The following is a 56,709-nucleotide window of genomic DNA, read 5'->3' as shown; positions in this document are numbered from 1 at the left end:
GATGGATTCTTTCACCCCGGTATCCGAGCAGATCCGCCGCGTTGAAACGGCCATGGGCAGCGAGGACTACAGCGAGATCGGGCTGGAGGACAAGAGCCGCGTGCAGCAGGCGCTGAACCGGATCCGGATCAAGATGAATGGCCGCGAGAAGTTGGATGAGCTGGCCCCGCAGGAGCGCAACGACCTGTTCAACGAGCAGGAGATCGTCAACACCATCATGACCCGCGCCCAGGCCGACAGCCGCATGATCTGCCGCCGCGAGCGCCTGACCGGCAGCAACATGCCGACCAGCGTCTGCCTGACCGTGGCCCAGCGTCGCAAAGCCCAGGAAGAGAGCCGCCGGGCGCTGACCGACCAGCAGCGCATCAGCCGCTGAGCGCTCGCCCCGGGGGCGTTTGCCGGTGTCGTCCCTCCGGTACGAAATGTTAAGAATGGAACCTGTATCGTTCAGCAGGTAGACGTCGCGTCCACCCGCACAGGGGCATCCTGAGCAGGTGGGCCTGGCCCCCCGACGACCCTTCAAGAACCAGAGGTCCCAGTGCGCATTCTCGTAATCGAAGACAACAGCGACATCGCCGCCAACCTTGGCGACTACCTTGAGGATCGTGGCCACACCGTGGACTTCGCCGCCGACGGCGTGACCGGCCTGCACCTGGCGGTGGTCCACGAGTTCGACGCCATCGTTCTGGACCTGAACCTGCCGGGCATGGACGGCATTGAAGTCTGCCGCAAGCTGCGCAACGAAGCGCGCAAGCAGACCCCCGTACTGATGCTGACCGCCCGCGACTCGCTGGACAACAAGCTGGCCGGTTTCGATTCCGGCGCCGACGACTACCTGATCAAGCCGTTCGCGCTGCAGGAAGTGGAAGTGCGCTTGAACGCTTTGTCGCGCCGCGGCAAGGGCGTGCAGACCCGCGTGCTGGAAACCGGCGATCTGGAATACAACCTGGACACGCTGGAAGTGCGTCGCCAGGGCAAGCTGCTGCAGCTCAACCCGACCGCGCTGAAGATTCTGCAGGCCCTGATGGAGGCCGCGCCGGCCGTGGTCACCCGCCAGGAGTTGGAAACCCGCGTGTGGGGCGAGGAGCTGCCCGACTCGGATTCGCTGCGTGTCCACATCCACGGCCTGCGTGCGGTGGTCGACAAGCCGTTTGAAGTGCCGCTGATCCAGACCCGCCATGGCATCGGATACCGCATCGCCACCCCGGAAGCCTGATTCCGTGGCAACCAAGGGGGAGCGCCGGCGTTCGCCGTATCGGCGGCGCCTGCGCAGCCGCATCATCGTCTCGTTCGTGTTGTTGGGCTTCTGCCTGACGACACTGTTCGCGTTTGCCACCAACTGGGCCCGCATGCGCGTGGAAAACCAGCTGGTGGAAGACGTGATGAACCGCAACATCAACGAGTACGTGCGGCGGTTCTACGAGAGCCCGGATCGCAACCCCGATCTGCCCGTGCAGCAGATGCGCGCGCGCCTCGTCAAACCCGACAAGTTCGAGGCGTTGCGCGAGGAAGAGCCGGACTGGGCTGCGCTGCCCGATGGCAATCACAACATCTCTGGCGTGGACGAGCGCGGGCAACCGTATGCGTACAAGCTGGCCGTGCGCAAAACACCCGACGCCTGGGCATTCCTGGCCTACGACATGACCGACAGCGTGCGCGGTGGGCAGCAGCTCAACCGCGCGCTGGTGCTGTCGGTGCTGGTGTTCAGCCTGCTGTCGCTGGTGCTGGGCTGGTGGTCGGCCTCGAAGGTGATGAAGCCGGTCTCGGACCTGGCCGCGCGGTTGCGCGCCTATCGCGGCGGCACCAGCGAGCCCGAGCCGCTGGCGCCACGTTTCCCCGATGACGAAGTGGGGCAACTGGCGCAGGCGCTGGATGATTATTCGTCGCGGCTGACCGAAGTGGTGCAGCGCGACCGTGAGTTCAACGCCGACGTCAGCCACGAGTTGCGCACGCCGCTGGCGGTGATACGTGGCGCCACCGAGCTGCTGCTGACCCGGCCCGGCCTGGATGAGAAGGTGCTGCAGCGTCTGCAGCGCATCCAGCGTGCCGAACAGCAGTGCAGCGACCTGATCGGCGCGCTGCTGCTGCTGTCGCGCAACGAACGAGGGCAGGGCACCAGCAACGTCGCGCGCGTAGCCGAACAGCTGCTGGATGCCCACCGCGCACAGCTGGGCGGCAAGCCATTGGAACTGGCACTGGAAGGCGAGCGCAACCTGGTGATCGATGCGCCGGAAGCCGCATTGTCGGTGGCGCTGGGCAACTTGATCGGCAACGCGGTGAAGTACTCGCAGGATGGTGAGGTGCGCGTCTTTGTCGGCAGCAATTCGGTGTCGGTAACCGACAGCGGACCGGGCCTGAGCGAAGAGGATGCCGCCAAGCTGTTCCAGCGCGGCTATCGCGGCACGCACGCCGGCCATTCGCAGGGCGGTGGTATCGGCCTGTCGATCGTCAGCCGCCTGTGCGATCTGTATGGCTGGCAGGTGAGCGTGCGCCCCGGTGGCGAGCGCGGCGTGATCGCCACCCTGACGTTCTCGCCGAAGCCGTTGTAAGGGCCTCTGCTTTGGTGGGTGCCGACCTTGGTCGGCAATGGCTCTGCTTTGGTAGGTGCCGACCTTGGTCGGCACGAATCCGGCCGGCGCCGTATAGCGCCCAGTGTCGCTTGTGCCACCGAATCCCCCCCGCAGGAACCCAGGGCCAGAAGCCCAACACGACATCACCGTGATCGCCGCCACGCCGCGCGCGTGTCCGCATGCACGCATTCGTGCACCCAACTGCGGCTTGAGAATTTCCTTACAGATCACAGCGCTGCGTGATGGCCAGATGGGGCGGCCGGGGCAGGTGCCCTGGCCGGGATTGGCGTCCTGAAAAAAACCTTCAACTCAAGCGCTCCGGGTGTGCTGCGGCTCATCATGGAAAATGCATCGGCTGCCTTGTTTCGGCGGATGGTGCGTGGGGATTCATCAGAATCCGCTGGAGTCTTTTTCCTCGCGCTTGAGTTGTTGGGTCTCCGGTACGCCAACCCGCACCGTCCGCCACCTTGCATCCGCGGGTGGCCCGCCGTCTGCGAGGAGATTCACTATGTCCGCACGCCCCTTGTTCCCCCAGCTGCACGCCCTGATCGGCGAAGCCGCCGACCTGCTGCCCGCCGACATCGCCGAGCGCATCGAGACCCTGCTCGATGATCCCAGGGATCTGCTGCCCGCGCTGCTGGCCCGCATGGACGGGCGCGATGCAGCCGACGGCCGACGGCTGGAAGCGGAGGGACTGAGCCCGGCACAGGCGGCCACCATGGCCGGCCTCAGTCGCACCCTGGCCGGCTTGAATGCACTCATGCAGGTGCTGCACGCCGCCGAAGCCGCCCGCGAGCAGGGCGGTGCCCACCAGCAGCTCAGCCCGGATGTCGTAGATGGATTGCTGCTTGGCGCACGAGAACTGGCCCGCTATGCCCGCCTGCAGCTGGAGTAGATCCACGCCATGCGTGGATGCGCCTCGGTAGTGCGTCGATTGGCTTCGGTAGTGCCGGCCGCTGGCCGGCAATCACGCCTCAGCCCCCAGCCAACCCCAGATACCGCGCATGCAGCGCTTCCACCTGCGCCTGCAGGTCCTCGGGATGTCCATCGTTGACCACCACATCATCGGCCAGTGCCAAGCGCTGCGCGCGGCTGGCCTGGGCGGCGATCATCTTGTCGGCCAGTGCGGCGTCGATGCCGTCGCGCTGCATCAGCCGGGCGTGCTGCACGGCTTCGGGTGCATCCACGAGCAATACCCGGTCCAGCCACGGGTAGGCTTGCCTGCCGCCGACCTCAGTCAGTAGCGGAATGGCGGCAATCGCGTACGGGCTGGTGGCCTGCTCGCACTGCTGTTGCATCAGAAGGCGGATGGCCGGATGGGTGATCGCTTCCAGTGCGGCCCGTTCGGCCGGATCGGCGAATACGTGGGCACGCAAGCGCGCCCGGTCAAGGCTGCCGTCCGTCAGCAGCATGTCGGCGCCGAAGCGCTCGGCGATGCGGCCCAGGGCAGGGCTGCCGGCAGCAACCACCGCGCGGGCGGCCAGATCGGCGTCGGCCACCACGATGCCCAGCGCCTCGAAGCGCCGGGTCACCTCGCTCTTGCCGGCGGCAATGCCACCGGTCAGGCCCACCACATACCGGCTCATGGGGATTCCCCTCAGCGCAGCCCGCTCAACACCAGGTACTGCTCGACCACCGGCGCGCCCCACATGAAGTAAAGCCAGCCCGCGATGGCCAGGTAGGGGCCGAACGGAATGGGCGTGGCGCGGTCACGGCCCCGGGTGTACAGCCAGATCGAACCGATGATGGCACCCAGCACCGACGACAGCAGGATGATCGGCAGGATGCCCTTCAGCCCGCACCAGGCGCCGAGGGCGGCCAGCAGCTTGAAATCGCCGTGACCCATGCCTTCCTTGCCGGTCAGCTGCTTGAACAGCCACCAGACCATCCACAGCGACAGGTAACCCACCGCCGCGCCGACCAATGCAGGCTTGGCCGGCATGTAGAGGTTGTCGATGTTGCCTATCAGGCCCAGCCACATCAGGGGTAGGGTCAGCTGGTCGGGCAGCAGCTGGGTGCGCAGGTCGATGCCGGACAGGGCGATCAGGAAGCAGGTCAGCACGATGGCGCCGAAGCCCTGCCAGCCGAAGCCGAACTGCCAGACGCAGGCCAGCACCAGCACCGAGGTCAGGGCCTCGACCAGCGGATACTGCAGCGAGATCGGCGCCTTGCAGTGGCGGCACTTGCCGCCCTGGATGAGCCAGCTGAACAGCGGGATGTTCTCGTACCAGCTCAGCTTGTGCTTGCAGTGCGGGCAGTGCGAGGGCTCGACCACGATCCCCGGTGGTGGGGGCTCGTAGAAGTCCGGTTCCTCCAGGACCTCGCGCGCATCGCGCTTCCACTGCCACTCCAGCCGCTTGGGCAGGCGCAGGATGACGACGTTGAGGAAACTGCCCAGCAGCAGCCCCAGGGCGGCCGCGGCGGGGTAGCCGAGGCCGGGATGCTGGTCGAGAAATGCCATGTATGTGTCAGACCACCGATGCCAATTTGAAGATGGGTAGGTACATGCCAATGACCAGGCCACCGACGATGATACCAATGAACACCATGATCATCGGCTCGAGCAGGCTGCTCAGGGCGTCAACGGCATTGTTGACCTCCAGCTCATAGTACTCGGCCACCTTGAACAGCATGGCGTCCAGGGCGCCGGCCTCTTCGCCGATGCCGGTCATCTGGATGACCATGTGCGGGAACAGGGCGGTCTGCTTCATGGCCATGTTGACCGGGTAACCGACCGAGACGTCGTCGCGCATGCGCAGTACGGCATGCTCGTAAACCGTATTGCCGGTGGCGCCTGCCACGATACCCAAGGCTTCTACCAGCGGCACGCCGGCCTTGAAGGTCACAGCGGTGGTACGGGCAAAGCGTGCGATCGAGCTGTTATGCATGATCTGGCCAATGACTGGCACCTTCAGGATCAAGCGATCCATCCCGTGTTGCATCTTTGGCGAGCGCTTATAGGCCATGGTGAAGCCGACGATGCTGCCGATGACGACGATCGCGATCAGCCACCACCAAGAGACCATGAACCGGGATGCGGCTACGATCATCTGAGTAAAGGCAGGCAGATCGGCACCAAATCCCCTGAAAACGTCTTCAAACTGTGGAACCACCCAGATCAGCAGGATCGAGCTGACCAAGAGCGCCACCGCAATGACCATTGCAGGGTAAAACAGAGCCTTTTTGATCTTGCCCTTCAGGGCTTCGATGTTCTCTTTGTAGTTGGCCACGGTATCAAGCACCGTCTCCAATACACCGGCGCCTTCACCCGCACGCACTAGGTTGCGATAGAGCTCGTCGAACTGCACCGGATACTTGCTGATCGCCTCATGAAGGGACGATCCGCCTTCGATATCGGTGCGGATGCCGTCCACCATCTTCTTCATGCGTGGGTTCTTGTGCCCGCTGGCGATGATGTCCAGCGCTGAGACGATCGGCACACCGGACTTCATCATCGTCGCCATCTGACGGCTGAAGAAAGCAATGTCCTTCGGCGAAACCTTGCTGCCGGCTGCTCCGAACAGTGGCTTGGGCTTTGGCTTAACCATGCCCGGGGTGATGCCTTGGCGGCGCAGCTCGGCCCGCAGCAGGTTCGCGTTTTTCGCGGCCTGCTCCCCTTTCATCTTTACACCCCGCTTGTCGGTCCCCACCCAGACAAACGGCTGCAGGTCCGTGGTGCTGCGCGCCACGGGCTCCTTCTTGATCGCACTGCGACTGACAGACATATCGGCTCCCCAAGACCCGCCATCCCCAGGCGGGCGTCTAGTCGTCGATGGTAGCGGGTTCATGCCCGTATGGGCAGTTGCCAAGGGGCTCATGATGCGAATTCGTGCCGGGTGCCGACCAAAGGTGACGTACTGCGTCACATTGCCGCGTCCATCGCAGATTCGCACCCGGGGGGTTCCCATCCGTGAAATAGCTGCCATCATGGGCGCGGGGAAATCCAGGGGGAGGCGTGCCGGGGTTGGCACGCAACCTGCGTTGATCCACCCGCAGGGGGCAGGACCCGCTCAGCTGGCCACTGGTCAGACCGATCCTGACTTCTGAAATCAACCACCACTTATCTTGGGGATGTACCAAATGAAGAACCAGAAGGGCTTCACCCTTATCGAACTGATGATCGTTGTTGCGATCATCGCCATCCTGGCTGCCATTGCGCTGCCGGCTTACCAGGACTATGTGGCACGCTCGCAGGTTTCCGAAGCGATGACCCTGAGCTCGGGCGCCAAGACCGCTGTTACCGAGTACTACGCCGACAAGGGCGCCTTCCCGACCACCAATGCCTTGGCTGGCCTGGCTGGCGCCTCGTCGATCAGCGGCAAGTACGTGACCAGCGTGACTGTTGGCACCGGTGGTGCAATTACCGCAATGATGAAGGGCTCGGGTTCGGTTAGCTCCAAGGTTGCAGGCAAGACCTTCGTGCTGACTCCGGCTGATGCGGGCGGCTCGATCACCTGGGATTGCAAGAGCTCCGGTACCATCGACGCCAAGTACCGTCCGTCGTCCTGCCGCTAATCGCGCAGACGGCATAGCGGTATCGGGAAAGGGCCGCTCTGCGGCCCTTTCTTTTTTGGGGCAAGGGGAGTTCTATTCGATGCGAAGTGTGCCTGCGCAGCGACTGCTGCCCCTGGCGGGTCTTGTCCTGCTGGCGTTGCTGGGAGTGGGCGTCTATTGGAATGGCTTGAATGGGGGATTCATATTTGATGACTTTCCAAATCTGGTGGACGATCCTGATTGGCGCCTGACCTCGCTGGACTTTACTTCCATCGCGCAGGTCATGGGTAACGGGGTCACGGGCGACGTGGGCCGCCCATTGGCGCTGCTCAGTTTCGGCCTCAACTACTACTTTACCGGCTTGGCGCCTTGGCCGATGAAGGTGACGGGCTTGGCTCTGCACCTCCTGAATTCAATGCTGGTATTTGCTCTGGCGTCCGGGCTGATCGGGCGAGTGCTCAGCATGTCGTCGTCACAGGTGCGCTTGACGGCCTTCATGGTCGCCACCGCATGGATGGTTCATCCATTGCAGGTGTCTACCGTTCTTTACGTTGTGCAACGCATGGAGATGGGAGGAGCGACGGGTGCCCTGATCGCACTTCTCTGTTATCTCAAGGCGCGCAGCAGCGTTCCGTGTTCCCGGGCAGCGTTGTTCTGGTGGTGCGGTGCTGTAGTCGGAGCCGGGATTGGCCTTGCCTTCAAAGAGACCGCGATACTGATCCCGGTTTACACACTGCTGATTGAGGTGTTTCTCCTCAAATTCCGGAATCCGGATGGAACGCGCGCCCGTGCACTGTCCGTTCTGTATGCTTTTGGGGCCACAGGGGCGGCGCTGTTGTACTTTGCAGTGATTCTGCCTGGCGCCCTGGTGCCGGAGCGCTACTCCGCACGTGATTTCAGCTTGGCAGGCCGGTTGTATTCGCAGCCGGCGATTTTGTTGAACTACCTTCAGCAGATCATGCTTCCCTGGCCTGAGTCGTTGAAGTTCTATTACGACAATGCGCAGGTCCCCCCATCCTGGCGTTCAACTGTTTTCATTGTCCCGATGCTGGCGCTGGTCGCGCTGCTGACAGCGGCCTGGGGGCTGCGCAAGCGCTGGCCCCTGACGGCACTTGGCATCGGATGGTTCTTTGCCAGCCATTTGCTGACCAGTAACGTTGTGCCGCTGGAGTTGGCTTTCGAGCATCGGAATTACCTGGCAATCGCGGGTGTCGCTCTTGCTCTGGTGCAACCACTGGGGGCGCTGATGCAAAGGTGGACCGTTGAGGCACGCCGTACGGTAGGGGGAGTCCTGCTACTTTTTGTTGCGGCCATGGGGTGGATCCAGGTGCAGACGTGGGCAGATCCGATGCGCCTTGCTCTCACGTTGTCCAACCGTAATCCTGATTCTTCGCGGGCCGGTTATGAACTTGGACGAGCACTGCTGGCATCGGCCCCTGCCGATCCTGCTTCCCCGGCCTGGGCCCTGGCTGAGAAGGAGTTCACACATGCGGCCTCATTGCCCGGCAGTTCGCCACTTCCCGAGCAGGCACTGATCATTCTCAAGTCGAATCAAGGGCGGGCGCAGCTCCCGGAGGTATGGGCGGCACTTGAGCGGAAGATATCCAGGCGGTCATTGGGACCACAGGAAGTCGGGGCGCTTGAAGCGATCGTTGCATGCCGGGTTGAGGGGGGGTGCAGGCCAGCTGAAGAGCAGGTGCTGTTTGCTCTGTTGTCGACCGCAACTGCAGAGAATCCCCGCTCGTCGAGGGTCCGGGTGGTGTTCTCGAACTACGCCTTCAACGTAATGAGGGACCCGGATCTAGCGATGAGGCTCATTCGTGAGGCCGTGCAAATCTCACCGAAAGACCTGGGATGTCGGCTGTGGCTGTTGAGGATGGGGTTGGCATCGAACTTGCTTCAGGTCAGTGAGGCTAGGCAAGGATTGGGGATCCTGCGAGCCGTCAATCATCGCCATGCATATGACCGGGACATTGAGGGCCTGGAGCATTGGCTGGTGGCGAGCCAACAAACAACAGGGGAGTAGTACATGAATCAGCGTGGATTTTCCTTGATCGAACTCATGATCGTGGTCGCTATCATCGCCATTCTGGCGGCAATTGCGCTGCCGGCCTACCAGGACTATGTTGCTCGAGGACAGGTAGCTGAGGGGCTCTCGTTGTCGACCGGGGCCAAGGAGGCAATAGCCACCTACTACTCCGACCATGGGCAGTTTCCTGCCGACAATCGCGCCGCGGGCATGGCTGCTCCAGGGTCGGTATCCGGAAAATTCGTCCGATCGGTGACCGTTGACGGTACCGGATCGATCTCGGTTGCCTTTGCTTCTTCGGCCAGCGCGAAGGTCGCCGGACAGACACTAGTTCTTACCGCGAGCGATACCAACGGGGCGGTGAACTGGTCTTGTGGAGGGTTGGACGCCCGGTATGTGCCCACATCCTGTCGCTAGACGACAGTCCGGTCCCGGGGCTTGAACGAGAGTTCAGGGGTGATTTGAGCGTGTCGCCTCTAGAAGAAGCGCTTCCATCTGAATGGCTCGCTCTTCCCAGTCGAAGGCCCTCAGGGCGGTATTGGAAAGCGGCATCTGAAGCTGAAGATCGATGGATTCTACGAGATCATTGATGTCGCCGGGGGCGTATGCGCGTATTGCGCCCCCGCCGATCCGCCGTGTGTCACCAACGTCTGAGGCGACGATCGGCACATCACAGGCAATCGATTCCGCTAGCTTCAATGGGTAGCAGAATCGCCCAAACCCTGAATTTCGATTGCAGACTACTGATACATCGAGTGAATTGATTAGTAACGGGACCTGCTTCCAGCCGATGACGCCGAAATCGATGATCCTGGGATGTGGGTAGCGGCGAAGGGTGGCATCCCTGGGGCCGGCAATGACGAGGTGGATGTCGGGGTGGCGCTCTGAAAGTGCCTGGAATGCTCGGAATAGATCTTCAATCCCCCTGCTTTGATCGAGGGCGCCGGCACAGCCAATCAGGCGAGCCTTCACGGGAAGACCAAGCATCTCCCTGCTGACACGTTTGTCGATCGGATGAAACAGATCCCGGCGGACCCCGTTGCCAATGACATGTACTGGAACAGGTGTTGAAAGGGTGGATTTCACGTGATCAGCCAGGGCATGTGTTACTGCGCTGATTGCCTTTGAGCCCGCACATGCGCGACGGAACGCGGCGCGCATTCCTGGGATCCGGCTGAGTCCGAAAGATTCGTAATTGTCGTAGAGATCTGCAACGTGAGGAGTATGGATGTGCTTCGCCAAGCTTGCACCGAGCACGGTGCATGGCGCATCAGAGCTTGTCAGGAGGACATCGATAGGGTGCTGCTGGTGAAGTCGCCTGATTGCACGTTCTAACTGGATGGTCTCGAGTGAAAGAGCGTTGATGGAACGCCATTGAACCCCTGCCGCAGACAGGAAATTCCCGGAATCTCGATGCCGATAGCTCAGTGCGATTCCGCTGATGGCATGCCCACGGCGTGCAAGTGCTTCCGGGATCTCCCAGAGTCGACCGTAGCGGTCGTCGATAAGGTCGCGTCCGGTGTACTGCCGTTTGCAGAGCATGAGGACATGCATGGACGGACCTGTATGGAAAATCAGATGGGTAGTGCATCATCATGGGCTAGTTGAAGGTGGAAAGTCACCTACGGGGTGGGGCATGGGAGTTGCAACAGCGCTAAGACAGGTGGGTAATCATCTGCGCCTTGGGGAGCAGCCGGGCTGGGTGCAGAGCATGCTGCGCCGCCTGTTCCGTCACGCCCAGGGGCGGCAGACCATATGCGACTTCGATGGCCGGTTCATGATGACCCTCGATCTGGCCGAACATATGCAGCGTCGCATGTTTTGGATGGGCTACTACAACCTTCGCCTCGTCTCCCTCCTCGACCATCTACTCGAGCAGGGCATGACCGTGGTCGATGTGGGAGCCAATATCGGGGAGATTAGCCTGGTCTGCGCGAATCGAGTGGGCAGTGGGGGCCATGTCGTCGCACTGGAGCCGATAGCCGGGATTGCTGACGAATTGCGATTGAATATAAGGCGCAATGGGCTACAGGGGGTAGTGCATGTCCATCAGCAGGGCTTGGCGGGAAAAATTGGCCGGCAGGCGATCTATGCGTCCTGCGGGCAGCATGATGTGAATGAAGTTCATCAGGGACTGGGAAGCCTGCATGGAACCGAGGGCGTCGACAATCGCATTGGAGTGGTCGACATCACAACGTTGGACGAACTCGCACGGCGTATTGGCCTGTCGCGGTTGGATTTTTTGAAAGTCGACATTGAAGGCGGTGAGTTGCCCTGCCTGGAAGGTAGCATCGAAACGCTACGACGCTTCCTGCCGGTAATTGCAGTGGAAGTACAGGAGCGCTCCAGCCTGGCGGCTGGGTACCATAGTCGGCAGATTCTGGAGCTGTTATCACCATTGGGCTACCGCTTCTATCGCCTGGAGACGAGGCGGCGGCTGGTTCGAATCGATGTTCAGGATCTGCGGGACTATCAGGATGTGATCTGCTTCGCAGGGCCGGTTCGAGCCTTGGAGGTTGCATGATCTGGCTACTGGCTAGTCGCTGGGAAGCCGGGGGACTGGAGCGTGTGCAGTTGAACCTCGCCCGTGGCTTCAAGGAGAGAACGTGCTCGGTGAGCATCATTGCTGGGCGTGATCTGAATGGGCCGGGTGATAACGGTGAAGTAACCTTCATCGCTCCGCGCGGGGCCTGGCAGATGCTCCTTGGATTGCCTTGGCGCATCCGGCGAGAGCGACCACACGTCGTGGTCACCACCTCCAACGACATTGCGGTATGGATCACCTTCTGGCGCCGCATTCTTTATCCCTCGACGGCAGTCGTTGTGGCTCAGCATCTTTCACTGTCAGGGCCAAGACGGCGGGCTCGTGGGTTCGTCAGAGCCAAACTGGAGTTGATTCGCTGGGCGATGCGGGTCACGCTGACGCGATCCCAAGGGCTGGTTGCTGTTTCTGCCGCGTTGGCGGCAGATATGGCGTCTGAGCTGAACCTTCCTTATTCCAGCATACGAGTGATCCACAATCCGTTGGTTCGTATGGATGAGATGCAGGAAAATCTCATATCGCAGGCGTGGCCCTTCCCGGATGATGATGTGCCAGTTTTTATCTATGCAGGGCGCCTTTCATCGGAGAAACGCCTCGATCTTCTTTGGGAGGCATTCCAGCTAGTGCGAGCCACGCATCTGGCTCGTTTGCTCATATTGGGGCAAGGGCCAGAAGGTGTGCGCGTGGCCCAGTGGATTGAGGGGAGCAGCATTCAGGGTGACTGCGCGCTGCCGGGGCGGGTGGAGGATGCGCTTCCCTGGATGGCCCGAAGCACAGCGCTGGTGCTGCCATCAGACTACGAAGGGTTTGGCAATGTCCTGGTCGAGGCCATGAGCTGCGGAGTGCAGGTGATTGCTACCGATTGCCCGCACGGCCCTTCGGAAGTCCTGGGAGGCGGCCAGTTTGGTCAATTGGTGCCAGTGGGGGACGCCCGTGCATTGGCTCATGCCATGCGGAATGTGCTGGATGGAAAGCTGCGGGTGGCGGTTGAAACTCTCCGCGAACGGAGCAAAGCGTTCTCCATCGACGTAGCCTGTGCGGCGTATCTGGAGATATTCAACTCGGCAAGTGAGCGACTTCAGGGCCAGAACTGAAAATTACCGTCAACCATGCGGCCGCCGCCATCAGTGTTTCGGCGAGGATGATCATCCAGACCGCTCCCAACAGGCCGTGTGCAGGAATCCAGGCTGCAGCGATCAAAGCCATTATTATCAGCCCGAGAGTCTCGATGACGAACCGGTACATTTTCATGCCGCGTCCAATCAGGATATGACAGGCGATCTGGCGCAGGCTGTAACCAATAATGAACAGGCCCATCCATCGTAGGCCCGGAATTGCGGCAGCGAACTCCATGCCGAGCAGCGAAGGCAAGACGCCGGCGGCACACCACAGCACGAGGCTCCCCAACATTCCATACCCTGTCGCGGCCAGGATCATCGCAACTATCAGGTGCCGATACTGGGGGGATACTCGTTGCGCCCGGAACAGGCGCGGCATCGCGGACATGACCATTGCATCCAGTGGCATGGCAATCACCGCCGCGATGCGATAGCACGCAGCGTACAAACCGGCTATCTCGCTTCCACCTGCGTGCAGGACGAACGATTTGTCCACGGTGGTAACGGCGACGGCGGAACTCCATGCGGCGGCGTGTCCCGTGCCATGCGCCAGATCACTGCTTCCGATCTGCATTTTCGCTGGGCCGGGGCGCAATATTCTCCGTACCAGTACTAGGGCCAGCGCCGCGCTGCATGCCGAAGAGGTCAGATGCAGCATCAGATAGACCGTCAGATCGTGGTCGACCGGTAGAAGACCGAAGATGCAGATCGCCGCAAGCCTCATGGCTGCGTTCAATGCGGGAAGGCCAGCCGCCCAGCCCAGGCGATCATTGGCTGAGAAGGCAAATGCGGCATTGGTGACGATAGGGAATGCAATGATTTCCGAAATCGCGACAAGGCTGAGTGCGGGCCACGGCATTAGGCCTGCGGCCAATAGCGAGAATGTCAGGGAAAGCGGGGCTGCGCTCACGGCGCAGAGTAGAAGGCTCTGCTTCCAGTAGCGGGGAAACTGCGTGTGGTCGGCAATGCTGTACTGATACATCAGCATGCCGCCGCCGAGCCCAACCAAACCGGCGAGAGCGGAGGCAGTGCCAACCGTGCCGGAGAACAGGCCGTAGTTGGTTGCCCCCAAAACGCGAGCGCCGAGGATGATCCATGCAGCCAAGCACGCCATCCGCATGCCCTGCCAGAACATCACCAGGATCGAGGTCCTAGCAAGGTTGCCAAGGCGCGGTAGCCTAGCGGACATTCTGGGGCTCCATGATGGCGCGTAGTTGCTTCGCATAGTCTGCGGCGACTTGCGAATGGTCGAAGCGAGCTACCAGCTCAGGTCGTTGTGCGTGCGCCCACGCTTGCGCCTGTTCCGGTGCACTCAGCAGTTCGATGAGTACGCTTGCAAGCGAAGCTGAGGATCGTTGCGTGGCCAGATAGCGAGGCGGGCCTGCTGGAAATGCATCACGTACTGCCGGCACGTCCGTGGTCACGACCGGGCAGCCGCAACCGAGAGCTTCCACAGTAACCAATCCAAGCCCTTCCTGATCTCCGTTGCGGGCCTCGACGAAGGGAGCGACGAGCGTAGTCGCACGTTGGTAGTAGGCGGGAAGCGCGTTCTGTGTCACCGGACCGACGAAACGGACGTGCTTTTGCAGACCTAATGCTGCCACCTGAGCTTCCCGTTCTGGTAGTTCCGGCCCGTGTCCGATGATGGTGAGGAAAACCTGGGAATGACGAGCCAGAACGAGTGGCAAAGCATCAATCAGGTACGTCAATCCCTTCTTCTCGACCAGTCGTCCGACGAACAGCAGTTCGTTACGTGCCCGCTTCACTGGGGAGGGGACAAAGCGGTGTTGAAGGTCCACGCCCATTGGCGAAACCGCCAAGGGAAGGTTCGCCGCTAATGCGCGAAAGGGTGCCACCATCGCCTGACTGACGACGCTGGCCGCTTGTGCGCGAGCTAGGGAGAATCGTTTCACGGCCGAGAGAAGCCGTCCCTTCAGAGAGAAGAGATCTCCGCCATGAGATGTAATCAGCATCGGGGGGCGGAGGCGTCTTGGCAGCAGCGCGCTTGTGAGTCCCTGGGGAATGATCCAGTGTGCATGCAGCACTTCGTGACGATTTCGCCGCAGCTCGCGTTGCAATGCCCACCACTGACACAGCAGGAACGTGGGCAACAGTGCAAGCATCCAAGGGCGGCGGCGCAAGTTGGAGGTGATGCCACCACCATTGACAAGTTGCTCCATGCCTTCCGGCGCGTAGCGATAGCGAATGACCTGTACACCGTCCAGTTTCTCTTGGGTGGCGGCGCCAGGAGCGTGAGGACATAGCACAGTGACCCGGAAATCACCGGTCAGATGCCGGCTGAGGGCGTGCACGAACCCAGGCTCGGTGTCTCCTTCCCACCGCGGATAGGTGGACGCCACGACCAGCAGCCCCGGAAGAGAGGCGGTCTGCATGCCTCCCTCAGTCACTCGGTTGAGTCCTTCCGCGATGCAAGGTAGGTAAGGCCGGTGATCTGCTCCGATACCAAACCGATAAGGAAGATGATCACCGATGCGCTGAACAGCAGTGTGCTCATATTGGTGAAGCGATGCATGGTCGCGAATGTATACCCGTAGTAACCCAAGCCCAGAAGGAAGAAGGACAGCGCCACGGGTGCGAACAGCTTCAGGGGAGAGTACAAGGTGGCAATCTTGAAGATGATCAGCAGGAAGCGGATTCCATCCTTGATCGGACGAATGTGGCTACCGTTCCCCACACGCTTCGCGACAGGAATGGGGACATAGGCAACAGGGTAGGCGCTTCGGAAGAATGCCATGGTGCTGGTCGTTGGGTAGCTAAATCCGTTAGGCAGCAAATGCAGGAACTCGCGGAAGCGTCGCGCGCGTACTGCACGGAAGCCCGAAGTCAGGTCCATTACTTTGAAGCCGGTCATATGGCTGGCCAGCCAGTTGTAGAATCGATTGGCAAGGCCGCGGTGAACATTGGCTTGGCCGCTGCTGTCGCGAGCGCCGACGACCATGTCGTAGCCTTCGGACAGCTTATCCAGCAATGCCCGGATGTGGGCTGGATCATGCTGCCCGTCGGCGTCCATGAATACCAGAATGTCTCCGCTGGCTGCACGCGCGCCACGTTTGATCGAGGCACCGTTGCCCATCGAATAGGGGCTGGAAAGCACCCGAACACCTTGTTCCCGCGCAATTGTTGCGGTGGCGTCGGTGGAGCCGTCATCGACTACGATGATCTCTGCAAGTGGGTACTGCAAACGAAGTTCCGGCAGCGTGCGAAGAAGGCCTTCGGCTTCATTCTTGGCCGGCAGGATGATGCTGAGCTGATTCAAAGTGTGTCCCCATTTTCCCCGGTGCAATGGTACTCCGCTGCGGTGCCTGAATGGGGCGGGGAAGGAGCGGAAGGAAAGGCATGGGTCAGATCTCCTCCAACCTGAAGTAGTCTGAGGAGCCGCTGCAGATGAAGGCGATGTGGAACATGTGACCAGAAGGGATGTTGGCGGACCGTTGACGGGGCTATCATCCCGGGGGGAGTCAGGATCGTGCCTGCCGGGCTGGGAGTGCCGGGCGAGGCAGTCATGCTGAAGGATTGGCGTCGTCGTCGGCCAGCGGGTCGCGGCAGGTTCTGCTGCCCTGTGCGGTGCCCCTGGAGGGCGCGCCGCACTGCCTGACCCATGATGAGCCAAGGATTCATATGAACGCCGTAACCACCGCCAATCTCGTCGGCATCACCGGCTTGGCCCGTCGCCTGGTCCAGGATGGTGCGCTGGACGAGGCTTCCGCCCGCGACGCCATGGCCAAGGCCGCTGCGGCCCGCCAGCCGCTGCCGACCTGGTTCGCGCAGAACAAGGTGGTTGGGGCTGCTCAATTGGCGGCCGCCAATGCGGTCGAGTTCGGCATGCCGCTGTTCGACGTGTCCACGTTCGACGCCAGCCAGAACGCGATGAGCCTGGTCAGCGAGGAGCTGCTGCGCAAGCACAACGTGCTGCCGCTGTTCAAGCGCGGCGGCAAGCTGTTCGTGGGCACCAGCAACCCGACCCATTCGCTGGACGAGATCAAGTTCCACACCAATCTGGTGGTGGAGCCGATCCTGGTGGATGAAGACCAGATCCGCCGCACGCTCGAGCAGTGGCATGCCAGTCATGACACGCTGGGCGACGCGCTGGGCGGTGACGACGATGGCATTGGTAACCTGGATGTGTCCGGCGGTGACGAGGACATTTCCGGGGGCGGCGACGCCGGCATCGATGCCAAGGGCGATGACACCCCGGTGGTGAAGTTCGTCAACAAGGTGCTGGTGGACGCGATCCGCAAGGGCGCCTCGGACATCCACTTCGAGCCCTATGAAGATGACTACCGCGTGCGCCTGCGCATCGATGGCCTACTGAAGATGGTCGCGCGCGCGCCGGTGAAGCTGAACCAGCGCATCGCCGCGCGCCTGAAGGTGATGGCACAGCTGGACATCGCCGAGAAGCGCGTGCCGCAGGACGGACGCATCAAGCTCAACCTGTCCAAGACCAAGCAGATCGACTTCCGCGTGAGTACGCTGCCGACCCTGTTCGGCGAGAAGGTGGTGCTGCGTATCCTGGACGGCAGCGCGGCCAAGCTGGGCATCGACAAGCTGGGTTACGAGCCGGACCAGCAGAAGCTGTTCCTGGAAGCCATCCACAAGCCGTACGGCATGGTGCTGGTGACCGGCCCGACCGGTTCGGGTAAGACCGTGTCGCTGTACACCGCGCTGGGCATCCTCAACGACGAGACGCGCAACATCTCCACCGCCGAAGACCCGGTGGAAATCCGCCTGCCCGGCGTCAACCAGGTGCAGCAGAACAACAAGCGCGGCATGACCTTCGCCGCGGCCCTGCGCTCGTTCCTGCGACAGGATCCGGACATCATCATGGTCGGCGAAATCCGCGACCTGGAAACGGCCGAGATCGCGATCAAGGCGGCGCAGACCGGCCACATGGTGCTGTCCACGCTGCACACCAACGATGCGCCGCAGACCATCGCGCGCCTGATGAACATGGGCATCGCGCCGTACAACATCACCAGCTCGGTGACGCTGGTGATCGCCCAGCGCCTGGCGCGCCGGCTGTGCAGCAACTGCAAGCGCCCGGCCAATCTGCCCGAGCATGCGCTGCTGGCCGAAGGCTTCACCCAGGCGCAGCTGGACGCGGGTATCGAGCTGTACGAGGCAGTCGGCTGCGATGAGTGCACCGAGGGCTACAAGGGTCGTACCGGTATCTACCAGGTGATGCCGATGACCGACGAGATCGCCACGATCGTGCTGGCTGGCGGCAATGCGTTGCAGATTGCCGAGGCCGCACAGCAGATCGGGGTGAACGATCTGCGCCAGTCGGCGTTGAAGAAGGCCGCTGCGGGCATCACCAGCCTGGCCGAGATCAACCGCGTTACCAAGGATTGAGGTAGCCCGGAGAGCAGCCGAGCATGGGCTCGGCTCTACAGTAGATCCACGCCATGCGTGGATGCCGCGATGCATGAGGTTGCCGGCCAGCGGCCGGCACTACCAGGTTGGCGGGCCCGCGTCGGGCCCTGTGCTTACTCCATCCCCAGCTTCTTCAGCTTGTAGCGCAGCGCGCGGAAGGTGATGCCCAGCTGCGCGGCGGTGCGGGTCTTGTTCCAGCGGTTTTCTTCCAGCGCGCGCTGTATGGCGCTGCGCTCGAGCTGTTCGATGTACGAGGGCAGGGCGGCGTTGCCGGGCTGCAGGTCAGCCACGGCTTCGGCATGTGCTGCGCTGCCGGGCGTGCGCGGGGCATGCTGCGGCAGGCGCAGGTCGTCGGCGCCGATACGGTCTTCTTCGGCCAGTGCCAGCGCGCGTTCCAGGATGTTTTCCAGTTCGCGCACGTTGCCGGGGAAGGCGTACTGGGCCAGTGCGTCCAGTGCCGACGGCGCCAGCAACGGCGTCGGGCGGCCATGGCTGCGGGCCAGCCGTGCCAGCACCGACGCGGCCAGTTCCGGCAGGTCCTGGCGACGCTCGCGCAGCGGCGGCACCCTCAGTTCGATCACGTTGATGCGGTAGTAGAGGTCGTGGCGGAAACGGCCGTCCTCGACCAGTTCGGCCAGGTCCTTGTGGGTGGCCGAGAGGATGCGCACGTCCACCGGCTCTTCGTTGGCCGCACCGACCGCGCGCACCGATTTTTCCTGGATCGCGCGCAGCAGCTTCACCTGCATCTGCAGGGGCAGCTCGGCCACTTCGTCCAGGAACAGGGTGCCGCCATGCGCGGCCTGGAACAGCCCGGGCTTGTCGGCGTGGGCGCCGCTGAAGCTGCCCTTGCGGTGGCCGAAGAATTCGCTCTCCATCAGCTCGCCGGGAATGGCGCCGCAGTTGACCGGCACGAACGGGCCGGCCGCGCGGGCACCCTGGGCATGGATGGTGCGCGCGACCAGCTCCTTGCCCACGCCGGATTCACCGAGGATGTAGACCGGCGCCTGGCTGCGCGCGACCTTGCCGATGGTGGTACGCAGCACGTCCATGGCCGGCGAATCGCCGAGCAGGCGCGCCCCTTGTTCGGCGGCGGGGCCGGGCACGGGGCGCTCGGTGTTGTTGAGTTCCAGCGCGTGCTTGACCAGGCCACGCAGCACGGCGATGTCCACCGGCTTGCTGACGAAATCGAAGGCGCCGGCCTTCAGCGCTTCCACCGCCAAGTCCATGCTGCCAAAGGCAGTGATCATCGCCACCGGCGTGCGCGGGTAGTGCTGGGCGATCTCGCTGACCAGCTCGATGCCGTTGCCGTCCGGCAGGCGCATGTCGGTGATGCACAGGTCGTACGGATTGCTGGCCAGCAGTTCGCGCGCTTCGGCAAGGTTGGCTGCGGTACTGATGCGCAGCCCCATGCGGCCGAGCGTCAGTACCAGCAGTTCGCGGATGTCGCGTTCGTCGTCGACGACGAGGGCGCTGCGGGTTTCGTTCATGGGCGTGAAAGATAAACGAGGGGGCTGGAAGCGACAAATGTTTGACGCACAGAATCGAGATCAGGTGGGCAACAGCGTATGCGGGCCGGGCAACACCAGGCGGAAGCAGGAGCCGCCGGCGGGTACCGGGATGTAGTCCAGCCGTGCCTGGTTGGCCCGGCACAGCTCGCGGGCGATATACAGACCCAGCCCGGTGCCGTGCTCGGACGTGGTGAAGAACGGCCGGAACAACTGCGCGGCCACGCTCTCGGGAATGCCGGGGCCACGATCCATCACGTCGATGACCGCGCTGCGCTCGTGCTGCGCCACGCGCAGGCGCACCCGCGCCGGTTGCTGGCCGATGCGCCCGTACTTGAGCGCGTTGTGCACCAGCACGGTCAGCACCTGGTAGAGGTGCTTGCTGTCGACCTGGGCCAGCACCGAGGTGTCGTTGATGATCGGCTCGATGCTGTCGGTCTCCAGCGTCTGCCCCTGCTTGTACTCCAGCACGAAGCGGCGCACGAAGGCGGCCAGGTCGACGTTTTCGGGCGTGGCGCGCTCGCGCCGGGCCAGACCCAGCACGCTTTCGACGATGCCGTTGGTGCGCTGGCACTGCTGGCGGATGATCTGCAGCAGGCGGCGGTCGCTTTCGTTGAAGCCGGTGCCTTCCTCCAGCAGCTGCACCGCGTAGTTGATCGCGGCCAGCGGGTTGCGGATCTCGTGGGCGAGGCTGGCCGAGAAGCGCCCCATTGCTGACAGGGTGAGCGATTCGGCACGGCGCGAGACCACGCTGGAGTCGTCCAGGAACACCAGGGCCAGCTCGCTGCCGGCCAGCAGGCGCGCAAAGCGGGGCTGCACTTCGGGCTGGTCGGGGTTGAGCTGCAGCGGCAGTTCGTCCTGCGCCCAGCCGTTGCGCCAGCGCTGCAGGCGACGGGCCAGTTCCGGGGCGGCGCTGGCCAGGTCCAGGCGGCCGCTTTCGCCGCTGCCGTCGCTGTCACCGAGCAGCATCGAGGCGGCCTCGTTGGCCAGGGTGACACGGTTGTCGGCGTCGACCACCAGCACGCCGGTGCGCATGCGGCGGATGATCAGCTCGTTGATCTGGAACAGGTTGGCTACTTCGTCGCCGCGCTGGTTGGCCAGCTGCTGGTTGCGGCGCGCGCGGCTGCCGACCTGGTAACTGATGAAGGCCAGCGCCAGGTAGCTGGTGGCGAACATGGCCAGTTCGGCCAGGGTACGGGTGGGATCGCCGCCTTCCAGCAGCTTCCAGGTGTATTCCACGCCGGTGGCGAGGCTGGCGGCCAGTGCCAGGCCCAGCCCCAGGCTGAGCGGCAGCAGGGTGGCGGCAGCGGCGATGTTGAACAGCAGCGACATCGAGATGCCGGCGCTGGCACCCGGCAGGGCATGCGACAACAGGGTGGCGGCGACAATGTCCACCAGCACGCCGCTGACCACGATCGGGCGCAGCCAGCGTTCGTTGCGGCCGATCACCAGCGCCAGCAGCGACAGCACCAGGTAGATGGCGGCGACGGTGTCGGCCAGCCGCGGGTGGTGGGCTTCGCCGACCATCGCCGACAGGGGGCTGTAGAGCAGGGCGGCGATGACCGAGGCGATCAGCACCCGGTACAGCGCGAAGAAATACAGCTCACGCCGCGGAATCGATTCGATGCGGTCGATCAATGAAGCACTGGGTGACACGCCGGAACTCCCCTTCTGGCTGCCTGGGTCTGGAATCTGCGGCGGGCCTGCCCGGCGTCCCCTGAGGCCGGGCGGTACGTCGCTTCGATGTGGCTTGCGGTGGAAGCCGTCGAGCACCCCCGACGCTACACACCCTGGCTGACCAGTATAGGGCCGCCGGCGGGCGCCCGCCGGTGCGGCCCGGATCGCGCATTTGGCCTGGGATGGATACCGCTGGCCAGCCGGCCCCCGGGCGCAACTGCCTGAATGACGGCGGAAATCTGGCCGGGTCTGGCGTTTTGTACAGACTTCTTTGCGCCCCGGCGCCGGCTCGGCCACAATAGTGGGCCCGCCGCGGTCCGTGCCGGTGCCTCTTCGAGGGGGCCCTGAGGAATTGCGTGCGGTCGTTCCTATTCCCACGGTGACGCATGAATTTCCACGAATACCAGGCAAAACAACTGCTTGCCGAATACGGCATCCCGGTCCCGGCCGGCAAGGTCGCGGCGACCCCGGACGAGGCGGTTGAAGTCGCCCAGTCGCTGGGCCAGGGCCCCTGGATGGTCAAGGCGCAGATCCACGCTGGCGGCCGCGGCAAGGCTGGCGGCGTCAAGTTCTGCAAGACCGTCGACGACGTGAAGGCCGCAGCGGCCAAGATGCTCGGCACCAAGATGGCCACCTACCAGACTGCCGGCGTCGAGCTGCCGATCAACCTGGTGCTGGTGACCACCGCCGGTGAGATCGTCAAGGAGCTGTACCTGTCGGTCCTGGTGGATCGCGGCACCCGCACCATCAGCTACATCGCCTCTTCCGAAGGCGGCATGGAAATCGAGCAGGTCGCTGCCGAGACCCCGGACAAGATCCACACCCTGAACGTGGACTTCGTCGAGGGCGTGCAGGGTTACCACGGCCGTGACATCGGCTTCAAGATGGGCCTGACCGCCAAGCAGGCCGGCCAGTTCGCCAACATCATGGTGAACCTGTACCGCATCTTCAACGAGAAGGACCTGGCGCTGGTTGAGATCAACCCGCTGGCGATCCTGGACGATGGCAACCTGTACGCGCTGGACGGCAAGTTCAACAGCGACGACAACGCCAACTTCCGCCACAAGGAACTGGTCGCGATGCGCGACAAGTCCCAGGAAGATGAAACCGAAGTGACCGCTTCGGAGCTGGACATCAACTACGTCACCATGGACGGCAACATCGGCTGCATGGTGAACGGTGCCGGCCTGGCCATGGCCACCATGGACGTCATCAAGCTCAACGGCGGCGAGCCGGCGAACTTCCTGGACGTGGGCGGCGGTGCGAACAAGCAGCGCGTCATCGAAGCGTTCAAGCTGATCCTGTCCTCGGACAAGGTTGAAGGCATCTTCGTCAACATCTTCGGCGGCATCGTCCGCTGCGACATGATTGCCGAAGGCATCATCGCCGCCGTGAAGGAAGTGGGCGTCAAGGTTCCGGTCGTGGTGCGCCTGGAAGGCACCAACGTGGAAGAGGGCAAGCAGCTGCTGCGTGACAGCGGCATGGCCATCATCCCGGCTGACAACATCAACGACGGCGCCAAGAAGGTCGTTGAAGCGGTCAAGAACGCCGCCTGATCCACGACACCGAAGGAAATTCCCATGTCTGTTTTGATTAACAAGAACACCAAGGTGATCGTGCAGGGCTTCACCGGCCAGCAGGGCACCTTCCACGCCACTCAGATGATCGAGTACGGCACCCAGGTTGTTGGCGGCGTGACCCCGGGCAAGGGGGGCACCACCCACATCGACCTGCCGGTCTTCAACACCGTTGCCGACGCCGTGCAGAGCACCGGCGCCAACGCTTCGGTCATCTACGTGCCGCCGCCGTTCGCGGCCGACGCGATCCTGGAAGCTGCGGCTGCCGGCATCAAGGTCATCGTCTGCATCACCGAAGGCATCCCGGTGCTGGACATGCTGCGCGTGAAGAACGTGCTGACCCGTTCCTACCCGGACACCGTGCTGATCGGGCCGAACTGCCCGGGCGTCATCACGCCGGGCGAGTGCAAGATCGGCATCATGCCGGGCCACATCCACAAGCCGGGCAAGATCGGCATCGTGTCGCGTTCGGGCACCCTGACCTATGAAGCGGTCAAGCAGACCACCGAAGTCGGCCTGGGCCAGTCCACCTGCATCGGCATCGGCGGTGACCCGATCAACGGCTTGAACTTCGTCGACTGCCTGAAGCTGTTCAACGAAGACCCGCAGACCGAAGGCATCATCATGGTCGGCGAGATCGGCGGTGACGCCGAAGAAGCCGGCGCCGAGTACATCAAGAACCACGTGAAGAAGCCGGTCGTCGGTTTCATCGCCGGTGCGTCGGCTCCGGCCGGCAAGCGCATGGGCCACGCGGGCGCGATCGCCTCGGGCGGCAAGGGCACCGCGGAAGGCAAGTTCGCCGCGATGGAAGCCGCTGGCGTGGTCACCGTCCGTTCGCCGGGCGACCTGGGCGCCGCCATCGCCAAGCTGGTGAAATAAGATCGGCTGCCTCGCGCAGACGATGCTGTAGAGCCGGCCGCTGGCCGGCTGCCTGAAACAGAAGGGCCGCCTTTGGGCGGCCTTTCTGCGTCTGGCGTGCGGTCAGCCCCCTTTTGCCATGCAAAAGGGATCTGACCCCGGCGTTACAATGGAAGCATTGCAACCACAGGCTGGATTCCCATGGCTTCGATCCGCATCGCGATGGCGCAGTTCGACTTCCCGGTCGGCGACGTCGCCGGCAACACCGAGCGCATCATCGAGATGATCGGCCAGGCGCGCGATGAGTACGGCGCCGAGCTGGTGATGTTCCCCGAGCTGGCGGTGAGCGGCTACCCGCCGGAGGACCTGCTGCTGCGCCCGGGTTTCCTGTACGAGTGCGAGCAGGCGTTGACCCGCATCGCCACCGCCTGCCGTGGCATCACCGCCGTGGTCGGCTGGCCACAGGCGGCTGGCGCGGTGGTCTACAACGCTGCCAGCGTACTGCGTGACGGCCTGGTCGAGCAGACCTACCGCAAGCGCGAACTGCCCAACTACGCGGTCTTCGACGAGCGCCGCTACTTCGACGTCGATCCGGATGGTGGCAGCTGCGTGTTCGAGGTCAATGGCATTCCGGTCGGCCTGCTGATCTGCGAGGACCTGTGGTTCGCCGAGCCGCTGGCCGACACCATGCGCGCGGGTGCGCAGCTGGTGGTGGTGCCGAATGCTTCGCCCTACGAGCGTGGCAAGCATGCGCAGCGCGACGCCGTGCTGGCCGCGCGTACCCGCGAGAGCGGGGCGGCCATCGCTTACCTCAACGTGGTGGGCGGCCAGGATGCGCTGGTGTTCGACGGTGCTTCGGTGGTGGCGGATGGTGATGGCACGGTGCACCCGGCCGCTGCTGCCTTCGTCGACCAGTGGCTGGTGGTGGAGTATGACGGTGAGACCCGCCGCTTCATGCCGCATGTGTGGGTGGACGACGGCGACGAGAGCATGGACGCGCTGGCCTGGCGCGCGGTGACCCGTGGCATCCAGGACTATTGCCGCAAGAACGGTTTCAGGAAGGTGTGGCTGGGCCTGTCCGGTGGCATCGACTCGGCCCTGGTGCTGGCATTGGCCGTGGATGCGATGGGCGCGGAGAACGTGACCGCCGTGCGCCTGCCGTCGCGCTACACCGCCGGCCTGTCCAACGACCTGGCCGCCGAGCAGTGCCGGGCGCTGGGGGTGAAGCTTGAGGCTGTGTCGATCGAGCCGGCGTTCAAGGGCCTGATGGAATCGCTGGCGCCGATGTTCGAAGGCACCGCGCCGGACGTGACCGAAGAGAACCTGCAGTCGCGCAGCCGCGGCGTGATCCTGATGGCGCTGGCCAACAAGTTCGGTGGCCTGCTGCTGACCACCGGCAACAAGAGCGAGTACGCGGTCGGCTACGCCACCATCTACGGCGACATGTGCGGTGGCTATGCGCCACTGAAGGACCTGTACAAGACCGAAGTGTTCGGCCTGTCCAAGTGGCGCAATACCGTGGGCGGCGCACCGGTGATCCCGCCGGCGGTGATCAGCCGCCCGCCGTCGGCCGAGCTGCGCGAGAACCAGCTGGACCAGGACTCGTTGCCGGCCTATGACGTGCTGGACGGCATCCTCTACCGCTACATCGACCAGGAGCAGTCGCGCGGCGAGATCGTGGCCGCCGGCTACGACGCAGCCGTGGTCGACCGCGTGCTGCGCCTGGTGCGCATCAGCGAGTGGAAGCGGCACCAGGCCGCGCCGGGGCCGAAGGTCTCGCGCCGCGCGTTCGGCCGCGAGCGGCGCTACCCGATCAGTAACGGCTACAAGGGCTGAGGCAGCGCTTGGCGGGTCGTGCCGGCCGCTGGCCGGCAACCCCTTGGCCCCTCCCCGGTGGGTGCGGAGCTTGGTCCGCACGATGGTCGAAGATCATCCACGCTTGGCGTGGATCTACCGGACTCCGTCGAGCAACTGTTCGAGACCGGCGGTTTCCGCAGCGTCGTTGAAGGGATCGTCCCCCAGTCGCGCACGTACGAACCACAGGCCATCGGCCGCCGCTGCGTCCAGCGTGCCCCGGTGGTCGACGGGGTAGCGCCGGAACGCGACCGGCTCGCCTCGCAGGGCCAGCCCAGCGGCGTACAGCAGGGTGGTCAGGTAGGGCACATCGCGGTCCTGGCTGCCATGGCCCAACATCAGCGGTTGGCTGAAGCCGCGGCGCGGTACGCCGAGATAGTCGTACAGCACCGCCCAGATGCCCGGCACGCTGGCCAGCGGCGCAGTGAACATGCTGCCGGTGTCGACGCCGTCCAGCGTGGTGGCCAGTTCGCCCAGGCACTGCTCGCGTGCCACCGCCACCCGCGCGCGGCCTTCATCGCTGAGGACGCGGTCGATCTGCGGGGCGACCTGCAGCAGGCCATCGAGCAGATACGCGTGATACGCGTTGAGCGCGCCCGGATTGGCGGTGCGGTTGTCCGGCTTCATCACCAGCGCGGTCAGTTCGACTGCGGTGGGCGTGCCGGTGGTGAAGCTGCCGCGGTACTGCAGCGACGGTCCGCCATAGGTGGGGGCGATGTGGCCCGCCGTGAGCGCGGCGGCACCGCCCTGCGAATGGCCGACCGAGACCCAGCGCGGCGACAGCGTCCCGTTGCCGAGGTACTGGCGGCTGGCCTTGATCATGTCGATGGCGTTGCGCGCGGCAGTGCGCACATGCAGATAGGCATGGTCGCCTGAGCTTCCGAGGCCCTGGTAATCCGCGGCGACCACTGCATAGCCCTGTGCCAGGAACCGATCGAGAAAGCGCCCGTCGCGTTCGGGTTGGTAGGGGCCGGAGACCGAGGGCGCACAACGATCCGCAATGCCCTGGGTGCCATGCGCCCACGACACCACCGGCCAACCGCCGATGGGCGGCGTGCCGGCGGGCAGGTACAGCAGGCCGGTGCCTTCGGCCAGCTGCCCGCGGTGGTCAGGGGTGCGGTAGTGCAGTTTGTAGGCCTGGGCGGCCTGGGACGGCACCCAGGTGGCGCGATAGGGGGCTGCGGACAGCAGTTCGCCCGCTGCGTCCTGTGCGGCGGCCGGCGGCGCCGAGGTCAGCGCCAGCAGCGCGATGGCGAGGAGGCAGGACAGAGGGCGGATACTGCAGCAGGGCAGACGGGCCATGGGGCGCTCCGTGATGGCCGGTGTGGCCGTGGCGCTGCAGTGTGGATGGCCGTGCCCGGGCAGGCTGCGACCGGCGTCGCATCCGCCGTGGATTCGTAGCATTCCTAGGTGCCGGCCCCGGCGCGGGGAGGCGGACGAGGAAAGCAGTCGAGCATGGCTTGACTCTACAAAGAAGAAGGGCCCCTTTCGGGGCCCTCGCTTACTTCTTTTCCAGTCGCGCGTTGCGCTGGCCGGTGCTGGCGGACTTCTCGCCGGCGAACGGGTTCAGCTTGCGGATCATCCACGGGTACTTCGGCCACTTGCCTTCCAGCCACGGGTGGTCCGGCTGGTTCAGCTGCAGGACGCGGCGGGCGTCGTCGGCCAGGGTCTTGTTGCCCAGGTGGGTGTAGGAATCGGCCAGCACGGCCACGGCGTCGTACTGGAAGGCGCTCTGCGGGTAGGTTTCCAGCAGGTAGTTGGCGCGGCCCACGGCTGACACCCAGGCGCCGCGGCGCATGTAGTACAGCGCGTTGTCCAGCTCGTGCTGGGCGAACACGTCACGCAGCTCCAGCATGCGCTGGCGCGCATCGGCGGCGTAGCGGCTGTTCGGGTAACGATCAACCACGATGTTGAAGTCCGAGTACGCCTGGTGCGGCGTGGACAGGTCGCGGCGGCTGGCATCCAGCGACCATACGCGGCGCAGGAAAACCGTACTGCGGTTGGAGTTGGCCAGGCCGCGCAGGTAGTACAGATAGGCAATGTTGCGGTGGGTCGGGTAGGTACGGATGAAGCGGTCGATGCTGGACACCGCGTCATCGTGCTTGCCGGCCTTGTACTGCGCGTAGGCGGTTTCGATCATCGCCTGCTCGGTGTACGGACCGTACGGATACTGGGCCACCAGACGGCGGAAGCTGGCTTCGGCGCCGCTCCAGTTGCCGCCCTGCATCAGCTTGTGGCTTTTCTCGTACAGCTGTTCGACCGGCACGCCTTCATCGGGGCGATCACCCTTCTTGGCGCCGCGATGGCAGCCGGTTGCGGCGATGACCAGCACCAGCAGCAGGGCGGTGAGGCGGACGGGCGCGGAGAGCATGGCGGAGCGTCGGATCATGGGGTCGAGGCGGGACGCGGCTGGAATACGAAGGGTCGATGATAGCCTAGTGTCCTGTCCAGCGACTGAAACCGGCCGCCGGGACCCCAAAATTTCAAAGAATGCCCCCTGCCATGTCTGAACAACCCTCTGAATCGGCCCGCCAGGCCATCGTCCCCGACACCGCCGCCGGCCGCCGTTTCGACGCGGTCGTGGCCGAACTGTTCCCCGAATACTCGCGCTCGCGGTTGACCGAGTGGATCAAGGCCGGGGAGGTCCTGCTGGACGGTGCCCGGGTGCGCCCGCGCGATCCGCTGCGCGGCGGCGAGGTGGTGACCCTCAACGCGGTGCTGGAAACCCAGACCGATGCCCAGCCGGAGGACATCCCGCTGGACGTGCTGTTCGAGGACGAGCACCTGCTGGTGATCAACAAGCCGGTGGGCCTGGTGGTCCATCCGGGTGCCGGCAACCACAGCGGCACCCTGGTCAACGCGCTGCTGTTCCGCGATCCGTCGGTGGCGGTGCTGCCGCGCGCCGGCATCGTGCACCGCCTGGACAAGGACACCAGCGGCGTGATGGTGGTGGCCAAGACTTTGGAAGCGCAGACCGCGCTGGTCGAGCAGCTGGCGGCACGTGACGTGCACCGTCAGTACCTGGCCATCGTGATGGGCGCTTTGGTGGCCGGTGGTACAGCCGATGCCCCGATCGACCGCCACCCGCGCGACCGCCTGAAGATGGCGGTGCGTGAGGACGGCAAGGAGGCGGTGACCCACTACCGCCTGCGCGAGCGCTTCCGGGCACACACCGCGCTGGAGTGCCGCCTGGAAACCGGCCGTACCCACCAGATCCGCGTGCACATGGCGCACGTGCGCCATCCGATCATCGGCGACCCGCTGTATGGCGGCGCGCTGAAGCTGCCCAAGGGCGCCAGCGACGAGCTGGTGGCCGCGCTGCGCGGCTTCAAGCGCCAGGCCCTGCACGCCGAGACCCTGGAGTTCATGCACCCGATCACCGGTGAACCGGTGCGCAACACCGCGCCGGTGCCGGAGGACATGCTGCACCTGATGAAGGTGCTGCGCGAAGACAGCGAAGCCTTCGCCGCCCGCGAGCGGGACCGCTGGTGATGGCGGCCGCGCTGCCGTTGCTGCAGGCCGACTGGCCGGCGCCCGCAGGCGTCCATGCGCTGACCACGCGCCGGCACGGTGCGGGCATCTCGCCGGCGCCGTTCGCGCAGTTCAACCTGGGCAACCGGCACGCGGCCGATGGTGATACCCCAGCCAACGTTGAGCACAACCGCCAGCTGCTGCAGCAGGGGCTGGCGCTGCCGTCGGCACCGCACTGGCTGCGCCAGGTGCACAGCAGCACCGTGCTGCGCTTCGATGCACCGCCGGTGCCCGGCGCGAGCGAGCCGGTGGCCGACGCGGCGGTAACCTCGGTGCCGGGCGTGGTGCTGGCGATCCTGACCGCCGACTGCCTGCCGGTGGTGTTCGCCGCGGCGGACGGCAGCGAGGTGGGCGCGGCCCATGCCGGCTGGCGGGGGCTGGCCGACGGCATGCTGGAGGCCACGGTGGCCGCCATGCAGACGTCGCCGGCGCAGCTGCGGGCCTGGTTGGGCCCGGCCGCCGGGCCGTCCGACTATGAGATCGGCGAGGAGGTCTATCACGCCTTCGTCGGCCATGATCCCGCTGCTGAGGGGGCGTTCGTCGCGACCCGTCCCGGACACTGGAAAGTGGACCTGTTCGCGCTGGCGCGGCAGCGCCTGCAGTCTGCGGGGATGGACCCGGCACAGGTGTATGGTGGCACGGTGTCGACGATGGCCGACCCGGACCTGTATTCGCATCGGCGCGATCGTCGCACCGGGCGCATGGCGACCCTGGCCTGGATCGCGCCCTGACTCCGCCGCTGTTCGCGCGCGTGCTGGGGCCGGCCTTTGCCACCCTGGCAGGACCGGTGCAGGCGCTGCATGCCGCGCCGTTGCCCTGCCGCTACGTGGGGCGGGCGCGTATCGTGAGGGGGCGGCACTGGCTGGTGCCGCTGCTGGCTGCGTTGGCGCGGTTGCCACAGGACGGTGACGCGCTGCCCACCGAGGTGGCGTTCAACCGCTACCGGCAGGGCGAGCAGTGGGCGCGGCGGTTCGGCCGCTGGCCAATGGTGTCGCGGCTGTGGGCGCACGACGGGCATCTGCGCGAGCAGCTGGGCGCGGTGCGCTTCGAGTTCGCGCTGCAGGCCCGCGACGGTGGTATCGACTGGTCGGTGCGTCGGGTCTGGGCGTTCGGGCTGCTGCCGCTGCCGACGCGTTGGTTCGGCGGTGTGCGCTGCCGTGAAGCCTGGCAGGGCGAGCGCTACACTTTCCTGGTCGATGTGACGCTGCCCTGGGCCGGAGCCCTGATCCGCTATGAAGGTTGGCTCGAACCGCAGTGACGCTGCCGCCGAGGCGGGCAGCGCGGTGGTCGTGTTCGATGGCGTGTGCGCACTGTGCAATCGCTGGGTGCGGTTCCTGCTGCGTTTCGACCGCAGGGGGCGCTACCGCTTTGCAGCGATGCAGGGGCAGAAGGGCAGCGCGATGCTGCGCGCGCACGGGCTGGATCCGCAGGACCCGATGTCGTTCCTGCTGCTGGATGCACAGGGTGCCTGGACCGACACCGATGCGATCCTGCGCGTACTTGCGGGGCTGGGCGGCGCCTGGCGCCTGGCCGGCGTGCTGCGGCTCGTGCCGCGCGGCTGGCGTGATGCGGCGTATCGCGCGCTGGCACGCAACCGCTACCGCTGGTTCGGTCGGCATGACACCTGCCATCTACCCGCACCGGAACAGGCCGCGCGGTTCCTGGATTGACGAAAAAGGGGACGGAGGGGATTAAGTCGTTTGTGCATAAACGACTTAATCCCCTCCGTCCCCTTTTTTCTTCAGCCTTCCAGCGCGTCGAGGTAGCTGCGGCGCCAGTGGTTGATGTCGTAGGTGCGCAGATGTTCCATCATCGCGTGCCAGCGTTCCTTGCGCCTGCTCAGTGACATCGTCGCTGCGGTGGCGATCGCGTCGGCCACGCCGTCGAGGTCGTGCGGGTTCACCAGCAGTGCCTGCTTCAGTTCGTCGGCGGCGCCGGCCAGCAGTGACAGCACCAGCACGCCGGGATCCTCCGGGTCCTGCGAGGCCACGTATTCCTTGGCTACCAGGTTCATGCCATCGCGCAGCGGCGTGACCAGGCCGACCGCCGCCGCTCGGTAGAAGCCGGTGAGCGTGGCATGGGTGAAGTTCTGGTTGACGTAGCGCAGTGGCGTCCAGTCCGGCTCGGCGTGGCCACCGTTGATGTGGCCGGCGATCTGTTCCAGTTGGCTGCGCAGCTGTCGGTACTCGGTGACATCGCCGCGCGAGACCGGCGCAATCTGCAGGTAGGTGAGCGAGCCGCGCTGGTCGGGGTGACGCTGCAGGTAGCGTTCGAAGCCGAGGAAGCGTTCGGGCAGGCCCTTGGAGTAATCCAGGCGATCCACGCCAATCGCCAGCTGGCGGTCCCGCAGGCTGCTGCGCAGGTTCTTCACTGCGGCCTTGGTGGCGGCGGTGCCGGCCTGGCGTGCGATCAGGTCGGTGTCGATGCCGATCGGGAAAGCCGCCGCGCGGAATCGGCGCCCACCGGGTGCTTCCAGCTCACCGTTGTCGAGCACGCGGCCACCACCGAACAGGCGCAGGTAAGTCTGGAAGCGATCGGCATCGCGCTGGGTCTGGAAGCCGACCAGGTCGTAGGCGTACAGCGCGGAGAACAACCGCAGGTGGTCGGGCATGGCCTGCAGCAGGTCGGCCGACGGCATCGGAATGTGCAGGAAGAAGCCGATGCGGCAGCCGATGCCGCGCTCGCGCAGCAGTGCGCCGAGCGGGATCAGGTGGTAGTCGTGGATCCAGACGATGTCGTCCTCGCGCAGCAATGGTGCGAGCTTGTCGGCGAACAGCGCATTGACCTTGTGGTAGGTCTCGCGGGTGCCGCGGTCGTAGTCGACCAGGTCCAGCCGGAAGTGCAGCAATGGCCACAGCGTGCGGTTGGCGAAACCATTGTAGTAGCCATCGACCTCGCGCTTGCTCAGGTCCATGGTGACGTAGTCGATGTCACCATCCTTCTGCCGGTGCAGCGTGCCGCTGCCTTCCTTTACGGTCTTGCCGCTCCAGCCGAACCACAGGCCGCCGCGCTCCTTCAGGGCGGCCAGCAGGCCGACCGCCAGGCCGCCTGCGCGGTTCTCGCCGGGCACGGCCACACGATTTGATACCACGACCAGACGACTCACGATGCCTCCTGCCAAGACCGCGACAGGCGCATCGCGGCGGTGATCAGGCCGACATGCGAATAGGTCTGCGGGAAGTTACCCCAAGCCTCGCCGGTGTCGAAGGCCAGATCCTCCGACAGCAGGCCCAGGTGATTGCGCTGCTTCAGCAGCAGCTCGAACATCTCGCGCGCCTCGTCCAGGCGCCCGATGGCGGCCAGTGCGTCGATGTACCAGAACGTGCAGATGGTGAAGCTGGTTTCCGGCTCACCGAAGTCATCCGGAGCGACATAGCGGTACAGCGAGTTGCCGTGCTTGAGGTCACGGCCGATGGCTTCGACGGTGGCGATGAAGCGGGCGTCCATCGCGTCGATGAAGCCGATGTCGGCCAGCAGCAGCAGCGAGGCGTCCAGGCGATGGCCACCGAAGGTATCGGTGAAGTGGCCCAGCTCTTCGCTCCACGATTCGGCCATGATGCGCGCGTGGATGGTGTCGGCACGTGTGCGCCAGTAGTGGGCGCGGTCATCGCGCTTCAGCCGCACGGCGATCTTGCACAGGCGGTCGCAGGCGGCCCAGCACATCGCGCTGGTGTAGGTGTGTACCTCGGTGCGGCCGCGGAACTCCCACAGGCCGGCATCGGGTACGTCGTGCAGGGCGAAGGCCTGCTCGCCGAGGGGTTCGAGGCGGGCGAAGGTGTGCGCATCACCCGGGTCCTGCAGGCGCCGGTCGAAGAACAGCTGCGTGGACGCCAGCACGACGCTGCCGTAGACATCGTGCTGGCGCTGCACCCAGGCCAGATTGCCGCGTCGTACCGGGCCCATGCCGCGGTAGCCGGACAGGCTGGGGACCTCATCTTCGTCCAGCTTGGCTTCGAAGCCGATGCCGTACAGCGGCTGCAGCGTGCCGTCGGTGGTGGCCAGGTTGAAGATGTAGCCGAGGAACTGTTCCATCGTGCGCGTGGCGCCGAGGCGGTTCAGCGCCCGCACCACGAACGCCGCATCACGCAGCCAGCAGTAGCGGTAGTCCCAGTTGCGCACGCTGCCGGCGGCTTCAGGAATGGAGGTGGTCATGGCCGCGATGATCGCGCCGCTGTCCTCGTACTGGCACAGCTTCAGCGTGATCGCACTGCGGATCACCGCGTCCTGCCATTCCAGCGGAATGGACAGGTAACGCACCCATTCGCGCCAGTAATCGCGGGTACGCTGGAAGGCCTCCTGCACATAGCCGCTGATCGAACGGTTGAGCGATTCATCCACGCCCAGGATCAGGTGGATGGGATGGTTGAGCACGAACGGCAGGCCATCGCGCACGAAGCGCACCGGCACGTCGGTGGTCAGCCGCAGCACGTGTTCGGGCAGCACCCAGCGCACATGGTTGCTGCCCCAGGTGGATTCCGGAACGCGCGCGCCCCAGTCCGCCAGCGGGCGTGCGCGTACGGTGATGCGCGGGCTGCCAGCCAGCGGACGCACCTGGCGGATCAGGCTGACCGGGCGGTAGAAACGGTCGTTCTGGCGCCAGCGTGGGGCGAAGTCGAGGATTTCCAGTTCGCCGCCGTGCATGTCGCGCAGCACGGTGCGCAGGATCGCCGTGTTGGTCAGGTATTCCTGCTCGCTGCTGGCGAAGTCTTCCAGCTCGATGGCGAAGTCGCCACCGGTCTGCTGGTTGGGGCCGAGCAGCGCACAGAAGGTAGGGTCGCCGTCGAAGGTGGGCAGGCAGCTCCAGACAACGCGGGCACGTTTGTCGACCAGGGCGCCGAAGCTGCCGTTGCCGACCACGCCCAGATCAAGATCGGGTTGGGTCATCACGCGGTACATCTCGGTTGCGGCCGTGGGGGTTGGCCGGGTCAATAGGCATTCTCACGCAGCCAGGCGTGCACGCTGCGTATGTCGGGCAGCGCGAACACCGCCGCGCTGGGTTCACGTTCGCCCACCAGCACGCTCCAGCCATGCTGGCCGTTGGCGGCATCGAAACCGAACTCATCGGTCAGGTCATCGCCGAGGAACACCGGCAGGCGACCGCGGAAGGGCAGGTACTGCATCATCCGAAGCACCGCACGGCCCTTGTCGGTGCCGACGGGCACGAACTCGACCACATGGTCGCCGGGCTGCAGGCGGTAGCTGGCACGGCCCCGCACGTGGCGGTCGGCGAAGGCGCGGACGTCCCTGGCTGCATGCGGCGCGCCGCGCCAGTGCAGGGCCAGGCCGACACCCTTGTCTTCCACCAGCACGCCGGGATGGCCGTGGGCGAAGCGCATCGCCTGCTGGTGCAGTGCGTGCAGCCATTCGGCGGTGTCGTCGTCGTGTTCGTCGCGCAGTACGCGGCCATCCTGCCCACGCAGTTCATGGCCATGCAGGCCCGCAGCAGGCAGTTGCAGCGGAGCGAACAGTTGATCCAGCTGTTCGAGCGGGCGACCACTGACCAGTGCCACGGCACCTTCCAGGCGGTCGCTGATGCGGCCGATGGCTTCGCGCACATCCGGCAGCAGCTGCACGGCATCCGGGCGTGCAGCGAATTCAATCAGGGTGCCGTCGACATCAAGGAACAACGCGCAGGCGTCATCCAGCAATGGCGGCGGCGGACGCAGGGGGAGCGGTTCAGCCATGACGCCCAGCTTGCCAGCGTGGGCGTGTACGTGGGGTCGAGGGCAGGCTACGGATCGGGGTAGTGCCGGCCGCTGGCCGGCAACGTGTCAGTCCTTGGATGCACCCTGCGGTTGCCGGCCAGCGGCCGGCACTACCGGGCTGGTGAATCAGAACGTATAGCGGACGCGGCCGTAGTAGTACGCACCGTTGCTGCCGATCGGCGACAGCACGTCGTACGGCAGGTTGCCGAAGTAGTGAATATCGCTGTTGGATCGATCCGGATAGTTGTCGGTCAGGTTCTGCCCGCCGAGAGCCACGCTCCACTGCGGGGTGATGCGGTATTCGACTTCCGCATCCAGCTGCCACTCGGCCTGGTAGGTCTGGCGCGGGATGTAGCCGTCACCGAAGTTGAACACGCGGGTGGCGCTGCCATAGCGGTTCACGCGGGTGCTCAGCGACCAGTGGTCGTTGCTCCATGCGGCCGAGAAACTACCACGCGTGCGCGGCGTGGCGTCGGTCAGCGTGTTGGTCTCTTCGATGCCGAACAGCACGTAGTCCGGATTCAGCGCGCGCAGCTGGGCCGGGGTGGCCAGCACGTTCTTCAGCGTGGTCTTGGTATACGCATAGGTGCCGGTCAGCAGCAGCTGGCCATCGCCCAGCGACTGGCGCCAGTTGCTCACCAGCTCGGCGCCACGGGTGCGGGTGTCGGCGGCGTTGACGAAGAAGCTGGCGCTCTGCAGGCCGCTGACGCCGTAGTTGGCGGCCACGTAGTCGGTCAGTGCATCACCGGTGATGCTCTCCGACAGTGCAATGCGGTCATCGATGTCGATCTGGAAGAAATCCAGCGAAAGGTCGAAATGCTCGCCGATGCGGCTGGTGAAACCGAGCGAGGTGTTCAGCGATTTCTCTGGTTTCAGGTTCTGCGCCCCCAGGCCGCGTGCGATCGGATTGTTGACTGACAGCAGACGGCCCTGCACCAGCTGGCCACCTGCGTTGTAGCCGGTGGAGGTGGACTCGTAGCCGATCTGTGCCAGCGACGGCGCACGGAAGTTGTTGGAGATGGCGCCACGCAACGCGAACGCCGGGGTGAATTCGTAGCGCAGGCCGAGCTTGCCGGTCAGTTCACCGCCGAAATCGTCGTTGTGCTCGTAGCGCGCGGCCAGATCGGTGGAGAACTTTTCGCCGAACTGGCTGGACAGGCTGGCATAGGCGCTGGCCACATCACGCGACAGGGTGGCTGCATCCTGCGGGGTCAGGCCACCACCGGCCTGTGAACCGGTCGGGCGGTCGGTGTACGGGCCGGCCGCATAGCTGGCCGGGTCGCCGGGGCGGGTCTGGTAGCGCTCATGGCGTGCTTCCACGCCCAGGCCCAGCGTGTGGCTGATGCTGTCGCTCTGGGTGAACACGCGGCTCAGATCGAGATTGCCCACCGTCTGTGCGTACTGGTAATCGGCGGTCTTGAAGCGGGTCGGGCTGGTCGGGCCCAGCGACGCGTTGAGCGAATCACGCAGGCGATAGGTGAAGTCGTTCTGGCCGTAGTCCAGGCTGCCGTCGTAGCTCCATTCACTCCACTGCCCGCGCACGCCGGCCACGGCCTGCACGTCGCGGTTCTCACCTTCGGAGATCGGCCGGTAGCCGTTCGGATAGACCTGCTTCCAGTTGGCATCGCCATCGGGATAGCGGAAGTAGTTCGCGCCTTCGGTATCCCGCTGGTTGAAGGTACCGAACGCGTAGAACGTCGAGGTCTGGCCGACCGGGATCTCGGTGTTCAGCCACAGGTTGATGTCCTTGCTCTTGCCATCGCCCAGCACGTAGTTGCGCTTGCCCTGCAGCGCCAGGTTGCCCGGGGTCTGGTCCCATGGCGGAATCTGGTCGAAGCCGGCGCGATTGGTGCCGTTGCGGTGCTTGTATTCCAGGCCGACGCGCAGGAAGCCGCCGTCTTCGCCCAGCGAAGTGCCGACCTTGGCGCTGAGGTTGCCGGTCTGGCCGTCGGTGAGGGTGCGGCCGATCGGCTTGAGGTCGGTGTGGTTGGCACCGTAGCTCGCCTCGATCTCGCCGCCGTCACCGCCGTTGTCGAGGATCACGTTGATCACGCCGGCCACGGCGTCCGAGCCGTACAGCGCCCCGGCGCCATCGCGCAGCACTTCAATGCGCTTGATCGCGCTGACCGGAATCGAATTGAAATCGACCGGGGTGGTGCCCTTGCCGATCTTGCTGTCGGTGTTGACCAGCGCGGTGTGGTGGCGGCGCTTGCCGTTGACCAGCACCAGCACCTGGTCCGGCGACAGGCCACGCAACTGCGCGGCGCGCACATGGTCGGCGCCACCGGAGTTGGACTGGCGCGGGAAGTTGAACGACGGCAGCAGCGCCTGCAGCGCGCTGCCCAGCTCACCGTTGACCACGCCCGCCTTGCGGATGTCCTCGGCGGTGAGCACATCCACCGGCGAGGTGGATTCGAGCACGGTGCGGTCGGCGGCACGGGTGCCGGTGACGATCACCGTATCCAGGTTGGTGGCGTCCTGGGCCAGGGCCGGGGCGGCGGCGGAGGAAAGCGCGAGGGCGATGGCGAGGCCGAGCGGCGACGCGGGCAGGCGGGCGGACATGGGGGCTCCAGCAACAACGACGACGGGGGAAGGGGAGACAGTTTCACTTACATCCATCCGGATGAAGCGATATATTATCTTCGCGTGATGACCGGTGCGGATGCAAGCCCCTGCCGGTCCGGCATGAGCTGATGCCCGGTTGGCATCAGCACGCCGGGCCGGTGGCGCTGTACGCTGCCGGCTCGCCTTGTCCCCCTTCCCCGGAGCTGTACCGATGAAACACCTTGGCCTCGTCTTCGCCGTGCTGTTGGCCACCAGCGGCTGCGCCAGCCTCTCATCGCAGGCGCCCAGCGCCTATGCCACGGCCACTACCGCCGAACTGAAGGGCGACGCCGCGCGCCCGTCTTCCGCGCACGGCTGGGTGCGCAGCGAGCTGTACTTCGGCGTGGGCGAGGAGCAGGGCGCCGGCAACCGCCCGCAGGCCGACACCATCAGCGACGCGCAGTGGCGCACCTTCCTGGACAAGGAAGTGACCCCGCGCTTCCCGGATGGCCTGACCGTGTTCGATGCCTATGGCCAGTGGCTGTTCCGCGGCGATGCCGCGCCCAACCGCCTGCGCACCAAGGTGCTGGTGGTGCTGCATGAGGACACCCCGCAGCGCCGCGCCGATATCGAAGCGATCCGCCTGGCGTGGAAGCAGCAGACCAGGCATCAGTCGGTGCTGTGGTCGCGGCAGCCGGTCGAGGTATCGTTCTGAGCTGAAGGCGCCACCGCGGTGCCACAAGGACCGATGATGAAACACAGGGAATGCCTGCTGGGCCTGGTGTTGGCCGGCACGCTGGCACCGTCGGCGCAGGCCAGTGGCGACGACATCGAAACACTGCGGTTCCAGGTGGCCGCGCACGTGCAGGCGCACGCCGATCCCCAGCAGGATGGCAGCATCGCCGTGCAGCTGTCGCCGTCGGGAAAGCGCCAGACGCTGGCGGGCGCGGCGGATGCCGACGGCAATTCGCGCTGGGGTCTGGAGGACGTCGATTTCGATGGCTACCCGGAACTGGTCGCACGCGCCTCGGTGGGCATGGTCAATGAAGCGGTGACGGTGTATCGGTTCGATCCGGCCAGTGCTTCGTATCGCGTGCTGCAGGCCGACACCCACGGCAAGGACAGCTGCGGTGATCTGATGGGTCTGAGCGTGGACGTTGCCACCCGCACCCTCACCAGCAGTTGCCGCAGCGGGCCGATGTGGTACGCCGACCAGTACCGGTTCGCGGGTGCGAAGCTCTACCTGTACCGCGCCGAGCGCGTGTTGATGCTGGGCGACACATTGAACGCCGCGCTGCAGTGGGAGCAGACCGACGAGCAGGGTCCGCTGGCCGTCTGGCGCACCTATGATCCCGCCGGCCGTGTGCTGGAAAGTGCCATTGCCGATGGCCTGGGCGCACCGCCGGATGGACCGTTGCGCGGCCAGCAGGCCACCGTGGTACCCGCGCGGCTGTTCCTGTTCGACCGGCCTGGTGCGTCCAGCACCAAGCGTTACCTGGTGCAGGGCGATCGCGTGGAATTGCAGGATGAACAGAACGGCTGGGTGAAGCTGCGCTATCGCAGCCCGAATCACGGCGACGTGCTGGGCTGGATCAACGTCAACGACTAAAAGGGGACGGAGGGAATTAAGTCGTTTGTGGCACAAGCGACTTAATTCCCTCCGTCCCCTTTTTTTGCGGAGGCATCACTTCATCGGGTCTAGCCTCGGACGTTCCCCCGTTCGAGGATGTATCCGATGAGCAAGCGCGTAGCCGAAATCGTGGTGGACGCCCTGCAGCAGGCCGGTGTCCGCCGTTGCTACGGCATCGTGGGCGATACGCTCAACCATGTGACCGATGCGATGCATGGCAGCGAGATCGCCTGGGTGCACGTGCGCCATGAAGAAGTGGCAGCGTTCGCTGCCGGCGCCGATTCGCTGGTGAGCGGCGAGTTGACCGCCTGCGCGGGTTCCTGTGGTCCCGGTGGCCTGCACTTCATCAACGGCGTGTTCGAGAGCAACCGCAACCGTGCGCCGATGGTGCTGATCGCCAGCCAGGTGGTGACCAGCGAGCTGGGCATGGAATTCCCGCAGGAAGTGGATTTCAAGGCGGTCTATGGCAGCTGCACGGTGTTCTGCGAGCAGGTGCACAGCCCGGAGCAGGCGCGACGCGTGGTGGCCCTGGCCTGCCAGGCCGCGATCAGCCGCCGTGGCGTGGCGGTGGTGATCCTGCCGGCCGATATCAGCCAGGCCGAGGTGAAGCACGATGTGCCGTTCTCGGTGCATTACACCCAGCCGGTACTGCGCCCCTCCGACGCCGAACTGCAGCGCATCGCTGAGCTGCTGGGGCAGGGCAAGCGCATCGGCATCTACGCCGGTGCCGGTTGCCAGGGCGCGCACGCGCAGCTGCTGGAGCTGGCCCGGCGCTTGCAGGCCCCGATCGCGCATACCTCGCGCGCGAAGGATTTCGTCGAGCCGGACAACCCGTACAACATGGGCATGACCGGCATCTTCGGCATCGAGTCCGGCTTCCACACGCTGATGGAGTGCGACACGCTGCTGCTGCTCGGCGCCGACTTCGCCTGGGGCCAGTTCTACCCGGACAAGGCCACCATCATCCAGGTCGACCGCGATGGCAGCCACCTTGGCCGCCGCCACCCGGTGAACCTCGGCGTGGTCGGCGATATCGCACCGACGCTGGATGCATTGCTGCCGATGCTGCCGCCGCGCGAGGACGGCAGTTTCCTGGACGAGTGCATCGAGCATCGCGACAAGGCGCTGAAGAAGCGCGAACAGGAAGAGCAGCCGGGCGAAGGCGAATTGATCCATCCGCAGCACCTGACCGCGCTGCTCTCGAAGCACGCCACCGAGGATGCACTGTTCACCGCCGACGGCGGCTCGCCGATGGTGTGGGTGCTGCGCCATATCCGCGTGAACGGCCGCCGCCGCACGCTGACCAGCCTGCTGCACGGCACGATGGCCAACGCGATGCCGCAGGCGCTGGGACTGCAGAAGGCCTTCCCCGGCCGGCAGGTGATTTCACTGTCCGGCGATGGTGGGCTGGCAATGCTGCTGGGCGACCTGTTGACCGCGGTACAGGAGAATCTGCCGATCAAGGTGGTGGTGTTCAACAACGGCTCGCTGAACTTCGTCGAGCTGGAGCAGAAGGTGGAAGGCCTTCTGGATAACTACACCGACCTGAAGAACCCGGACTTCGGCCGCCTGGCCGAAGTGATCGGCTTCCATGGCCGCACGGTCACCCGCAGCGAGGATCTGGAGGAAGCGGTGCAGGATTTCCTGGCGCAGCGCGGCCCGGCATTGCTGGATGTGCACACCAGCCGCGCCGAGCTGGTGATGCCACCACAGATCGAGGCCAAGCAGGTCGCCGGCACGGCGCTGTATGCGGCCAAGGCGGTATTGAACGGCCGCTTCGACGACGTGAAGCATCTGCTGGTGGACAACTTCCTGAAGAAGTAGGGGGGGGGGCGATGCAGGGCTGGGCCCTGCACCTGCGGAGGTGAAGGTCGAAGCAACAGCAACAGCAACAGCAACAGCTGGGTATCCGTGGGATGGCGGGGTGGGTCCGGTTGCGGGGGGCGCTGCAAGTCCCCCTCCGGGGCCCGGCCCAGCCGCTGGCGGCTGTGCGTTCGGGCGCTTGCGAAGCAATGCTTCGCAAGCAAAGCGCCCTCACCCATGTAAGCTCGGTCGCCGCATCCATGCGGCTCACGCCCCCGCAACCGGACCCACCCCGGCTTAGACAGATCATCGCGATCTGCCGGTAGATCCACGCCATGCGTGGATAGCGTGGAAATGATCGAATTGTTCTTGTGGAGCCGAACCGTGCTCGGCTCAGAAGCTTCGCGTACAGCAGCCGAGCATGCGCTCGGCGCTACAACGAGAGCCTGCCTTTGCTTTTGATCTTTTGATTCTCTTCCGTGGCTGGCACGCGCAGGAAATTGTCAGGGGCCGGTCGGGTAGGTTGCGCGGGGGTGTCCGCGGCATGGATGCCGCGGCCAAGCCCCCTGGGATGGGTTTACGGCGTCCCCCGCGCCACCTACCCGACCGGCCTAACCCAGGAAATCGCCGTCCGCGACCAACCCAGCCACGAGGGGCCCCGCCGTTGGCTGGAACCCATCATTCCACGACGGAATTGGCGCCCAGGCGCCGCTGGGCCTACCATCGGCGGTCCCCACCCCCACCGCCCCTTCCATGTCCGCTCCCGCTTCCGCCGCACCGCGTCGCTGGTTCGTCGCCGGCGACTTCAACGGCTTCTTCGGCCTGGTCGTCGACAACCTTTCCATCCTCGGCTTCATCGCCATGGCCCTGGTCGGGATCTTCCAGTTCCCCGCCGACGTGGTGTTCGGCCGCATGTTCCCAGGCACGGCCTTCGGCGTGCTGATAGGCAATCTGCTGTACACCCTGATGGCACGCCGGCTGGCCGCGCGCAGCGGCCGTGACGACGTCACCGCCATGCCGCTCGGCCTGGATGCCCCCACCAGCATCGGCATGGCCCTGCTGGTGCTTGGCCCGGCCTTCATCGCGTTCAAGCAGCAGGGCATGGACCCGCACGCGGCGGGCATCGCCACCTGGCAGCTGGGCATGGCGGCGCTGGTCATCATGGGCGTGCTCAAGTTCGTGCTGTCGTTCTTCGGTGAAGCAGTCACCCGTGCGCTGCCGCGTGCCGCGCTGCTGGGTTCCATCGCCGGCATCGCGCTGGTGCTGATGGGCCTGTTGCCGCTGCTGGAGACGCTGCGCTCGCCGCTGGTCGGCTTCACCACGCTGGGCCTGCTGCTGTATGTGCTGATCGCCAAGGGCAAGCTGCCGGTGCGAGGCCCGGGCGTGCTGCTGGCCTTCGTGTTCGGCACCGCGCTGTACTACGGCCTGGGCCTGGCCGGGCTGGGCGCCCCCGGCTTCCATGTACCGGAGTGGGTGCCGCCGCAGGTGGTGCTGCCGCTGCCGACACTGGGCTTCCTCGACGGCCTGCCCACCGCGATGACCTACCTGCCGCTGCTGCTGCCGTTCGGCCTGCTGATGGTGGTCGGCGGCATCAATGTTTCTGAAAGCGCGCGTGCGGCCGGCGATGACTACCGCACCCGCGACATCCTGCTGGTGGAAGCGGTGGCTACGCTGGTGGCAGGCGTCTGTGGCGGCGTGGCGCAGACCACGCCGTACATCGGCCAGCCTGCGTACAAGCACATGGGCGCGCGCAGCGGCTATACGCTGCTGACTGGCCTGTTCGTCGGCATCGGCGGCATGCTTGGCATCATCTCCGGGCTGGTGCAGTGGCTGCCGCTGGCGGTGCTGGCACCGATCATCGTGTACGTGGCCATCGACATCACCACCCAGGCCTTCCAGGCCACGCCGCGCCACCATACCGGCGCGATGGTGTTCGGTTTCCTGCCGTCGGTGGCCTACCTGCTGGCGATCAAGGCACCCGGCTGGATCACACCGGATCAGCTGCCCCAGCTGCTGACCAAGCTCGACGGCCACGGCCTGCCGGAGCTGGCGGTGATCTTCACCCTCGGCAACGGCTTCATCATCACCTCGATGCTGTGGATTTCGGCGGTGGCGGCGATGGTCGATGGCCGCCTGCGCCGTGCCTGCGGCTTCCTGCTGGTGGCGGCGGTGCTGACCCTGTTCGGGCTGATCCACTCGGTGGATCCGCGCGGCGGCATCTACCTGCCGTGGGAGCTGGAAGGATTGGCGCGCATCATCAGTTTGCAGTTTGCCGGTGCCTACGTGGCCCTGGCGGTGCTGCTGGGCTTGCTGTCGCTGCAGAAGCAGCCGGTGAAGCCGCTGGGTGATCGCACCGACCATTGACCGGTGACGCCGGGCATGGTCCGGCGCTACCGCTTCTTCCACTTCTGGTGCTCTGTAGAGGCGAGCCTGCGCTCGGCTGCTCTGAGCCGAGCATGGCTCGGCTCTACAGGGGCGTGTTGCAGGCGGCGAATGCTTACAGCGCGCTCTGCCGGCCAGCGGCCGGCACTACCGCTCGGCGTCCAGCTCCGGGTAATGGCGGAAGATGCCATTCGTGTTGAATGCCAGCCGCCGTTCCGAGCCCAGGTAGGCGGCGATGTTCGGCCGCTTCGCCACCCGCTCCTGCAGCGCGCGCAGCAGGGGCAGGGTGGGGCCGAGTGCCTGCATGCGGCGCGGGAACATGTAGTCCAGACCACTCATCAGCTGGAACAGCGACAGGTCCACATAGGAATGCTCGCGCAGTGCATGGCGGCCACCGTTGGCGGCCAGTACCCGTTCGAAGTAGCCCAGGAACTTCGGCAGGCGCTCGCTGCGCAGCGACGCGGCACGTGCCTTGGCCTCGGTCTTCTGCTCTTCGTAGTATTTTGATGCGGCGATCGGATGGTGAGTGTCATGCACCTCGGCCACCAGGTCAGCGATGGTCAACTGCAGTTGCAACGCCTGCATCCGCCGCGATGCGGCCTGCGGCACCAGATCCAGCGTCGGGCCGAGGAAGTCCAGGATGGCGGCGACCTGCGCAATGACCTGGCGACCGGCCTTCAGGAACGGCGGCGCGAAGGGCTGCGCCCCGTCACTGCTGCCGTCGAGAAACGGTTGCATCACCGCATCACCGTGCACCCGCGCCATGTCGATGTAGTCGGCGCCGGCATCTTCCAGCGCCAGGCGCACGAACTCGCCACGGCCCTGGATACCGGTCCAGTAGTACAGCGCGTACTGCATGGCGGTGCCTCCACAGGAAAAGACCCACAGCGTCGCGCGGAGCACGCAAAGCAGGCGTGAGCGCGGCTTTGGCGTGGGCCGAAGCCGAACGGCAGCGGAACAGGCAGGGAACCGGCTGGAACCGGTGGGGTCACACCTTCTCCATGCGTGTGAAACGAGGTGCTGCATCATGCAGAGTGGAAAGGCGGTATGGCCCTGGGTGCTGGGTGTGGTGGTGATCGGCGGCGCGGGCGGTTGGTTGTTCCGCGATCAGCTGAGGCACCTGGCAGACGGTGCTTCGGTGCCGGTGCCGGTGCACTCAACCCCCGCCAGCACCAGCGCACCGCCGCAACCGCAGGCGGCCGCGGACCCCGCGCCAGCACCGCCGCCGATCAGGCATCCGCTGGACACCGAGGCCGCCGCTGACCCGGCGCTGCCCAAGTTGGCCGACAGTGATGCGGCTGCCTGGGGCGCATTGAGCCAGCTGTTCCAGGGCGAGGGCCCGATGACCCTGCTGCTGCGCGATCACCTGATCCAGCGCCTGGTCACCCAGGTCGACAACCTGGACAAACCAAGCGTGCCGCCGACGGCGCTGGCCGCACGGCCGCTGCCGGGCAACCTGCAGGTCGAGCCTGGCGAGGGCGGGGAACGCATCGCGGCAAGCAACTCGGCGCGTTACGCGCCCTATGTGCAGGCCTTCACTGCGCTGGATCCAGCGGCAACGGCTACGGCGTACAAGCGCTTCTATCCGTTGATCCAGCAGGCCTACGTCGACCTGGGCCGGCCCGAGGGCTACTTCAACGACCGTCTGGTGGCGGTGATCGACCATCTGCTGGAGACCCCGGAACTGGTGCAGGCGCCATTGGTGCAGCGTGATGAGCGCGGTCGCTACCGCTTCGTCGATTCCACCCTGCAGTCGCGCTCGATAGGCCAGAAGGCGCTGTTGCGCATGGACGCCTCGCAGGCGCGGGCGGTCAAGCAGCAGCTGCGGGCGATCCGCAGCGCGATCACCGGCTGAGTCCGCTCACCGCGCCGAACTGATCGGGATCAACGCGCCGACCACACCCGTTCCGGCATGCTGGCCGCAGGCTGACTGGCCTCGGGGTGCAGTCGCAGCCACCCTTGAAACGGGGTGGGGCAACCGCATCTTCCCAGCATCGCCGGCGCGGGCCGGCCCTGATGACCGATGAGGATTCGCAATGCGGATGGACAAGCTCACCTCGCGTTTCCAGCAGGCGCTGGCAGACGCACAGTCGCTGGCCGTGGGCCGCGACAACAGCATCATCGAACCGGTTCACCTGTTCAGCGCGCTGCTTGACCAGCAGGGCGGCAGCACGCGCCCGCTGCTGGCCCAGGCCGGGGTGAACGTGCCGGTGCTGCGCGAGCGCCTGACCGAGGCGCTGGATGCACTGCCGAAGGTGTCCGGCCAGGCCGGCAACGTCTCGATGGGCAATGACCTGGGGCGCCTGCTGAACCAGACCGACAAGCTGGCCCAGCAGCACGGCGATGCCTTCATTGCCAGCGAGTGGTTCGTGCTCGCGGCGCTGGAAGACGGCGGCACGCTGGGCATGGCGCTGCGCGCCGCCGGTGCCGACAAGACCCGCCTGCAGGCGGCTATCGACAAGCTGCGCGGCGGCGAGAACGTGCAGTCGGAGAACGCCGAGGAGCAGCGGCAGGCGCTGGAGAAGTACACCATCGACCTGACCGCGCGCGCCGAGAGCGGCAAGCTCGACCCGGTGATCGGCCGTGACGAGGAAATCCGCCGCACCATCCAGGTGCTGCAGCGCCGGACCAAGAACAACCCGGTGCTCATCGGCGAGCCCGGCGTGGGCAAGACCGCGATCGTGGAAGGGCTCGCCCAGCGCATCATCAATGACGAAGTGCCCGAAGGCCTGCGCGGCAAGCGTGTGCTGTCGCTGGACATGGGCGCGCTGATCGCCGGCGCCAAGTTCCGCGGTGAATTCGAGGAGCGCCTGAAGGGCGTGCTCAACGACCTGGCCAAGAACGAAGGACAGATCATCCTGTTCATCGACGAGCTGCACACCATGGTCGGCGCCGGCAAGGCTGATGGCGCGATGGATGCCGGCAACATGCTGAAGCCCGCCCTGGCGCGTGGCGAGCTGCACTGCATCGGCGCGACCACGCTGGATGAGTACCGCAAATACATCGAGAAGGACGCCGCGCTGGAGCGCCGCTTCCAGAAGGTGTTCGTCGGCGAACCCACGGTGGAGGACACCATCGCGATCCTGCGCGGGCTGAAGGAAAAGTACGCCGTGCACCACGGTGTGGAAATCACCGACCCGGCCATCGTGGCTGCCGCCACGCTGTCCAACCGCTACATCACCGACCGCCAGCTGCCGGACAAGGCCATCGACCTGATGGACGAAGCCGCCTCGCGACTGCGCATGGAGATCGATTCCAAGCCGGAGGAGCTGGATCGCCTGGAACGCCGGGTAATCCAGCTGAAGATCCAGCGCGAGATGCTGAAGAAGGAAAAGGACGAAGCCTCGCGGCAGCGCCTGGCCGACCTGGAGAACGATATCGACGGGCTGGAGCGCGAGTTCTCCGACCTCAATGAAATCTGGAAGTCGGAGAAGGCGGCGCTGCAGGGCGCCACCAAGATCAAGGAACAGGTCGAGCAGGCCAAGCTGGAGCTGGAAGCTGCTCAGCGCCGCCAGGATTTCGCCAAGATGAGCGAAATCCAGTACGGCCTGTTGCCGCAACTGGAAAAGCAGCTGGCCGCCGCGCAGGAAGCCGAGCACAAGGACTTCAAGCTGGTACAGGACCGCGTGACCGATGAGGAGATCGCCGAGGTCGTTTCGCGCTGGACCGGCATCCCGGTCAACAAGATGCTCGAAGGCGAGCGCGACAAGCTGCTGCGCATGGAAGAAGTGCTGCACAACCGTGTGGTCGGCCAGGAAGAGGCGATCAAGGTCGTCTCCGATGCGGTACGCCGCTCGCGTGCCGGCCTGTCCGATCCGAATCGTCCGGCCGGCTCGTTCCTGTTCCTCGGCCCGACCGGCGTCGGCAAGACCGAGCTGTGCAAGTCGCTGGCCGAGTTCCTGTTCGACAGTGCCGACGCGATGATCCGCATCGACATGAGCGAGTTCATGGAAAAGCACAGCGTCGCCCGCCTGATCGGTGCGCCCCCGGGCTACGTCGGCTACGAGGAAGGCGGTTACCTGACCGAGGCCGTGCGTCGTCGCCCGTATTCGCTGATCCTGCTCGATGAGGTGGAGAAGGCGCATCCGGATGTGTTCAACATCCTGCTGCAGGTGCTGGACGATGGCCGCCTGACCGACGGCCAGGGCCGCACTGTGGACTTCCGCAACACCGTCATCGTGATGACCTCGAACCTGGGCTCGCATCAGATCCAGGACATGAGCAGCGACGACAGCCCGGAGGCCTACACGCAGATGAAGGCAGCAGTGATGGGCGTGGTGCAGGCGCACTTCCGTCCGGAGTTCATCAACCGCCTGGATGACATCGTCGTGTTCCACCCGCTGGACAAGCAGCAGATCAAGCAGATCGCACGCATCCAGATGCGCGGGCTGGAGAAGCGCCTGGCCGAGCGCGGTTTGAAGCTGGCGGTCTCCGATGCGGCATTCGATCTGCTCGGCAACGTCGGCTTCGACCCGGTGTATGGCGCGCGCCCGCTGAAGCGCGCGATCCAGTCGCAGCTGGAGAATCCGCTGGCGCAGCAGATCCTGTCCGGTGCCTTCGTCAACGGTGACACCATCGAAGTCGGCAACGACGGGGGACGCCTGGTCTTCGCCAAGGCTTGAACCGGTGGCGCGCCTGCCCTGGCTGGCGCGCCACCAAAGCCCTGGCAAGGCACAATGATCCCGTTTCACTTTCGCAAGGACGAGGAGAACCGCATGGACGTTACCCGAAGGGTTTCACTCTGCATGGCGCTGGCGCTGGCGCTGGCGCTCGCTGCTGTTTCTGGACACGCTGCAGCCGTCGAACAGGTCCAGCTGCCGCCGATGAAGGGTTACCAGCAGGCCCACCAGAGCACCGACGCACAAGGCAACCGCATCACCGAGTACGTGCCGCAGGGCCAGACCGTGCAGGACTGGACCGACATGGTCACTGTCAATGATGCGCCGAACAGTGGCCATGTGAGTCCGCGCGAGTTCCTCGGCATCATCGAGGCGGGGTGGCGCATGGCCTGTCCGGCAGCGCAGAGCCACTGGATCCGCGAAGGCGAGGAGGGCGGACGGCCATTCGCGCTGCTGATGCTCAGTTGCCCGCTGAACCCCGGCACCGGCAAACCGGAGTTCACCTGGATCAAGGGCATGCAGGGCAGGCAGGGCTTCCACACCGTGCAGAAGTCGTTCCGCGCCGAGCCGGAGAAGGACGACGTCGTGCAGTGGATCGGCTGGCTGCGCGAGGTCGGCTTGTGCGGCAGCGGCGCCGCACAAGCCTGCCACTGATCGCAGCGAAAGAGGGCGCCCCGCGGCGCCCTTCATGCATCAGAAGCGGTGCGTATAGCCGCTCATCACGCCGAACTGATTGGCCTTCTGCACGATCGGGCTGTCGGCGGCATCGCCGAGCAGGCGCGTGCCTTCGGCCGAGATGTACCAGTTGCCATTACGGCCCACGCGGTGGCTCCACTTCAGGCCGACACCGGCGCTGACCAGGCCCGCCTTCGGTTTGTGCTCGGCAAAGCCGGTGCGCGCGGCCTGTTCCGGACTGACGCCGTACCAGGTCTGCATGTAGCCACGGCTGCCGTAGTCGGTGGAGACGCTGCCGCTGACCACGCCACCGGCCAGGTCGAACAGCGGCATGCTCAGGTTCAGGTGGATCTGCTGGGTAGCCAGTCCGTTCTCAGCCTTGTCCTCGTCCTTGCGGGTGAACTGCCAGGAGCCGCTCAGCACGGCCTCGCCCAGCGTATATCCAGCCGAGACACCGACCAGGGGACGGGTATCGATATCGCCCATGCCGCGCAGGAAGTCCGAACCGCCGAGCAGCGAATCCTTGTCCCTGCGGATACCGCTGGCACCGACATAGGCGCGCACGCGGGTGTGCTCGCCGAGGGTCGTGCCCCAGCCGATGCCACTGGTGCCCAGAAACCAGCCCCCCGGCGAGGTGACATCGAAGGACAGCGAAGGCGTCGCACGGTACTCCTCGCTGCCGCTGTAGCGCGGCGCCACGCCACCGCCGGCGGCGAGCTCGAAGGTCCAGTGGTCATCCTTGGCGTGGGCGATCGGGGCGGCGAACAGCGGCAACAGGGCCAGGTGGAGCAGGGCGGGGGAACGGCGAAGCTGGGACATGGAAACTCTCGACAATGGGAGGAAAGCAGCGCGCGCATCCGGCGAGTGCTGCAGGGTCGCTAGCGTGGCGATACGCCGGCGACCGATCCGTCCGCAGTTGTGCGGGAGTTGTAATCAACTGTAATTGCGCCCGTGGGCGTTCAGCTGGCAGCCAGCGGCCAGTGCATTTCCAGGCGTGCGCCGCCGAGGGCGGCGCGACCGATGCGCAGTTCGCCGTGGTGGCGTGCGGCAATGCGGCCGACGATCGCCAGGCCCAGGCCGAAGCCGCCGGTGTCGCGGCTGCGGCTGTCATCCAGGCGGGTGAACGGGCGGACCACCTTTTCGCGGTCAGCCTCGGCGATGCCGGGGCCGTCGTCGTCCACGCGCAGGCAGGCGCGCCCGCCCACACTCACCAGCGACACGTCTACCTGCGAGCGCGCGTGGCGCAGGGCATTGCCGACCAGATTGCTCAGCGCCAGCTGCAGCAGGCGCGGTTCCGCTTCCAGCCGAGGCAGGGCGCTGGGCTGCACGCGCAGCACCAGGCCGGCACGTTCGGCATCGCGGCGGGCATCGGCCAGGCAGGCCTGCAGCCAGTCGTTGGCTTCGATCCGCTGCATCGGTTCGCCCTCGCTGGGATGCTCCAGCCGTTCGTAGGCCAGCAGTTCGCTGACCAGCCGGTTGAGCTCGGCCAGGTCGCCATGCAGGCCCTGCGCCAGTCGTTCGCGGCGCTCGCGGTCATCGCTGTCCTGCATCAGGTCCAGGCCGAAGGCCACGCGCGCGATCGGCGTACGCAGTTCGTGGGAGATCGCATGGGTCAGGTCGCGCTGGCGCTGTACCAGTTCGGCCACGCGCGCGGCCATGCGGTTGGAATGGTCGACGATGACCCGGATCTGCGAGCGTGGCGAGACCTGCGCGCGTGCCTGCAGATCGCCGGCGCCGATGCGGTCGGCATGCACGCGCAGGGCATCCAGATCGCGCCAGAGCAGGCGTACCCAGGCGTACAGGCTGGCGCCGACCAGCAGCAGGATGCTGAGGTAGGCCGCGATGGTCATGTACGTGGTCATCTGCACCGCGCCAGGCACGCGCAGGTGCAACCAGCGACCATCGATGCCTTCGATGGGCAGCAGGACCTGCTGGTACTGATCGCGCACGATGAAGCCATCGGCCTGCACGGCTGCCTGTTCCTGCGGGGTCAGCGCGGGAGGCTTGTCGAGCAGGGTCAATGCGATGCCATAGTGCGGTTGCCACTGCTGCAGGCGCTCACGCTGCTGGCTACCGTCCAGGCCGGCCAGGCCGCTGCGCAGGGCGTACACCTGCCCGCGCACCTGCTGGACGAAAACGCGATCCTGCACGGGCGTATAGATGCTGTCGAGCACCCGGTTGAGAAAGAACACCGAGGCCAGGAAACAGGCGCCGGTGATGAACCACAGCCACAGGAACAGCCGCTTCATGCCGTCCAGGCCGACGGATTGAACTGGTAGCCGCGGCCCCACACGGTCTTGATCCGCCGCGGCTCGCGCGCATCGTCGCCGAGCTTGCGACGCAGCTTGCCGATGCAGACGTCAACGCTGCGGTCCAGGCCGTCGAAGCCGATACCGCGCACCGCCTGCAGGATCTGGTCACGGGACAGGATCTGCCCCGGCTGGCTGGCCAGCAGCCACAGGATCTCGAATTCGGTGGTGCCCACGTCCACCGTGGCACCGTGCAGGTGTACCTCACGCTGCATGCGGTCGATCAGCAGTTCACCGTGCATCAGCCGGCTGGGCGTGCCGGTGTTGCTGCTGCCGTGGCGGCGGCGCAGCAGGGCGCGCAGCCGGGCCAGAAGCAGGCGTGGTTCGATGGGCTTGTGCACATAGTCGTCGGCGCCCGATTCCAGGCCCAGCACCTGTTCGATGTCGTCCTCGCAGGCGGTCAGCATCAGGATCGGCACATCGGAGAAGCTGCGGATCTGGCGGCACACGTCGATGCCGCCCAGGCCGGGCAGCATCAGGTCCAGCACCACCAGCTCCGGCGCGTGCTGGCGGCAGGCCGCGCCGGCCAGATCGCCGCGTGCGATGTGCTGCACGGCGAAGCCATGCTGGTGGAGGTAGTCGCTCACCAGTTCGGCCAGGCGACGGTCGTCCTCTACCAGCATGACCGACGTAGGCGAACTGCTGGTGGTGGGATGCCAGGGCGATGGCTGCATGGGTGGGGCCTCCGTGCCCGGGCAGCAGCGCCCGGCGGCGCAGCCTAGCAGCGCCCCATGACGACTGCCTGAATCGCGGCCAACCTGATAACCGCCGGTACGGGCGTCATCGCCAGTGGCTTTCAGTGGCGGGCGCGGGCTGGCCTATGGTGGCGGTTTCCCCGGATGGAGCCTGGTGCAATGAGCGAACCGCAGTGGCAACTGGAAACCCTGGCCGTGCACGGTGGCTACCGTCCCGACCCGACCACCCGCGCGGTGGCGGTGCCGATCTACCAGACCGTGGCGTATGCCTTCGATGACACCCAGCACGGCGCCGATCTGTTCGACCTGAAGGTGCCCGGCAATATCTACACTCGCATCATGAACCCTACCACCGACGTGCTGGAGCAACGCCTGGCCGCACTGGAAGGTGGCATCGGTGCGCTGGCGCTGGCCTCGGGGCAGGCCGCGATCACCTATGCCCTCCAGACCATCGCCGAGGCCGGTGACAACATCGTCGCCTCCAGCGCGCTGTATGGCGGCAGCCTCAACCTGCTGGCACACACGCTGCCGCAGTATGCCATCCAGGCGCGCTTCGCCGACCCGGCCGATCCTTCTGCGTTCGCCGCGCTGATCGACGAGCGCACCAAGGCGGTGTTCGTCGAATCGATCGGCAACCCGCGCGGCAACGTCACCGACATCGCCGCCATTGCCGAGGTCGCGCATGCCGCGGGTGTGCCGCTGATCGTCGACAACACCGTGGCCACGCCGTTCCTGCTGCGCCCGTTCGAGCACGGTGCCGACATCGTCGTGCACTCGCTGACCAAGTACCTGGGTGGCCACGGCAACAGCCTCGGCGGTGCAATCATCGACTCCGGCCGCTTCGACTGGGCGGCGCAGCCGAAGCGTTTCGCCCGCCTCAACCAACCCGACCCCAGTTACCACGGCGTGGTCTATACCGAAGCACTGGGGCCGGCGGCCTACATCGGCCGGGCGCGGGTGGTCCCGCTGCGCAATACCGGTGCCGCGTTGTCGCCGTTCAATGCGTTCCTGATCCTGCAGGGCATCGAAACCCTGGCCCTGCGCATGGAGCGCATCAACGCCAATGCACTGGCCGTCGCGCAGTTCCTGAAGGCGCACGACAAGGTCGCCTGGGTGCGTTACGCGGGATTGGCCGACGATCCCGAGCATGGCGCCGCGCAGCGCTATCTGGGTGGGCACGGCTCGGGCGTACTGACCTTCGGCCTGCCCGGCGGCCGTGAAGCCGGCGCGCGCTTCCTCGATGCCCTGAAGCTGTTCACCCGCCTGGTCAACCTGGGTGATGCGAAGTCACTGGCCACCCATCCGGCCTCGACCACCCATCGCCAGCTGGATGCCGCGGAGCTGGCCAAGGCCGGCGTCAGTGAGGACACCGTGCGGCTGTCGATCGGCATCGAACACATCGGCGACCTGCGCGCCGACCTGGAGCAGGCCCTGGCCGCCGCCTGATAGCCACGCGCTTGGTCGTCATCGCCACAGGCGATCACCGCCGGCCACGCGATGCGCTAGGGTGGAACTGCCTCTCCAAGGCGTGGCAATGTGGCGATCCAGATCCCCGGTCGATGCGGGTCGACCGGGGATTTTTTTGTTTCCGGGGTCAGATCCGTTTTCCTGTGGAAAACAGATCTGACCCCATGTGCCGACGGTCGGCATCAATCCTGGTAGATCCACGCCATGCGTGGATGGATCACCATCGGAATCGAACATTCCGACAGTTCATCAAACAGCATCCACGCATGGCGTGGATCTACTGCAGAACGCGGGAAATTGTCGAAGGCGGGGTGGGGCCGCTTGCGGGGGCGTGAGCCGCATGGGCCCGAGGCATGCCTCGGGCGGGTTGGGCAGGACGCCCAACCCCGGTCTTGCCGTGTGCGCAGGATTGCGCACACGAGCAAGCGGCGACCGAGCTTACATGGACGTACTTGCAGCGGCCGCTGCAAGCGGACCCACCCCGCGATCCCACGGAATGCCAGCTTTTGCTCTTGTCGTTGCCGTTGCCGTTGTTTGGGCAGGTGCAGGGCTGCAAGCCCTGCCGCAAGCACACCCCTCATACAACAGGAATGTTGTGCTGCCTCAGGTTCCGGTACGGCGGCGTGGACATGATCATCTCCGCCAGCGAATAGGCCAGCTCGCGCTCGGCCATCACCGTGCCATCGGCACCGTGCTCCAGCAGATGCTTCACTTCGGCATCGCTGTGCGCACGTGCCAGCAGGGTCAGGTCCGGGTTGATCGCACGCAGCTTGGCCAGTGCCTCGCCGGCTTCCAGCGGCTGTGGGATCGCCAGCACTGCGATCTTGGCCCGCTCCGGATGGGCCTCGGCCAGCACCCGGTCGGCGGCGGCGCTGCCACGGATCGCTGCCAGGCCCCTGGCGTGCGCCTGCTCGACGTGCTCCTTGTTGTCATCGATCACCAGCACCGGCACGCCGCGATCGCGCAGTACCTGGGCCAGCTCGCTGCCCACCCGGCCATAGCCGATCACGATGGCATGGTCATGCAGGTCGCGCGACGGGCCGGTCGCCTCCTCCGGCTCCGGCGTTTGCGGCTGCTTTTCCTGTTTGGCCTGCCATCGGTCGAGCAGGCCGAACACCAGCGGGTTGAGCATGATCGATACCAGCGCGCCGGCCAGCACCAGCGACTGGCCTTCCTTCGGCAGGATCTGCAGCGCCACGCCGAGGCCGGCGATGATGAAGGCGAACTCGCCGATCTGGGCGAGGCTGGCCGAGATGGTCAGCGCAGTGCTGGTCGGGTGGCCGAACGCACGCACGATGAAGAACGCGGCTGCCGACTTGCCGAACATGATGATCAGCACCGTGGCCAGCACCTGCCACGGATGCTGGACGAGGATGTTGGGGTCGAACAGCATGCCGACCGAGACGAAGAACAACACCGCGAACGCATCGCGCAGCGGCAGCGAATCGTGCGCGGCCTTGTGGCTCAGTTCCGATTCGTTGAGCAGCATGCCGGCGAAGAACGCGCCCAGCGCGAACGAGACGCCGAACAGCATCGCCGAGCCGAACGCCACCCCCAGCGCGATTGCCAGCACCGACAGGGTGAACAGTTCGCGCGAACCGGTACCGGCGATACGTTCGAGGATCCAAGGGATGACCCGGCGCCCGACCACCAGCATCACCGCCACGAACAGGCCCAGCTGCACGAAGGTCCAGCCGATGTCGGCCAGCACGCTGCCCAGCGAGTGCGACTCCTTGGCCGCGTCGGGGCCGAACACACCGGCCATCACCGGCATCATCACCAGTGCCAGCACGCAGGCCAGGTCTTCCACGATCAGCCAGCCGACCGCGATCTTGCCGCGCATGGTTTCCAGCAGACGGCGTTCCTCCATCGCCCGCAGCAGTACTACGGTACTGGCCGTGGCCAGCGAGAAACCAAAGATGACACCGTGAATGGCCGGCCAGCCCATCAGCGAGGCCACGCCCCAGCCGAGCAGGGTGGCCACCGCGATCTGGCCGATGGCGCCGGGGATGGCGATGGCCTTGACCGCCATCAGGTCCTTCAGCGAGAAGTGCAGGCCGACGCCGAACATCAGCAGCATCACGCCCAGTTCGGCCAGCTGGTTGGCCAGCGCCTGGTCGGCGACGAAGCCGGGGGTGAACGGGCCTACGCAGATGCCAGCAACCAGGTAACCGACCAGGGGAGACAAGCGGAGCTTGTTGGCCAGCGCGCCGAAGATGAAGGCGAGCCCCAGGCCAACGGCCACGATGTTGATCAGGTCGGTGTCATGGTGCATCGGCACTCGCAGGAAATCGGGGGTGCCCCGATTTTCACCGATGAGGCCAGATACGGCAAACCCGGCCAGCGTATCGGATCGTTGCGTGGGCGGCTTGTACGGGCGAGATATCAAGCCTTGTTGAGAGATGGCAGGCCCTGGCGGGCCGAATGGTGCCTACCTATGGGGGGCTCCAGGCGTAGCCGTCGATGATCACACCATCTGCCGGCGCTGGGTCTCTTCAAGGGCAGGCTCGGCCTGCTGCGGCGAGGCGGCCAACTGCTTGTCCAACTGATGAATCTGCCGCAGCGACTCCGCAACGGATGGCTGAAGGGCCGTTTCAATGTTGATGGGGGCACGCAGATGGCCCGGGTCATCCAAGGCTCCTTGAATGACGAAGATGTTCTCCGGCCTTGGGGGCTGACCAGTCGGCAAGCCCAATACCACATGGTCGATCCGTTCCAGACCTTGTGCCCGGGCAAGTTGGGTGAGGCTGGCCGCCATGCGTTGGCTGGATTCATCAGATGTGCGACCCAGCGATGCGTCCAGCGCATGGACGCCGGCGAGTGCCTGCTGGTGAAGCGATGCCGAGGCATCGCTCAGCGATGGGATGCTGGTTTCCGGCCGTTCGGTTGCCGGTTGCGGCTGCGAAGGACTGGTGGGCCGCACGCGCTCTGCCTTGCGAATGGACTCGATCAGCTCCCGCGGCGTATCGGTGAACAGCAGTTCGCCTGCATCCAGGGACTGCCCAGTAACCTTGTTCACGGTACTGGTCGCCCACGATGCGCAGGTATTGCCATATGACCAGGTGACATTTTCGCCCAAGGCCTGGTCAAGTCGCTTGACCTGCTCGGGAGTCAATTCGTAATAGCGTGAGGCCGAAGATGTGGCCCGGGCTTCCATGCCTTCGCGGATGTCCGAACCTGGACCATTGTCCTCAACGAGTGGATGGTTGTCTGGCCACAGGCCATGGAACGTCGTATGGCCGTTTCGCGTCACCGAGATCCAGGCGTGGCCGTCCACGAACTGATTGAACGACCCCTGTGTATTGGGGTCTACGTGACTATGGATGCCGAGGACAACCTTGTCGCTCATGGGATGCCCTTACGGAAAAATCTGTGTTTCGCCATCGGCGTACAGCATCACCACGCGCGGCGCCATCAAGGGAATTTCCTGACGGGCCGGGCCAGCAGGTCCGGGCTTCACGTCGCGCCGCAGCATGGTTGTGCATTGGCCGGATATGGGACAGCGATCGACAACGACTTTCATGGTGTCCCCTTCCACGACATAGCTCATCCCTGCCGCGTAATACATGCTTTCCATCGGTTCATTGAACTGGACCTGGAGCTTCGACGCGGAGAGCTGGGTGACGACGACCGGCTCTAGGCTCGATTTGGAATAGCTGGGTTTCACGTGATCTCCTGAACACCCTGACAGGGGGGCCGCCAGCGCAACCCACGCGAGCGCAGCGTACACATGG

At 65.3% G+C, this 56,709-nt stretch carries 47 protein-coding genes (1 of these 47 cut by a window edge); 25 read left to right on the top strand and 22 right to left on the bottom strand.

What is annotated here, in order from left to right:
• From ACEPA4_RS15815 to ACEPA4_RS15800, 4 genes are all read left to right on the top strand, one after another.
• Nucleotides 1-376, top strand: partial view of a hypothetical protein gene (locus ACEPA4_RS15815; protein ID WP_065178936.1) — the 3' portion only. 86 nt of this gene lie to the left of the window's left edge; 376 of the gene's 462 nt are visible here — the last part of the coding sequence; its start codon lies off the left edge, out of view; its stop codon occupies nucleotides 374-376.
• Nucleotides 377-538: 162 nt separating this feature from the next.
• Nucleotides 539-1,216 (top strand): response regulator transcription factor, encoded by a 678-nt coding sequence (locus ACEPA4_RS15810; RefSeq protein WP_005410804.1) that lies wholly within the window; start codon nucleotides 539-541, stop codon nucleotides 1,214-1,216.
• Nucleotides 1,179-2,549, top strand: coding sequence for a HAMP domain-containing sensor histidine kinase (locus tag ACEPA4_RS15805; RefSeq protein WP_061479297.1), 1,371 nt, complete (start codon nucleotides 1,179-1,181; stop codon nucleotides 2,547-2,549). The genes ACEPA4_RS15810 and ACEPA4_RS15805 overlap by 38 nt, the downstream gene beginning before the upstream one ends.
• 529 nt (nucleotides 2,550-3,078) lie before the next feature.
• Nucleotides 3,079-3,465 carry a hypothetical protein gene (locus ACEPA4_RS15800; protein ID WP_279945997.1) on the top strand — a complete coding sequence of 129 codons (387 nt, stop codon included), beginning with the start codon at nucleotides 3,079-3,081 and terminating at the stop codon, nucleotides 3,463-3,465.
• A gap of 79 nt (nucleotides 3,466-3,544) precedes the next feature.
• On the opposite strand, the gene coaE is transcribed toward ACEPA4_RS15800, so the two are convergent.
• From coaE to ACEPA4_RS15785, 3 genes are read right to left on the bottom strand one after another with little or no spacing between them, the layout of a single operon-like run.
• Nucleotides 3,545-4,156: a dephospho-CoA kinase gene (gene coaE, locus ACEPA4_RS15795; protein WP_374082885.1), complete on the bottom strand. Its 612-nt coding sequence runs from the start codon at nucleotides 4,154-4,156 to the stop codon at nucleotides 3,545-3,547.
• An 11-nt stretch (nucleotides 4,157-4,167) separates the two neighbouring features.
• On the bottom strand, nucleotides 4,168-5,031 hold the full coding sequence (locus ACEPA4_RS15790) for an A24 family peptidase (RefSeq protein WP_065185263.1): 864 nt from the start codon (nucleotides 5,029-5,031) through the stop codon (nucleotides 4,168-4,170).
• Between the two features lie 7 nt (nucleotides 5,032-5,038).
• Complete coding sequence (locus tag ACEPA4_RS15785; RefSeq protein WP_070490390.1) at nucleotides 5,039-6,295, bottom strand: type II secretion system F family protein; 1,257 nt, start codon at nucleotides 6,293-6,295, stop codon at nucleotides 5,039-5,041.
• A 355-nt stretch (nucleotides 6,296-6,650) separates the two neighbouring features.
• Between ACEPA4_RS15785 and ACEPA4_RS15780 the strand changes: the two genes are divergently transcribed.
• The 3 genes from ACEPA4_RS15780 to ACEPA4_RS15770 all read left to right on the top strand — a co-directional run bounded on the left by ACEPA4_RS15780 (nucleotide 6,651) and on the right by ACEPA4_RS15770 (nucleotide 9,510).
• A complete protein-coding gene (locus ACEPA4_RS15780) occupies nucleotides 6,651-7,085 on the top strand; it encodes a pilin (RefSeq protein ID WP_070490391.1) in 435 nt (144 codons plus the stop codon).
• A gap of 79 nt (nucleotides 7,086-7,164) precedes the next feature.
• Entirely contained in the window at nucleotides 7,165-9,090 is a 1,926-nt protein-coding gene (locus ACEPA4_RS15775) for a hypothetical protein (protein ID WP_146257844.1), read from the top strand.
• Between the two features lie 3 nt (nucleotides 9,091-9,093).
• Complete coding sequence (locus tag ACEPA4_RS15770) at nucleotides 9,094-9,510, top strand: pilin (protein ID WP_070490395.1); 417 nt, start codon at nucleotides 9,094-9,096, stop codon at nucleotides 9,508-9,510.
• Between the two features lie 33 nt (nucleotides 9,511-9,543).
• Here the strand turns inward: ACEPA4_RS15770 and ACEPA4_RS15765 are convergent, their stop codons facing one another.
• The gene (locus ACEPA4_RS15765; RefSeq protein WP_111202056.1) at nucleotides 9,544-10,647 is read right to left on the bottom strand and encodes a glycosyltransferase family 4 protein; all 1,104 of its coding nucleotides are present in this window, start codon (nucleotides 10,645-10,647) and stop codon (nucleotides 9,544-9,546) included.
• 157 nt (nucleotides 10,648-10,804) lie between these two features.
• Here ACEPA4_RS15765 and ACEPA4_RS15760 point away from each other — a divergent pair, with 157 nt between their 5' ends.
• Complete coding sequence (locus ACEPA4_RS15760; protein WP_374082884.1) at nucleotides 10,805-11,617, top strand: FkbM family methyltransferase; 813 nt, start codon at nucleotides 10,805-10,807, stop codon at nucleotides 11,615-11,617.
• A complete protein-coding gene (locus ACEPA4_RS15755; protein WP_111202054.1) occupies nucleotides 11,614-12,729 on the top strand; it encodes a glycosyltransferase in 1,116 nt (371 codons plus the stop codon). Before ACEPA4_RS15760 ends, ACEPA4_RS15755 begins: the two co-directional genes overlap by 4 nt.
• Here ACEPA4_RS15755 and ACEPA4_RS15750 read toward each other — a convergent pair.
• Genes ACEPA4_RS15750 through ACEPA4_RS15740 form a run of 3 tightly spaced genes read right to left on the bottom strand, consistent with a single transcriptional unit; the run spans nucleotide 12,692 to nucleotide 16,030 of the window.
• Nucleotides 12,692-13,888: a lipopolysaccharide biosynthesis protein gene (locus ACEPA4_RS15750; RefSeq protein ID WP_235643011.1), complete on the bottom strand. Its 1,197-nt coding sequence runs from the start codon at nucleotides 13,886-13,888 to the stop codon at nucleotides 12,692-12,694. The two genes, ACEPA4_RS15755 and ACEPA4_RS15750, sit on opposite strands and share 38 nt — an antisense overlap.
• A gap of 43 nt (nucleotides 13,889-13,931) precedes the next feature.
• Nucleotides 13,932-15,146 (bottom strand): glycosyltransferase family 4 protein, encoded by a 1,215-nt coding sequence (locus tag ACEPA4_RS15745; RefSeq protein WP_219634362.1) that lies wholly within the window; start codon nucleotides 15,144-15,146, stop codon nucleotides 13,932-13,934.
• A gap of 11 nt (nucleotides 15,147-15,157) precedes the next feature.
• A complete protein-coding gene (locus tag ACEPA4_RS15740; protein ID WP_164229953.1) occupies nucleotides 15,158-16,030 on the bottom strand; it encodes a glycosyltransferase family 2 protein in 873 nt (290 codons plus the stop codon).
• 362 nt (nucleotides 16,031-16,392) lie between these two features.
• Here ACEPA4_RS15740 and pilB point away from each other — a divergent pair, with 362 nt between their 5' ends.
• Nucleotides 16,393-18,123 (top strand): type IV-A pilus assembly ATPase PilB, encoded by a 1,731-nt coding sequence (pilB, locus tag ACEPA4_RS15735; protein WP_164229951.1) that lies wholly within the window; start codon nucleotides 16,393-16,395, stop codon nucleotides 18,121-18,123.
• Between the two features lie 134 nt (nucleotides 18,124-18,257).
• On the opposite strand, the gene ACEPA4_RS15730 is transcribed toward pilB, so the two are convergent.
• On the bottom strand, nucleotides 18,258-19,631 hold the full coding sequence (locus ACEPA4_RS15730) for a sigma-54 dependent transcriptional regulator (protein ID WP_065178929.1): 1,374 nt from the start codon (nucleotides 19,629-19,631) through the stop codon (nucleotides 18,258-18,260).
• Between the two features lie 60 nt (nucleotides 19,632-19,691).
• Nucleotides 19,692-21,305, bottom strand: coding sequence for a PAS domain-containing sensor histidine kinase (locus ACEPA4_RS15725; protein ID WP_061480577.1), 1,614 nt, complete (start codon nucleotides 21,303-21,305; stop codon nucleotides 19,692-19,694).
• A gap of 407 nt (nucleotides 21,306-21,712) precedes the next feature.
• Between ACEPA4_RS15725 and sucC the strand changes: the two genes are divergently transcribed.
• The 3 genes from sucC to ACEPA4_RS15710 all read left to right on the top strand — a co-directional run bounded on the left by sucC (nucleotide 21,713) and on the right by ACEPA4_RS15710 (nucleotide 25,597).
• Nucleotides 21,713-22,882: an ADP-forming succinate--CoA ligase subunit beta gene (gene sucC / locus ACEPA4_RS15720; protein ID WP_005418614.1), complete on the top strand. Its 1,170-nt coding sequence runs from the start codon at nucleotides 21,713-21,715 to the stop codon at nucleotides 22,880-22,882.
• 24 nt (nucleotides 22,883-22,906) lie between these two features.
• Nucleotides 22,907-23,782, top strand: coding sequence for a succinate--CoA ligase subunit alpha (sucD, locus tag ACEPA4_RS15715; RefSeq protein WP_005418610.1), 876 nt, complete (start codon nucleotides 22,907-22,909; stop codon nucleotides 23,780-23,782).
• 180 nt (nucleotides 23,783-23,962) lie between these two features.
• Entirely contained in the window at nucleotides 23,963-25,597 is a 1,635-nt protein-coding gene (locus tag ACEPA4_RS15710) for an NAD+ synthase (RefSeq protein WP_262090270.1), read from the top strand.
• Between the two features lie 114 nt (nucleotides 25,598-25,711).
• On the opposite strand, the gene ACEPA4_RS15705 is transcribed toward ACEPA4_RS15710, so the two are convergent.
• On the bottom strand, nucleotides 25,712-26,917 hold the full coding sequence (locus tag ACEPA4_RS15705) for a lipase family protein (RefSeq protein WP_139727559.1): 1,206 nt from the start codon (nucleotides 26,915-26,917) through the stop codon (nucleotides 25,712-25,714).
• Between the two features lie 199 nt (nucleotides 26,918-27,116).
• Nucleotides 27,117-28,004 (bottom strand): outer membrane protein assembly factor BamD, encoded by an 888-nt coding sequence (locus ACEPA4_RS15700; protein WP_032960726.1) that lies wholly within the window; start codon nucleotides 28,002-28,004, stop codon nucleotides 27,117-27,119.
• A gap of 113 nt (nucleotides 28,005-28,117) precedes the next feature.
• Between ACEPA4_RS15700 and rluD the strand changes: the two genes are divergently transcribed.
• Genes rluD through ACEPA4_RS15680 form a run of 4 tightly spaced genes read left to right on the top strand, consistent with a single transcriptional unit; the run spans nucleotide 28,118 to nucleotide 30,816 of the window.
• On the top strand, nucleotides 28,118-29,107 hold the full coding sequence (gene rluD, locus ACEPA4_RS15695; protein WP_081275742.1) for a 23S rRNA pseudouridine(1911/1915/1917) synthase RluD: 990 nt from the start codon (nucleotides 28,118-28,120) through the stop codon (nucleotides 29,105-29,107).
• A complete protein-coding gene (gene pgeF, locus ACEPA4_RS15690) occupies nucleotides 29,107-29,877 on the top strand; it encodes a peptidoglycan editing factor PgeF (protein ID WP_262090273.1) in 771 nt (256 codons plus the stop codon). The genes rluD and pgeF overlap by 1 nt, the downstream gene beginning before the upstream one ends.
• 20 nt (nucleotides 29,878-29,897) lie before the next feature.
• A complete protein-coding gene (locus tag ACEPA4_RS15685) occupies nucleotides 29,898-30,404 on the top strand; it encodes a DUF4166 domain-containing protein (protein ID WP_065178922.1) in 507 nt (168 codons plus the stop codon).
• A complete protein-coding gene (locus ACEPA4_RS15680; RefSeq protein ID WP_005418590.1) occupies nucleotides 30,379-30,816 on the top strand; it encodes a thiol-disulfide oxidoreductase DCC family protein in 438 nt (145 codons plus the stop codon). Before ACEPA4_RS15685 ends, ACEPA4_RS15680 begins: the two co-directional genes overlap by 26 nt.
• 71 nt (nucleotides 30,817-30,887) lie before the next feature.
• Here the strand turns inward: ACEPA4_RS15680 and otsA are convergent, their stop codons facing one another.
• The 4 genes from otsA to ACEPA4_RS15660 all read right to left on the bottom strand — a co-directional run bounded on the left by otsA (nucleotide 30,888) and on the right by ACEPA4_RS15660 (nucleotide 37,413).
• Nucleotides 30,888-32,252, bottom strand: coding sequence for an alpha,alpha-trehalose-phosphate synthase (UDP-forming) (gene otsA, locus ACEPA4_RS15675; RefSeq protein ID WP_065178921.1), 1,365 nt, complete (start codon nucleotides 32,250-32,252; stop codon nucleotides 30,888-30,890).
• Entirely contained in the window at nucleotides 32,249-34,030 is a 1,782-nt protein-coding gene (locus ACEPA4_RS15670) for a glycoside hydrolase family 15 protein (RefSeq protein WP_139727555.1), read from the bottom strand. The genes otsA and ACEPA4_RS15670 overlap by 4 nt, the downstream gene beginning before the upstream one ends.
• Before the next feature lie 41 nt (nucleotides 34,031-34,071).
• On the bottom strand, nucleotides 34,072-34,830 hold the full coding sequence (otsB, locus tag ACEPA4_RS15665; RefSeq protein WP_061480563.1) for a trehalose-phosphatase: 759 nt from the start codon (nucleotides 34,828-34,830) through the stop codon (nucleotides 34,072-34,074).
• A gap of 147 nt (nucleotides 34,831-34,977) precedes the next feature.
• A complete protein-coding gene (locus ACEPA4_RS15660) occupies nucleotides 34,978-37,413 on the bottom strand; it encodes a TonB-dependent siderophore receptor (protein WP_171955703.1) in 2,436 nt (811 codons plus the stop codon).
• A 214-nt stretch (nucleotides 37,414-37,627) separates the two neighbouring features.
• Here ACEPA4_RS15660 and ACEPA4_RS15655 point away from each other — a divergent pair, with 214 nt between their 5' ends.
• From ACEPA4_RS15655 to ACEPA4_RS15640, 4 genes are all read left to right on the top strand, one after another.
• A complete protein-coding gene (locus ACEPA4_RS15655) occupies nucleotides 37,628-38,110 on the top strand; it encodes a DUF3574 domain-containing protein (RefSeq protein WP_021202058.1) in 483 nt (160 codons plus the stop codon).
• Nucleotides 38,111-38,146: 36 nt separating this feature from the next.
• Nucleotides 38,147-39,004, top strand: coding sequence for a hypothetical protein (locus tag ACEPA4_RS15650; RefSeq protein ID WP_065185256.1), 858 nt, complete (start codon nucleotides 38,147-38,149; stop codon nucleotides 39,002-39,004).
• A gap of 126 nt (nucleotides 39,005-39,130) precedes the next feature.
• Nucleotides 39,131-40,849: a thiamine pyrophosphate-dependent enzyme gene (locus ACEPA4_RS15645; RefSeq protein WP_065185255.1), complete on the top strand. Its 1,719-nt coding sequence runs from the start codon at nucleotides 39,131-39,133 to the stop codon at nucleotides 40,847-40,849.
• Nucleotides 40,850-41,581: 732 nt separating this feature from the next.
• Nucleotides 41,582-43,192 (top strand): hypothetical protein, encoded by a 1,611-nt coding sequence (locus ACEPA4_RS15640; protein WP_005418574.1) that lies wholly within the window; start codon nucleotides 41,582-41,584, stop codon nucleotides 43,190-43,192.
• 165 nt (nucleotides 43,193-43,357) lie between these two features.
• Here ACEPA4_RS15640 and ACEPA4_RS15635 read toward each other — a convergent pair whose 3' ends face one another.
• Nucleotides 43,358-44,068, bottom strand: coding sequence for a glutathione S-transferase (locus ACEPA4_RS15635; protein ID WP_065178917.1), 711 nt, complete (start codon nucleotides 44,066-44,068; stop codon nucleotides 43,358-43,360).
• 169 nt (nucleotides 44,069-44,237) lie between these two features.
• Here ACEPA4_RS15635 and ACEPA4_RS15630 point away from each other — a divergent pair, with 169 nt between their 5' ends.
• The 3 genes from ACEPA4_RS15630 to ACEPA4_RS15620 all read left to right on the top strand — a co-directional run bounded on the left by ACEPA4_RS15630 (nucleotide 44,238) and on the right by ACEPA4_RS15620 (nucleotide 48,483).
• Complete coding sequence (locus ACEPA4_RS15630; protein WP_164093310.1) at nucleotides 44,238-45,065, top strand: DUF3014 domain-containing protein; 828 nt, start codon at nucleotides 44,238-44,240, stop codon at nucleotides 45,063-45,065.
• A gap of 181 nt (nucleotides 45,066-45,246) precedes the next feature.
• Nucleotides 45,247-47,832: an ATP-dependent chaperone ClpB gene (clpB, locus tag ACEPA4_RS15625; protein WP_065178915.1), complete on the top strand. Its 2,586-nt coding sequence runs from the start codon at nucleotides 45,247-45,249 to the stop codon at nucleotides 47,830-47,832.
• A 93-nt stretch (nucleotides 47,833-47,925) separates the two neighbouring features.
• Nucleotides 47,926-48,483 carry a hypothetical protein gene (locus ACEPA4_RS15620; RefSeq protein WP_235646283.1) on the top strand — a complete coding sequence of 186 codons (558 nt, stop codon included), beginning with the start codon at nucleotides 47,926-47,928 and terminating at the stop codon, nucleotides 48,481-48,483.
• Between the two features lie 39 nt (nucleotides 48,484-48,522).
• Here the strand turns inward: ACEPA4_RS15620 and ACEPA4_RS15615 are convergent, their stop codons facing one another.
• The 3 genes from ACEPA4_RS15615 to ACEPA4_RS15605 form a co-directional block, all read right to left on the bottom strand.
• On the bottom strand, nucleotides 48,523-49,323 hold the full coding sequence (locus ACEPA4_RS15615) for a MipA/OmpV family protein (protein ID WP_374082883.1): 801 nt from the start codon (nucleotides 49,321-49,323) through the stop codon (nucleotides 48,523-48,525).
• A gap of 140 nt (nucleotides 49,324-49,463) precedes the next feature.
• Nucleotides 49,464-50,753 (bottom strand): ATP-binding protein, encoded by a 1,290-nt coding sequence (locus ACEPA4_RS15610; protein WP_065178912.1) that lies wholly within the window; start codon nucleotides 50,751-50,753, stop codon nucleotides 49,464-49,466.
• Nucleotides 50,750-51,487, bottom strand: a complete 738-nt coding sequence (locus tag ACEPA4_RS15605) for a response regulator transcription factor (protein WP_005418539.1) — start codon at nucleotides 51,485-51,487, stop codon at nucleotides 50,750-50,752. Before ACEPA4_RS15605 ends, ACEPA4_RS15610 begins: the two co-directional genes overlap by 4 nt.
• A gap of 180 nt (nucleotides 51,488-51,667) precedes the next feature.
• Here ACEPA4_RS15605 and ACEPA4_RS15600 point away from each other — a divergent pair, with 180 nt between their 5' ends.
• Nucleotides 51,668-52,954: an O-acetylhomoserine aminocarboxypropyltransferase/cysteine synthase family protein gene (locus tag ACEPA4_RS15600; RefSeq protein WP_065178910.1), complete on the top strand. Its 1,287-nt coding sequence runs from the start codon at nucleotides 51,668-51,670 to the stop codon at nucleotides 52,952-52,954.
• 598 nt (nucleotides 52,955-53,552) lie between these two features.
• Here the strand turns inward: ACEPA4_RS15600 and ybaL are convergent.
• The 3 genes from ybaL to ACEPA4_RS15585 all read right to left on the bottom strand — a co-directional run bounded on the left by ybaL (nucleotide 53,553) and on the right by ACEPA4_RS15585 (nucleotide 56,642).
• Nucleotides 53,553-55,250 carry a YbaL family putative K(+) efflux transporter gene (ybaL, locus tag ACEPA4_RS15595; RefSeq protein ID WP_065178909.1) on the bottom strand — a complete coding sequence of 566 codons (1,698 nt, stop codon included), beginning with the start codon at nucleotides 55,248-55,250 and terminating at the stop codon, nucleotides 53,553-53,555.
• A gap of 192 nt (nucleotides 55,251-55,442) precedes the next feature.
• Complete coding sequence (locus ACEPA4_RS15590; RefSeq protein WP_005418536.1) at nucleotides 55,443-56,324, bottom strand: XVIPCD domain-containing protein; 882 nt, start codon at nucleotides 56,322-56,324, stop codon at nucleotides 55,443-55,445.
• Between the two features lie 9 nt (nucleotides 56,325-56,333).
• The gene (locus tag ACEPA4_RS15585; protein WP_005418535.1) at nucleotides 56,334-56,642 is read right to left on the bottom strand and encodes a hypothetical protein; all 309 of its coding nucleotides are present in this window, start codon (nucleotides 56,640-56,642) and stop codon (nucleotides 56,334-56,336) included.
• Nucleotides 56,643-56,709: the final 67 nt, after the last annotated feature.

It is taken from the genome of Stenotrophomonas sp. P2112 (assembly GCF_041897515.1).
Classification (GTDB): domain Bacteria; phylum Pseudomonadota; class Gammaproteobacteria; order Xanthomonadales; family Xanthomonadaceae; genus Stenotrophomonas; species Stenotrophomonas sepilia.
This window is presented reverse-complemented; position numbering and strand designations above follow the sequence as displayed.

Bases quoted from the DNA above. Each gene is read 5' to 3' on its own strand.
- ybaL (WP_065178909.1), bottom strand. From the start codon at position 55,250: ATGCACCATGACACCGACCTGATCAACATCGTGGCCGTTGGCCTGGGG.
- ACEPA4_RS15745 (WP_219634362.1), bottom strand. From the start codon at position 15,146: ATGCAGACCGCCTCTCTTCCGGGGCTGCTGGTCGTGGCGTCCACCTAT.
- ACEPA4_RS15730 (WP_065178929.1), bottom strand. From the start codon at position 19,631: ATGAACGAAACCCGCAGCGCCCTCGTCGTCGACGACGAACGCGACATC.
- pgeF (WP_262090273.1), top strand. From the start codon at position 29,107: ATGGCGGCCGCGCTGCCGTTGCTGCAGGCCGACTGGCCGGCGCCCGCA.
- ACEPA4_RS15790 (WP_065185263.1), bottom strand. From the start codon at position 5,031: ATGGCATTTCTCGACCAGCATCCCGGCCTCGGCTACCCCGCCGCGGCC.
- ACEPA4_RS15785 (WP_070490390.1), bottom strand. From the start codon at position 6,295: ATGTCTGTCAGTCGCAGTGCGATCAAGAAGGAGCCCGTGGCGCGCAGC.
- ACEPA4_RS15655 (WP_021202058.1), top strand. From the start codon at position 37,628: ATGAAACACCTTGGCCTCGTCTTCGCCGTGCTGTTGGCCACCAGCGGC.
- ACEPA4_RS15700 (WP_032960726.1), bottom strand. From the start codon at position 28,004: ATGATCCGACGCTCCGCCATGCTCTCCGCGCCCGTCCGCCTCACCGCC.
- ACEPA4_RS15600 (WP_065178910.1), top strand. From the start codon at position 51,668: ATGAGCGAACCGCAGTGGCAACTGGAAACCCTGGCCGTGCACGGTGGC.
- sucC (WP_005418614.1), top strand. From the start codon at position 21,713: ATGAATTTCCACGAATACCAGGCAAAACAACTGCTTGCCGAATACGGC.
- coaE (WP_374082885.1), bottom strand. From the start codon at position 4,156: ATGAGCCGGTATGTGGTGGGCCTGACCGGTGGCATTGCCGCCGGCAAG.
- ACEPA4_RS15770 (WP_070490395.1), top strand. From the start codon at position 9,094: ATGAATCAGCGTGGATTTTCCTTGATCGAACTCATGATCGTGGTCGCT.
- ACEPA4_RS15660 (WP_171955703.1), bottom strand. From the start codon at position 37,413: ATGTCCGCCCGCCTGCCCGCGTCGCCGCTCGGCCTCGCCATCGCCCTC.
- ACEPA4_RS15760 (WP_374082884.1), top strand. From the start codon at position 10,805: ATGCTGCGCCGCCTGTTCCGTCACGCCCAGGGGCGGCAGACCATATGC.
- ACEPA4_RS15620 (WP_235646283.1), top strand. From the start codon at position 47,926: ATGGACGTTACCCGAAGGGTTTCACTCTGCATGGCGCTGGCGCTGGCG.
- ACEPA4_RS15615 (WP_374082883.1), bottom strand. From the start codon at position 49,323: ATGTCCCAGCTTCGCCGTTCCCCCGCCCTGCTCCACCTGGCCCTGTTG.
- ACEPA4_RS15750 (WP_235643011.1), bottom strand. From the start codon at position 13,888: ATGTTCTGGCAGGGCATGCGGATGGCGTGCTTGGCTGCATGGATCATC.
- otsB (WP_061480563.1), bottom strand. From the start codon at position 34,830: ATGGCTGAACCGCTCCCCCTGCGTCCGCCGCCGCCATTGCTGGATGAC.
- ACEPA4_RS15800 (WP_279945997.1), top strand. From the start codon at position 3,079: ATGTCCGCACGCCCCTTGTTCCCCCAGCTGCACGCCCTGATCGGCGAA.
- ACEPA4_RS15705 (WP_139727559.1), bottom strand. From the start codon at position 26,917: ATGGCCCGTCTGCCCTGCTGCAGTATCCGCCCTCTGTCCTGCCTCCTC.
- sucD (WP_005418610.1), top strand. From the start codon at position 22,907: ATGTCTGTTTTGATTAACAAGAACACCAAGGTGATCGTGCAGGGCTTC.
- ACEPA4_RS15680 (WP_005418590.1), top strand. From the start codon at position 30,379: ATGAAGGTTGGCTCGAACCGCAGTGACGCTGCCGCCGAGGCGGGCAGC.
- pilB (WP_164229951.1), top strand. From the start codon at position 16,393: ATGAACGCCGTAACCACCGCCAATCTCGTCGGCATCACCGGCTTGGCC.
- ACEPA4_RS15670 (WP_139727555.1), bottom strand. From the start codon at position 34,030: ATGACCCAACCCGATCTTGATCTGGGCGTGGTCGGCAACGGCAGCTTC.
- ACEPA4_RS15645 (WP_065185255.1), top strand. From the start codon at position 39,131: ATGAGCAAGCGCGTAGCCGAAATCGTGGTGGACGCCCTGCAGCAGGCC.
- ACEPA4_RS15635 (WP_065178917.1), bottom strand. From the start codon at position 44,068: ATGCAGTACGCGCTGTACTACTGGACCGGTATCCAGGGCCGTGGCGAG.
- ACEPA4_RS15755 (WP_111202054.1), top strand. From the start codon at position 11,614: ATGATCTGGCTACTGGCTAGTCGCTGGGAAGCCGGGGGACTGGAGCGT.
- ACEPA4_RS15710 (WP_262090270.1), top strand. From the start codon at position 23,963: ATGGCTTCGATCCGCATCGCGATGGCGCAGTTCGACTTCCCGGTCGGC.
- ACEPA4_RS15805 (WP_061479297.1), top strand. From the start codon at position 1,179: ATGGCATCGGATACCGCATCGCCACCCCGGAAGCCTGATTCCGTGGCA.
- rluD (WP_081275742.1), top strand. From the start codon at position 28,118: ATGTCTGAACAACCCTCTGAATCGGCCCGCCAGGCCATCGTCCCCGAC.
- ACEPA4_RS15590 (WP_005418536.1), bottom strand. From the start codon at position 56,324: ATGAGCGACAAGGTTGTCCTCGGCATCCATAGTCACGTAGACCCCAAT.
- clpB (WP_065178915.1), top strand. From the start codon at position 45,247: ATGCGGATGGACAAGCTCACCTCGCGTTTCCAGCAGGCGCTGGCAGAC.
- ACEPA4_RS15605 (WP_005418539.1), bottom strand. From the start codon at position 51,487: ATGCAGCCATCGCCCTGGCATCCCACCACCAGCAGTTCGCCTACGTCG.
- ACEPA4_RS15650 (WP_065185256.1), top strand. From the start codon at position 38,147: ATGAAACACAGGGAATGCCTGCTGGGCCTGGTGTTGGCCGGCACGCTG.
- ACEPA4_RS15640 (WP_005418574.1), top strand. From the start codon at position 41,582: ATGTCCGCTCCCGCTTCCGCCGCACCGCGTCGCTGGTTCGTCGCCGGC.
- ACEPA4_RS15630 (WP_164093310.1), top strand. From the start codon at position 44,238: ATGCAGAGTGGAAAGGCGGTATGGCCCTGGGTGCTGGGTGTGGTGGTG.
- ACEPA4_RS15775 (WP_146257844.1), top strand. From the start codon at position 7,165: ATGCGAAGTGTGCCTGCGCAGCGACTGCTGCCCCTGGCGGGTCTTGTC.
- ACEPA4_RS15780 (WP_070490391.1), top strand. From the start codon at position 6,651: ATGAAGAACCAGAAGGGCTTCACCCTTATCGAACTGATGATCGTTGTT.
- ACEPA4_RS15765 (WP_111202056.1), bottom strand. From the start codon at position 10,647: ATGCATGTCCTCATGCTCTGCAAACGGCAGTACACCGGACGCGACCTT.
- ACEPA4_RS15610 (WP_065178912.1), bottom strand. From the start codon at position 50,753: ATGAAGCGGCTGTTCCTGTGGCTGTGGTTCATCACCGGCGCCTGTTTC.